The sequence below is a fragment of the Streptomyces rubradiris genome (genome assembly GCF_016860525.1).
Classification (GTDB): domain Bacteria; phylum Actinomycetota; class Actinomycetes; order Streptomycetales; family Streptomycetaceae; genus Streptomyces; species Streptomyces rubradiris.
In genome coordinates this window covers 2,066,112-2,123,782 of record NZ_BNEA01000015.1, presented here as the reverse complement: position 1 = coordinate 2,123,782, position 57,671 = coordinate 2,066,112, and the positions used below count along the sequence as shown (strand labels likewise).

The 57,671-nt window shown below is 71.1% G+C and carries 40 protein-coding genes, 3 pseudogenes and 1 riboswitch; of the genes and pseudogenes, 18 read left to right on the top strand and 25 right to left on the bottom strand.

From position 1 onward, the window contains the following. Window positions 1–304: 304 nt before the first annotated feature. The 3 genes from Srubr_RS22560 to Srubr_RS22550 all read left to right on the top strand — a co-directional run bounded on the left by Srubr_RS22560 (window position 305) and on the right by Srubr_RS22550 (window position 6,761). Window positions 305–2,353 carry an APC family permease gene (locus tag Srubr_RS22560; protein WP_189997225.1) on the top strand — a complete coding sequence of 683 codons (2,049 nt, stop codon included), beginning with the start codon at window positions 305–307 and terminating at the stop codon, window positions 2,351–2,353. A 243-nt stretch (window positions 2,354–2,596) separates the two neighbouring features. Continuing rightward, window positions 2,597–3,937 carry a class I SAM-dependent RNA methyltransferase gene (locus tag Srubr_RS22555; protein ID WP_189997224.1) on the top strand — a complete coding sequence of 447 codons (1,341 nt, stop codon included), beginning with the start codon at window positions 2,597–2,599 and terminating at the stop codon, window positions 3,935–3,937. A 2,230-nt stretch (window positions 3,938–6,167) separates the two neighbouring features. After that, a complete protein-coding gene (locus Srubr_RS22550; RefSeq protein ID WP_189997223.1) occupies window positions 6,168–6,761 on the top strand; it encodes an SMI1/KNR4 family protein in 594 nt (197 codons plus the stop codon). Between the two features lie 14 nt (window positions 6,762–6,775). On the opposite strand, the gene Srubr_RS40975 is transcribed toward Srubr_RS22550, so the two are convergent. Beyond that, window positions 6,776–8,779 (bottom strand): hypothetical protein, encoded by a 2,004-nt coding sequence (locus tag Srubr_RS40975; protein ID WP_229926806.1) that lies wholly within the window; start codon window positions 8,777–8,779, stop codon window positions 6,776–6,778. A gap of 192 nt (window positions 8,780–8,971) precedes the next feature. Beyond that, the gene (locus Srubr_RS40970) at window positions 8,972–9,349 is read right to left on the bottom strand and encodes a putative phosphothreonine lyase domain-containing protein (RefSeq protein ID WP_229926805.1); all 378 of its coding nucleotides are present in this window, start codon (window positions 9,347–9,349) and stop codon (window positions 8,972–8,974) included. A gap of 233 nt (window positions 9,350–9,582) precedes the next feature. Between Srubr_RS40970 and Srubr_RS40965 the strand changes: the two are divergent. After that, window positions 9,583–9,804: pseudogene (locus Srubr_RS40965) on the top strand (transposase); the annotation flags it as partial. 78 nt (window positions 9,805–9,882) lie between these two features. Here the strand turns inward: Srubr_RS40965 and Srubr_RS22540 are convergent. Then, window positions 9,883–10,755 carry an alpha/beta hydrolase family protein gene (locus Srubr_RS22540; protein ID WP_308439922.1) on the bottom strand — a complete coding sequence of 291 codons (873 nt, stop codon included), beginning with the start codon at window positions 10,753–10,755 and terminating at the stop codon, window positions 9,883–9,885. Window positions 10,756–11,040: 285 nt separating this feature from the next. Here Srubr_RS22540 and Srubr_RS22535 point away from each other — a divergent pair, with 285 nt between their 5' ends. Both Srubr_RS22535 and Srubr_RS22530 read left to right on the top strand, forming a co-directional pair. Next, a complete protein-coding gene (locus Srubr_RS22535) occupies window positions 11,041–12,045 on the top strand; it encodes an ArsR/SmtB family transcription factor (RefSeq protein WP_189997221.1) in 1,005 nt (334 codons plus the stop codon). 121 nt (window positions 12,046–12,166) lie between these two features. Then, on the top strand, window positions 12,167–12,691 hold the full coding sequence (locus tag Srubr_RS22530; RefSeq protein ID WP_308439921.1) for a hypothetical protein: 525 nt from the start codon (window positions 12,167–12,169) through the stop codon (window positions 12,689–12,691). On the opposite strand, the gene Srubr_RS22525 is transcribed toward Srubr_RS22530, so the two are convergent. The 4 genes from Srubr_RS22525 to Srubr_RS22510 form a co-directional block, all read right to left on the bottom strand. Further along, window positions 12,601–13,347 (bottom strand): IS5 family transposase, encoded by a 747-nt coding sequence (locus Srubr_RS22525; RefSeq protein WP_308439920.1) that lies wholly within the window; start codon window positions 13,345–13,347, stop codon window positions 12,601–12,603. The genes Srubr_RS22530 and Srubr_RS22525 overlap by 91 nt on opposite strands. Window positions 13,348–14,319: 972 nt before the next feature. Continuing rightward, window positions 14,320–14,673: a P-loop nucleotide/nucleoside kinase family protein gene (locus tag Srubr_RS22520; RefSeq protein ID WP_189997220.1), complete on the bottom strand. Its 354-nt coding sequence runs from the start codon at window positions 14,671–14,673 to the stop codon at window positions 14,320–14,322. Between the two features lie 313 nt (window positions 14,674–14,986). Further along, window positions 14,987–15,535 (bottom strand): SMI1/KNR4 family protein, encoded by a 549-nt coding sequence (locus tag Srubr_RS22515; RefSeq protein WP_189997219.1) that lies wholly within the window; start codon window positions 15,533–15,535, stop codon window positions 14,987–14,989. A 24-nt stretch (window positions 15,536–15,559) separates the two neighbouring features. After that, the gene (locus tag Srubr_RS22510; RefSeq protein WP_189997218.1) at window positions 15,560–20,293 is read right to left on the bottom strand and encodes a DUF6531 domain-containing protein; all 4,734 of its coding nucleotides are present in this window, start codon (window positions 20,291–20,293) and stop codon (window positions 15,560–15,562) included. Between the two features lie 152 nt (window positions 20,294–20,445). Here Srubr_RS22510 and Srubr_RS22505 point away from each other — a divergent pair. Next, a pseudogene (locus Srubr_RS22505) lies at window positions 20,446–21,114 on the top strand (methyltransferase domain-containing protein); the annotation flags it as partial. Window positions 21,115–22,384: 1,270 nt separating this feature from the next. On the opposite strand, the gene Srubr_RS22500 reads toward Srubr_RS22505, so the two are convergent. After that, window positions 22,385–24,721: a glycoside hydrolase family 9 protein gene (locus Srubr_RS22500; protein WP_229926803.1), complete on the bottom strand. Its 2,337-nt coding sequence runs from the start codon at window positions 24,719–24,721 to the stop codon at window positions 22,385–22,387. Between the two features lie 425 nt (window positions 24,722–25,146). On the opposite strand from Srubr_RS22500, the gene Srubr_RS22495 reads away from it, so the two are divergent. The 3 genes from Srubr_RS22495 (at window position 25,147) to Srubr_RS22485 (ending at window position 27,763) form a co-directional block, all read left to right on the top strand. Then, a complete protein-coding gene (locus Srubr_RS22495) occupies window positions 25,147–26,010 on the top strand; it encodes an NmrA family NAD(P)-binding protein (RefSeq protein ID WP_189997216.1) in 864 nt (287 codons plus the stop codon). Window positions 26,011–26,150: 140 nt separating this feature from the next. Next, window positions 26,151–26,750 (top strand): anthrone oxygenase family protein, encoded by a 600-nt coding sequence (locus Srubr_RS22490; RefSeq protein WP_189997215.1) that lies wholly within the window; start codon window positions 26,151–26,153, stop codon window positions 26,748–26,750. A gap of 20 nt (window positions 26,751–26,770) precedes the next feature. Next, the gene (locus Srubr_RS22485) at window positions 26,771–27,763 is read left to right on the top strand and encodes an AraC family transcriptional regulator (protein ID WP_189997214.1); all 993 of its coding nucleotides are present in this window, start codon (window positions 26,771–26,773) and stop codon (window positions 27,761–27,763) included. A gap of 426 nt (window positions 27,764–28,189) precedes the next feature. Here the strand turns inward: Srubr_RS22485 and Srubr_RS22480 are convergent, their stop codons facing one another. Then, a complete protein-coding gene (locus Srubr_RS22480; protein ID WP_189997213.1) occupies window positions 28,190–28,384 on the bottom strand; it encodes a hypothetical protein in 195 nt (64 codons plus the stop codon). Window positions 28,385–29,009: 625 nt separating this feature from the next. Between Srubr_RS22480 and Srubr_RS22475 the strand changes: the two genes are divergently transcribed. After that, window positions 29,010–32,051, top strand: a complete 3,042-nt coding sequence (locus Srubr_RS22475) for an nSTAND1 domain-containing NTPase (protein ID WP_189997212.1) — start codon at window positions 29,010–29,012, stop codon at window positions 32,049–32,051. Here the strand turns inward: Srubr_RS22475 and Srubr_RS22470 are convergent. Both Srubr_RS22470 and Srubr_RS22465 read right to left on the bottom strand, forming a co-directional pair. Next, a complete protein-coding gene (locus Srubr_RS22470; protein ID WP_189997211.1) occupies window positions 32,017–33,159 on the bottom strand; it encodes a DUF4185 domain-containing protein in 1,143 nt (380 codons plus the stop codon). The genes Srubr_RS22475 and Srubr_RS22470 overlap by 35 nt on opposite strands. 287 nt (window positions 33,160–33,446) lie before the next feature. Further along, on the bottom strand, window positions 33,447–33,956 hold the full coding sequence (locus tag Srubr_RS22465) for an RICIN domain-containing protein (protein ID WP_189997210.1): 510 nt from the start codon (window positions 33,954–33,956) through the stop codon (window positions 33,447–33,449). A gap of 391 nt (window positions 33,957–34,347) precedes the next feature. On the opposite strand from Srubr_RS22465, the gene Srubr_RS22460 reads away from it, so the two are divergent. Together Srubr_RS22460 and Srubr_RS22455 are read left to right on the top strand one after the other, a co-directional pair. Next, on the top strand, window positions 34,348–35,079 hold the full coding sequence (locus Srubr_RS22460; protein WP_189997209.1) for an IclR family transcriptional regulator: 732 nt from the start codon (window positions 34,348–34,350) through the stop codon (window positions 35,077–35,079). 49 nt (window positions 35,080–35,128) lie between these two features. Further along, the gene (locus Srubr_RS22455) at window positions 35,129–35,458 is read left to right on the top strand and encodes a putative quinol monooxygenase (protein ID WP_189997208.1); all 330 of its coding nucleotides are present in this window, start codon (window positions 35,129–35,131) and stop codon (window positions 35,456–35,458) included. A 121-nt stretch (window positions 35,459–35,579) separates the two neighbouring features. Here the strand turns inward: Srubr_RS22455 and Srubr_RS22450 are convergent. From Srubr_RS22450 to Srubr_RS22420, 7 genes and pseudogenes are all read right to left on the bottom strand, one after another. Further along, a pseudogene (locus Srubr_RS22450) lies at window positions 35,580–35,720 on the bottom strand (SDR family oxidoreductase); the annotation flags it as partial. Between the two features lie 71 nt (window positions 35,721–35,791). Next, a complete protein-coding gene (locus Srubr_RS22445; protein WP_189997207.1) occupies window positions 35,792–36,763 on the bottom strand; it encodes a fumarylacetoacetate hydrolase family protein in 972 nt (323 codons plus the stop codon). A gap of 96 nt (window positions 36,764–36,859) precedes the next feature. Further along, window positions 36,860–37,792 carry a VOC family protein gene (locus Srubr_RS22440; protein ID WP_189997206.1) on the bottom strand — a complete coding sequence of 311 codons (933 nt, stop codon included), beginning with the start codon at window positions 37,790–37,792 and terminating at the stop codon, window positions 36,860–36,862. A gap of 4 nt (window positions 37,793–37,796) precedes the next feature. Next, the gene (locus tag Srubr_RS22435) at window positions 37,797–38,798 is read right to left on the bottom strand and encodes an amidohydrolase family protein (RefSeq protein ID WP_189997205.1); all 1,002 of its coding nucleotides are present in this window, start codon (window positions 38,796–38,798) and stop codon (window positions 37,797–37,799) included. Continuing rightward, entirely contained in the window at window positions 38,795–39,925 is a 1,131-nt protein-coding gene (locus Srubr_RS22430; RefSeq protein ID WP_189997204.1) for an FAD-dependent oxidoreductase, read from the bottom strand. The genes Srubr_RS22435 and Srubr_RS22430 overlap by 4 nt, the downstream gene beginning before the upstream one ends. Before the next feature lie 25 nt (window positions 39,926–39,950). Next, window positions 39,951–40,907: a cyclase family protein gene (locus tag Srubr_RS22425; RefSeq protein WP_189997203.1), complete on the bottom strand. Its 957-nt coding sequence runs from the start codon at window positions 40,905–40,907 to the stop codon at window positions 39,951–39,953. Next, the gene (locus Srubr_RS22420; protein ID WP_189997202.1) at window positions 40,904–41,899 is read right to left on the bottom strand and encodes a fumarylacetoacetate hydrolase family protein; all 996 of its coding nucleotides are present in this window, start codon (window positions 41,897–41,899) and stop codon (window positions 40,904–40,906) included. The genes Srubr_RS22425 and Srubr_RS22420 overlap by 4 nt, the downstream gene beginning before the upstream one ends. Window positions 41,900–42,047: 148 nt before the next feature. Between Srubr_RS22420 and Srubr_RS22415 the strand changes: the two genes are divergently transcribed. After that, entirely contained in the window at window positions 42,048–42,959 is a 912-nt protein-coding gene (locus Srubr_RS22415; RefSeq protein WP_189997201.1) for a LysR family transcriptional regulator, read from the top strand. A 40-nt stretch (window positions 42,960–42,999) separates the two neighbouring features. On the opposite strand, the gene Srubr_RS22410 is transcribed toward Srubr_RS22415, so the two are convergent. The 6 genes from Srubr_RS22410 to tsaD all read right to left on the bottom strand — a co-directional run bounded on the left by Srubr_RS22410 (window position 43,000) and on the right by tsaD (window position 52,559). Then, on the bottom strand, window positions 43,000–43,584 hold the full coding sequence (locus Srubr_RS22410) for a GMC family oxidoreductase (RefSeq protein WP_203855049.1): 585 nt from the start codon (window positions 43,582–43,584) through the stop codon (window positions 43,000–43,002). Between the two features lie 132 nt (window positions 43,585–43,716). Next, on the bottom strand, window positions 43,717–47,622 hold the full coding sequence (locus Srubr_RS22405) for a caspase, EACC1-associated type (RefSeq protein ID WP_189997200.1): 3,906 nt from the start codon (window positions 47,620–47,622) through the stop codon (window positions 43,717–43,719). A gap of 6 nt (window positions 47,623–47,628) precedes the next feature. Next, complete coding sequence (locus tag Srubr_RS22400) at window positions 47,629–48,012, bottom strand: effector-associated constant component EACC1 (protein WP_189997199.1); 384 nt, start codon at window positions 48,010–48,012, stop codon at window positions 47,629–47,631. Between the two features lie 260 nt (window positions 48,013–48,272). Then, window positions 48,273–50,924 carry an alanine--tRNA ligase gene (gene alaS, locus Srubr_RS22395; RefSeq protein ID WP_189997198.1) on the bottom strand — a complete coding sequence of 884 codons (2,652 nt, stop codon included), beginning with the start codon at window positions 50,922–50,924 and terminating at the stop codon, window positions 48,273–48,275. A 19-nt stretch (window positions 50,925–50,943) separates the two neighbouring features. Further along, on the bottom strand, window positions 50,944–51,513 hold the full coding sequence (locus tag Srubr_RS22390) for a GNAT family N-acetyltransferase (protein ID WP_189997197.1): 570 nt from the start codon (window positions 51,511–51,513) through the stop codon (window positions 50,944–50,946). After that, window positions 51,510–52,559: a tRNA (adenosine(37)-N6)-threonylcarbamoyltransferase complex transferase subunit TsaD gene (gene tsaD, locus Srubr_RS22385; RefSeq protein ID WP_189997196.1), complete on the bottom strand. Its 1,050-nt coding sequence runs from the start codon at window positions 52,557–52,559 to the stop codon at window positions 51,510–51,512. Before tsaD ends, Srubr_RS22390 begins: the two co-directional genes overlap by 4 nt. A gap of 282 nt (window positions 52,560–52,841) precedes the next feature. Continuing rightward, window positions 52,842–52,976, top strand: a riboswitch (cobalamin riboswitch). A gap of 133 nt (window positions 52,977–53,109) precedes the next feature. Between tsaD and Srubr_RS22380 the strand changes: the two genes are divergently transcribed. The 4 genes from Srubr_RS22380 to Srubr_RS22365 all read left to right on the top strand — a co-directional run bounded on the left by Srubr_RS22380 (window position 53,110) and on the right by Srubr_RS22365 (window position 57,160). Next, window positions 53,110–54,138, top strand: a complete 1,029-nt coding sequence (locus Srubr_RS22380) for a FecCD family ABC transporter permease (RefSeq protein WP_189997195.1) — start codon at window positions 53,110–53,112, stop codon at window positions 54,136–54,138. A 3-nt stretch (window positions 54,139–54,141) separates the two neighbouring features. Further along, window positions 54,142–54,909: an ABC transporter ATP-binding protein gene (locus Srubr_RS22375; RefSeq protein ID WP_189997194.1), complete on the top strand. Its 768-nt coding sequence runs from the start codon at window positions 54,142–54,144 to the stop codon at window positions 54,907–54,909. Window positions 54,910–54,918: 9 nt separating this feature from the next. Continuing rightward, window positions 54,919–55,917 (top strand): ABC transporter substrate-binding protein, encoded by a 999-nt coding sequence (locus tag Srubr_RS22370; RefSeq protein ID WP_189997193.1) that lies wholly within the window; start codon window positions 54,919–54,921, stop codon window positions 55,915–55,917. A 352-nt stretch (window positions 55,918–56,269) separates the two neighbouring features. Beyond that, window positions 56,270–57,160, top strand: a complete 891-nt coding sequence (locus Srubr_RS22365) for a GNAT family N-acetyltransferase (protein ID WP_229926801.1) — start codon at window positions 56,270–56,272, stop codon at window positions 57,158–57,160. A 27-nt stretch (window positions 57,161–57,187) separates the two neighbouring features. On the opposite strand, the gene Srubr_RS22360 is transcribed toward Srubr_RS22365, so the two are convergent. Continuing rightward, on the bottom strand, window positions 57,188–57,496 hold the full coding sequence (locus tag Srubr_RS22360) for an STAS domain-containing protein (protein ID WP_308439919.1): 309 nt from the start codon (window positions 57,494–57,496) through the stop codon (window positions 57,188–57,190). Window positions 57,497–57,671 lie beyond the last annotated feature (175 nt).

Below are 57,671 nucleotides of genomic sequence, written 5' to 3'. Positions count from 1 at the left end.
CACGCGCTCCGTACCCCCCGCCCGGCACGGAGCGGGCCGCCGGCGAGTGACACGGCGAGTGATCCTGAGCACGCCCGCGACGTCTGGATTCCGAGGCCGGAGGGGACCGGCGGTGTCCGGATCGGCACCGCGGACGCGCGCGGGCACGCCCCGGCGCGCGACGACAGGCGGCGTTTGCGCCCAGGCGCGGCGGGCACCCGCCACCACGGATTCCGAAGTTCCGCGCGCCCCCGATTTCACTCGTGAGGCAGATACAGCACGCCGGGTGGGCGGGTGCCAGTTCGAAGGCTTACGATCCTCTCTCGTGTCCAAACTGACCGACGTGCCCAAACGGATCCTGATCGGGCGCGCACTGCGCAGTGACCGGCTGGGGGAAACCCTCCTGCCGAAGCGCATCGCACTCCCCGTCTTCGCCTCCGACCCGCTGTCCTCCGTCGCCTACGCGCCGGGGGAGGTCCTGCTGGTCCTGTCCATCGCGGGCGTGTCGGCGTACCACTTCAGCCCCTGGATCGCCGTCGCGGTCGTCGTGCTGATGTTCACCGTGGTCGCCTCCTACCGGCAGAACGTGCACGCCTACCCGAGCGGCGGCGGCGACTACGAGGTCGCCACCACCAACCTCGGCCCCCAGGCCGGGCTCACCGTGGCCAGCGCCCTGCTGGTGGACTACGTCCTGACCGTCGCCGTCTCCATCTCCTCCGGCATCGAGAACCTCGGCTCCGCGGTCCCCTTCGTCGTCGAGCACAAGGTGCTCTGCGCGGTCGCCGTGATCGTGCTGCTGACGCTGATGAACCTGCGCGGCGTGAAGGAGTCCGGCAAGCTCTTCGCGATCCCGACGTACGTGTTCGTCGGCGGCGTCTTCATCATGATCCTCTGGGGCGCCTTCCGGGGCCTGGTCCTCGGCGACACCATGCGCGCCCCCACGGCCGACTACCACATCAAGGCCGAGCACCAGGGCCTCGCCGGCTTCGCGCTGGTCTTCCTGCTGCTGCGCGCCTTCTCCTCCGGCTGCGCGGCCCTCACCGGCGTCGAGGCGATCTCCAACGGGGTCCCGGCCTTTCGCAAGCCCAAGTCGAAGAACGCGGCGACCACGCTCGCGATGATGGGCCTGCTCGCCGTCACCATGTTCTGCGGCATCATCGCCCTCGCGATGACGACGAAGGTCCGCATGGCCGAGACCCCGGCCACCGACCTGCTGCACCACGGCGTCCCGGTCGGCCCCGACTACGTCCAGAACCCGGTGATCTCGCAGGTCGCCGAGGCGGTCTTCGGCAAGGGCAGCTTCCTGTTCATCCTGCTCGCCGCCGCCACCGCGCTGGTGCTGTTCCTGGCCGCCAACACCGCGTACAACGGCTTCCCGCTGCTCGGCTCGATCCTCGCCCAGGACCGCTACCTGCCGCGCCAGCTGCACACCCGCGGCGACCGGCTCGCCTTCTCCAACGGCATCGTGCTGCTCGCCGGCGCGGCCATGCTGCTGGTGTTCATCTACGGCGCCGACTCCACCCGCCTGATCCAGCTGTACATCGTCGGCGTGTTCGTGTCCTTCACGCTCAGCCAGACCGGCATGGTCCGGCACTGGAACCGCCACCTCGCCACCGAGAAGGACCCGGCCAAGCGCAGCCACATGATCCGCTCCCGCGCGATCAACGCGTTCGGCGCCTTCTTCACCGGCCTGGTGCTGGTGGTCGTGCTGGTCACCAAGTTCACGCACGGCGCCTGGGTGGCCCTGCTCGGCATGTGCATCTTCTACGCGACGATGACCGCGATCCGGAAGCACTACGACCGGGTCGCCGAGGAGATCGCCGCGCCCGAGGGCCCGAGCGACGACATGGTCCGCCCCTCCCGGGTGCACTCCGTCGTCCTCATCTCCAAGATCCACCGGCCCACGCTGCGCGCCCTCGCCTACGCCAAGCTGATGCGCTCGGACACCCTGGAGGCGCTGACCGTCAACGTCGACCCGGCCGAGACCAAGGCACTGCGCGAGGAGTGGGAGCGGCGCAGGATCGACGTACCGCTGAAGGTGCTGGACTCGCCGTACCGGGAGATCACCCGCCCGGTGATCGAGTACGTCAAGAGCCTGCGCAAGGAGTCTCCGCGCGACGCGATCTCCGTGATCATCCCCGAGTACGTGGTCGGCCACTGGTACGAGCACCTGCTGCACAACCAGAGCGCCCTGCGCCTGAAGGGCCGCCTGCTCTTCACCCCCGGCGTGATGGTCACCTCCGTCCCCTACCAGCTCGCCTCCTCCGAGGCCGCCCGCGCCCGCGCCCGCAAGCGCCAGGAGTGGAACGCCCCGGGCGCGGTCCGCCGGGGCCCGGCCGTGGAACGGGCCAAGGAGCCGTCGGGGAAGGACTGAGGGGGGAGGACTGAGGGGGGAGGACTGAGGGGGGAGGGGTCCGGCGGGACTTCCGGTGTGAACCGAAGGGAGCGGACCGGCGGGACTTCCGGTGGGAACCGAAGGGTACGGGAAGGCCGTAGACTGGTGGGCTGTCGACCGTCGGCCGACCGCCCCCGCCCCTCTCTCCCCCCTCCTTCGCACTTCCTTCTCATCCCTTCCCTTCCCTTCCCTTCCCTCTCTTCGATCTGGAGTCGTCCCACCATGCAGGCAGAACCGACCAAGTCTCCGGTGTCTCTGGTGGGTGAGGAGTACGAGGTCGAGGTCGGCCCCGTCGCCCACGGCGGCCACTGCATCGCCCGTACGTCCGAGGGCCAGGTGCTGTTCGTGCGGCACGCGCTGCCCGGCGAGCGGGTCGTGGCCCGGGTGACCGAGGGCGAGGAGGGCGCGCGTTTCCTGCGCGCGGACGCCGTACGAATCCTGGAGCCGTCCAAGGACCGCATCGAGGCCCCCTGCCCCTTCGCCGGCCCCGGCCGCTGCGGCGGCTGCGACTGGCAGCACGCCAAGCCGGGCGCCCAGCGCCGCCTCAAGGCCGATGTGATCGCCGAGCAGCTCCAGCGGCTGGCCGGCCTCACCCCGGAGGAGGCGGGCTGGGACGGCACGGTGGTCCCGGCCGAGGGCGACAAGCTGCCCGCCGGCCAGGTGCCGCAGTGGCGCACGCGGGTGCAGTACGCGGTGGACGCCTCGACGGGCAAGGCGGGCCTGCGCCGGCACCGCTCGCACGAGGTCGAGCCGATCGACCACTGCATGATCGCCGCGGCGGGCGTGAGCGAGCTGGGCATCGAGAAGCGGGACTGGACCGGCATGGAGTCGGTCGAGGCGATCGCGGCGACCGGCTCCCAGGACCGCCAGGTGGTCCTCACCCCGCGCCCCGGCGCCCGCCTGCCGCTGGTCGAGCTGGACCGGCCGGTGTCGGTCCTGCGGGTGGACGAGAAGTCCGGTGGGGTGCACCGCGTCCACGGCCGCCCCTTCGTCCGCGAACGGGCGGACGGCCGTACGTACCGGGTGGGCGGCGGCGGTTTCTGGCAGGTCCATCCGAAGGCGGCGGACACGCTGGTCACAGCGGTGATGCAGGGCCTGCTGCCGCGCAAGGGTGACATGGCCCTGGACCTCTACTGCGGCGTCGGCCTCTTCGCCGGTGCCCTCGCCGACCGCCTCGGCGAGCAGGGCGCGGTCCTCGGCATCGAGTCGGGCAAGCGGGCGGTGGAGGACGCGCGGCACAACCTGGCCGACTTCCCGCGGGTCCGCGTCGAGCAGGGCAAGGTCGAATCGGTCCTGCCGCGTACCGGCATCACCGAGGTCGACCTCATCGTCCTCGACCCCCCGAGGGCGGGCGCCGGCCGCAAGACGGTCGCCCACCTCTCCACCCTCGGCGCCCGCCGCATCGCCTACGTCGCCTGCGATCCCGCTGCGCTGGCCCGGGACTTGGGGTACTTCCGCGAGGGCGGCTACCGGGTACGGACGCTGCGGGCGTTCGATCTGTTTCCGATGACGCATCATGTGGAGTGCGTGGCGATCCTGGAACCTGCCGAAAAGGGCCGCTGACCTGAGGCTTCGGTGGGTGCGCATGATGTGCGCTATGTGCGTTACGGGCGATATCTTGACGCCCAAATGACGCTCTGCGAGGTGTCTTGACGCTCATCTGACGCTCGTTCTGATGGGGCGTCAGGTCTATCGCGTCGCTGTTCAGGCGGTCTCCTGGTTTCGTAGGTGTGGCGGGCTGCCGGGGCCATCGGGGCTGCTCGCCCAGCCATCACCGTCATCGGCTCACAGCCCCGAGCCAGCCTGTCTGCTGCCCAGGCGCGGTCTTGGGCGACGTCAGTCGCCAGCGCCACCAGTCGAGTAAGCAGTTGTCCGGGTGATGCGACCGGCCGTGGGCCGTCCGGGGGAGCGGGCTCGGCCGGTCCGGCCGACGGGGCCTCCAGTGCGCCCTGCAACCACTCGGCCGGGCCCGGCCGGTCCGGCTGCGGACCCTGGACCGGAAGGGCGCCGGCCCAGCGGAGCAGGACGTTGCCTCCCCTGGGGCGCGAGAGCGCAGCCCCTCCACCAGCCTCCCTATGGCGATCGCGTACTTTGACGACCATGATGTCCGCTACAGGCCGACAGTTGGATGAGTGTTCCTTCCTCACGACTGCTTCGGAACCGGAAGCACACACGCGACACGCGAATTGCACCTAAGCCGTATGTCCGTATCAGCAACTCTGTTACTCGATGCTCACCCACAGAGGAGTGAGCGATAGGCTGTTTTCACTGCTCAAGCAGTGTGGCCGGTCGCCCTCCGGGGCGACCGAGGATCGCAACAGGGTGGAGTCCTGCTTGAAGCTGTGGCCAATCCGTGTGGCGGTCGCCGTCCGGGGCGACCGAGGATCGCAACGGCAACGCGGTCTCGCCGTCGGTCGGCGCCTGGATCGTGGCGGTCGCTCCCCGGGGCGGCCGAGGATCGCAACGAGGACTCGGTCCAGGAGGACCCGCTGTCGCTGGCGAGTGGCGGTCGCTGCCCGGGGCGGCCGAGAATCGCAACAAGGACACGAAGTCGTCGGCTTCGTCGTCGGCCAGCTGGCGGTCGCCCTCCGGGATGGCCGAGGATCGCAACACCCCGAGCGGACTCGGCAAGGGACGGTACGCCGCCACTGGCGGACGCCCTCCGGGGCGGCCGAGGATCGCAACACGTGACGCGCGAGGCGGTCGAGATCGCGGGTAGCCAGTGGCGGTTGCTCTCCGGGGCGGCCGAGGATCGCAACCTCGAACACCCAGACATTGCGCGCCTGCGGGGGGTGGCGGTCGCCCTCCGGGGCGGCCGAGGATCGCAACACCTTGCGGTTGATGGTGACGCACAACTCCCAGGGTGGCGGTCGCCCTCCGGGGTGGCCGAGGATCGCAACGGGTTCACCAACCCGTTCGTGGCGCAGCTGTGGGCCGGTGGCGGTCGCCGCCCGGGGCGACCGAGGATCGCAACCAGCTCACCACCCGTGAGCAGCAAGACGCCCTCGCCGAGCTGGCGGTCGCCTTCCGGGGCGGCCGAGGATCGCAACGAACTGCTGGGCCGGATCGGCGACCTGACCGGCGGACTGGCGGTCGCTCCCCTGGGCGGCCGAGGATCGCAACGCCGCCCTCGCGCGGCAGATGGCCACCTCTCTGCCCGGTGGCGGTCGCCCTCCGGGGGCGGCCGAGGATCGCAACATCGGGTTCTCCAGCCGCGTGACCCCGTTGTCTGGGGCCTGGCGGTCGCTCTTCGGGGCGGCCGAGGATCGCAACGAGACGGACTGCGCCCACGAAGCGGCCCAGGTCCCGCTGGCGGTCGCCCTCCGGGGCGGCCGAGGATCGCAACGTTGTCTCCCAGGTCCCGGCCGACGAGCACCGTCTAGGCCCTGTCGTCAAATGATCTTGGCTGGTGGATCATGGTCGTGTGATACGTCGTCAACTGTCCGATGTCGAGTGGGAGTTCGTTCGGCCGCTGCTGCCAGTCTCGTTGCGGGGCCGGAAGCGGGGCGCTGAGACGTCATACACAGTCGCACCCTCGGCAGAATGAAGCGGCGTATCCCTTCACGAAGCCGCAGACATGCAGAAGCGGCTTCGGCGGTGTACCCAGGGATGCTGCCTCACGGAGCGGAACGGGAAGCGGGGCTGGAGGGCTGCGTGGAGCCTCTGAGGCGCTGGGCGAGTCGGGGATCTTCGGGGTGCTGTGCAGGGTGGACAGGGGGAGTTTGTCGACCCTGCGAATTTTTGGCCCGAGGCCGGCGAGGAGCCAGACGGGTGGCGCGCTACCCTCGCCGACATGAGTGATGACACCGTCATACGGCAGATCACCGACTCCTGGCGCCGGATCGAAGCCTGGCTGGAGCATCACGCCCCCGTCACACACGCCGCTCTGGGGTCTGGGGCCACCCAGGAGGAGATTGACGCCGCAGAGGCCGCCCTGGGCATCGCTGTCCCCGTAGAGCTGCGCACGCTGTGGGGTCTGGTCTCAGGGGGAAGCACAGGGGGCTACGGGCTTTTTCTCGGCAACGCGATGCTCATTGGCCTGGACGAGGTTGCAGAGGTATACCGCAGCAAAATGCGGGAGCAAGCCGATGAGGAAGAGGCGGACATCGTCTGGAACTCCGCATGGGTTCCCGTTTTCTCCTCCAACTGCCATGACACCGTTTCCGGCACCTACCTCAACACAGAGACCGGCCTGCTGTGGAACTGGACGAAATTCGCCCACCAGCCCCCCGATGACGACGAGCAGGACTCTGTGGTCACCTACCTGGAAAAGCTCGCCGATTATCTGGAGTACCCCGACATGGCTCCCGATCGGCCTGGAACGGTCGAAGGCGCCCTGGCGTGGCGTTCCTTCGTGGGTGAAGACGAGAGCTGGCGGCCGGCCTGAGCGCGTGGCTGTGGTCAGCTGATCTTCTTCCAGTCACAGGTCACGATGCCGCGTGCGCAGTGGTTGAAGCCGGGGGTGTCCACGAAGAACTCGTCCCCGTCGAGCATCCGCCACGCGGGAGCCGGGAAGCCCTTGAACGCGTTGCGGTTCTGATCCGAGGAAATCGACCCACGGCCGCATTTTTCGCTGTAGTTCAGCGTGTACGGGTCCTGGCCGACGTCGGAGAGCAGACCGAAGTTGCCGGAGACGACATCGGTGTAGACCGCGCCGCACTCCGAGCCGTCCGTGACCTTGTTCAGCGACTTGGGGAAGCCTCCGGACTGGTGGGTCGAGGCCATCGCGTACTCGTCACAGTCCGTGGAGCCCACCGCAGCCGGGACCTTGTGCGGGTTCCACTTCTTCCCGCAGATCTGATAGCGGCTGTCGTCGGACGTCCAGGTCTTTCCCTGCGCGTTCTTGACCATCGTGTCCGGGCCGAGGTAGCTCAGCAGTGAGTCCCAGCGCTGGGCCCCGGCGTGGTCTTTCATGCGCTCCTGCATCAGCCAGTAGTAGCCGCCGGCCGCCGGGTACTTGTTGGTGTCGACAGTCCACTTCAGCTTGAAGTAGGGCAGCACACAGCCGGGAGCGACTCCCTTGTTGTAGTCGTCGCAGCGCGGGGCCAGCTCACGGACGGAGTCGATGCCTGTGCCGCCGAAGTCTGCGGTGGCGGGGTTACCGCCCGCGTCCACGGTGGCGGTCACCTTCCAGCTCAGGTCGATGGTCTCCTTGCCTGTGCCCGTCCAGCGGGTCTGCGAGGTGCCGTAGACCGGGTGCCCCATGTCCGTGGGAGCGGGGGTGAACCACAGGTCCGCGTCGGTCTGGCCGTACTCGTCCTTCCACACCGGCTGGGTGGTGACGCAGCTCTTGCAACTGCTGCCGATTTCCCACTTCAGGCGCACGATCTGAAGCTTCGGGTCGATGAACTTCGGGATCACGATCATCTGCTGATCGAATTCGGCGAAGTCACTGCCGCTTTCGCTCTTGGTCGGGTACGCCTTGATGCGCTGTTCGAAATCGAAGGTGGCGATACCGAGAGCGGGCTTCTTCGGGTCGGTGTCCACGAAGATGAGGGTGCCCTCCCCGAGGTCGCGCATGCAGGCATCCGTACGGGTCATGTAGACCCCGTTGTCGGCCTGATCCTGGCACCAGGGCAGCAGGTCGTACTGCCGTCCGGGAAGAGCTGGGGGCGCGAGGGAAGACTTGCTGTCCTTCTCGGGCTTTTTGAATTCCCAGCAGAGCTTGTTGCCTTCCGCGTCCGGCTTGCCGCAGGGGGACGGCTCGTCCTTACGGGCTGGGGCGAGCGGGAGCGGAACCGCAGCGCCGGGCTCGGTCCGGTTGACCGTCTGGATCTCCTGGGCCTTCGGGTCGATCGTGGACGTGGTTTCCGGCTTCTGCGGGAAGGTCACGTACGGGGCGACCGTGAACGTCGCCCACGGGGACCACTCACGCTCGTAGTGAGCGCCGTCGTAGGCGGACGTGCGGAAGGCGTACGTCCAGCCCGGCTTCAGGAAGCCGTAGTCGATCGTGACTGACGCCTTCGAGCCGGAGGCGACGTACGCCGATACCGGCGTGCCGTAGGAGTTCGCGTTGGTGGTGTCGACGTGAGCCTTCGGCTTACCGGCCGCGTCGACCGTCCACACGTCGAACGTCAGGTCGGCCGTGTCCTTGTCCGGGTCGGTGACTGTGTTCCGCAGGGTGACCTCTGCCGCACGGACCTGCCATTTATCCCCAGATTTTTCCCAACGGGGCCCGGCTTCCGGGGTTTTCCCCGATTGCGGGATGCCGGGGCCGGCGGCAGCGGCGGAGGATTTCATCTTCTTCTGCTGCTCGGCTGCGGCGGGAGTCGCCGACGGGGGCAGGCCGAGCCGGTTCGTGCCCGGAGCGGGCTCTGTCGAGGCATTGGCGGGTATGATCCCGCCGAGTGTCAGCAGCGCGGTGCCGAGCACGGCAACGCCCCACCGTCTTTTGTGTCTTCTCACGAAAACGTCCGTCCTTGCCTGTCGGAGTATCCGCACAAATGTGCGATTGGCACGCAAGCCCAGAACGGTACGGAGTCAGATGTATAGAAGAACAGGCGATTCTCAGACGAGCCGAAACGCGAAGTGACCCGCTCCTATTGGCTGCAGGAGGAACGGGGCGCAGGTGCCTGCGGGGACAGGTGGTCCCCCATCTCAGTGCTGGGCCCTGAGCCGGATCAAGACCGTGATCGGTCGGCGCGGCGGGCGCGGGCTCAGGCCCGGCGGCGATCTCGCGGTCCATCTCCCGGCCGACCGACCACGGCGGCATGCCGATGGCCACGGTTCCCGGGCCCCGCGCCCGTACAGGCCCCGGGCGGTGTCGCAGTCCCGCTTGTAGCCGATCCAGCCGCGAACACCGAGCTCGCGCAGCACGGTCAGGACGCGCCGCAGGTCATCGAGGTAGCGGTAGTCGCGGGTGTAGACGCACGCCCGGGTGAGATCCTTCAGCGCCTTGGCCTGGGTGCCCAGGTAGCCCTCGATCGTGGCGTCCCTGATCCGCTCCCACGGCTTCTGGTCGATGCCCTTGGGCATCCACTTCCCGGTGATCCGGTCGCCGAACTCGTCCAGGTCCTCATCCAGCCTGTCGGGATCCCGGACGATGCCGGTCCGCCCCAGACCCTTCGGCGATGGAAGCCCGGCCCGGCTGGGCAGGGCCCCGGCTGGATAGCAGGCGACGGATCATACGCAAACCACCTGCCCCTTGGCATTTGTATCGCCAGTCCGTTCGTGGCGGAAGTATCCAAACTCGGACATAAAACGACCTCTGTAAGCCGCGGAGCCCATGGCTGCGCGGCACCAACGAGAACACCAACAGGCTGCTTCGGCAGTACCTGGCCAAGGGCGCGGACCTCCGCACTTTCAACCAGGCCGAGCTGGACGCCATCGCCCACGAACTCAACCACCGTCCGCGCAAGACCCATGACCATCGCACTCCGGCAGAGGTCTACGCTGACCTCCTGAACAGCGGTGATGCGCTGACCGCTTGAGCTCGCCATCGTTTGCCGACAGGCGACCGATGCACCCGTGGGCTGGAGCGGGCGGCTCGCCGCCGCCTCGTAGTCCTGTTACGACAGATGACGGGCGAAGAAGGTCCCCACCCGGCGCCGTACCTCAGCGAGTGTCACCGCAGGGTCGCCGCTACCGACGAGCGCGGTCCGCGCCGTCGCTGTCACGAGACCGGAAGTCTGGAGTCGGGGGACGAGCGAGCCGTAGTCGGTGAACGCCCAGTGGTTCGCGTCGGGGAGCAGCACGCGGTGGCCGGGAAGGCCCGCCCAGGACGACTCGATTCGGGCGGCGCCGTCGAATCCGTCGGTGCGGAAGAGCAGCAGCGGCTGGTCGGGGCCGGCCAGCGTCGGGTACAGGTCGAGGTAGCCCTCCAGGTTCGCCACCGCGCCGACCCGGCGGTCGTCACGGGCCGCGTACACCGCCGCCGTGCCGCCTGCGGAGTGCCCGTACAACCCGATCCGGTGGGAGTCCATGACCCGGGCGAGCGGAAGGCGGCTGAACCGGTCCAGGACGAGCCGGAGGTCCGCGATCCGGGTGTCGACCATCGTGCGGAAGGTTGCCGGGTCCGGTGGCCCGAACAGGACGGTCGTCCGCAGCCCGGTCGGCAGCTCCACCTGGGAAGCGTCACCGGGGTGGTCGACGAGGACGACCACTCGGCCGTGGCTCGCCAGGTCTTCGGCGAGGGTCGTGCCGAGCGTGCGGGAGTCACCGCCGCCCGGTGAGTACACCAGCACCGGCCGTCGCCCGGGAAGCGGCGGCGCGCCCACGTGCCCGTGGGTGAGGACCGTGCCCCAGTCCACCCTTCCAGGCTGCGGCAGTCCGGGATGGATGTGGGGCGCGAGGCCGGCGAACTCCCTGGCCTCGGCCGGGGTGAGCTGCGGGGCCCGGGGGAAGCCGTGTGCCGATCGGGCCGGGTACAGGACGGTCAGCATCAGCTCCCTCGCACCGCCCACCCACGGGTCGGTCCGGGACGGGTCCGTCAGATGGACTGTCCGTATGCCGACGGGGTACGGGCCGGTGGGCGCGGGCAGCCGGAGGACCGGGGCACCACCGGATGCGGGCGCAGCCGTGGGCAGCAGGGCGGCGGCACTCCCGAATAGAGTGCCCTTCAGAAGAGTGCGTCGCGAAGTCATACGGACATCCTTCGTGCGGGGCCGTCACGACGCGAAGGTTCAGGCCCTGGCCGAAAGGCCGGCCCGGGACGAGGAGCTGTGCGAGTGCTGCGAGTGCACTTCACCGCGGAGGACTTCGCCCGTATCCGGTTCGCACCCCGCCCGGCGCCGCTCCAGGAACTGCACGCCGCCCTGACGACAGCCGTGACCCAGCGTGGCGGGCCGCTGTTCGCGCCATGGCGCGGCCGCATCCTGCGCTCCCTGCCAGCCGCAAGCGGTCCGCTCGCCGATCTGGTTCCCGCGGGCCGCCCGCCCTCCTTCCTCGACGTCCTCGGTGACACCATGGCCGACGGTTTCGAGCAGCTCCGAGCCACCAGCCCCGGTCTCGTCCGAGCCGAGCTGGAGCGGGTCTACGGGGCGGTGCCCCCTCCTCGCTGGATCCGGGGCCTGCACGCGGGCGACGAGGCCGCCTGGCGCACCCCGCAGCGCGCCCAGCAGGCCGCGTTCGAGACGGTCCTCGCCCCGGTCTGGTCCGTCGTGCAGGATCTACACCGTGAGGAATTCACCCGCTACGCCCTGACGGTCGCCGAGTATGGCGTGGCAGCCGCTTTGACCGGCCTGGCCCCGGGCAGCCGGCTCCACGAGGGCGTGTGGGAATGGCCCGGCGCGGCGCCGAACCGCGACGTTTGCCTCAACGGGCGTGGCCTGGTTCTGCTGCCCACCTTCCACCACCCGGCGGGCCCACTTCTCCAGGACACCCCGGGCCATTCCGCGGCCTTGGCATACCCGGCCGGTCCCGGGCTCCCGCCCACCGCGGGGGGCGCCGTCGTCTCCTCCGAGGCCCTTGCCGCGATCCTGGGCCGCACCCGGCTGGACGCCCTGCGGCTCCTGGCCAAGCCTCACACCACGACATCCCTCGCCAACGCCCTCCACGTCAGCAACGCGACGGCTTCGTCCCACGCGGCCGCGCTGAGATCGGCAGGCATGGCGACGACGACCCGCGCAGGCCGCTCGGTCACCCACCAGCGCACGGCCCTCGGCACGCTGGTTGCGGGCGCTTGGCCGCCGTACTTCACCACAAGACGGAGCCAACGATCGCCACTCAGGTGAAGTACCTGAGAAGCCGTTGTCTTTCCGAAAGTGACGGGTGCGTTTCCGCTGGTCAGGCATAGCGCCGGTGCGCTGGTGGCAGAGACGGGGCGTCGTGTCGTCTCTTCGGTGGAGGTGCCGGATGCCGTCGGTGAGGGGGCTGCTGGAAGAGCGTGAGCGTGCTGCCCGGCAACGGGTGGAGGCCCTGCAGGCCGAGCTGCAGGAGGCGGAAGCCGAGTGGGAACGGTTCGTTATCGCCCGTCAGACGGTGGCCGAGGTCCTGGCAGAACCTGCTGCAGGCGAGAAGGCGCCCCTGGCCGAGGTGGCCGGTCACCGGCCTGCGCGGGTCGCAAAGGCGGTGCCCGGATCGGTGGTTCCCGCCTGGAGGGAAGGGCTCGCTCCTGACTTGCTGGCGCCGGACTACCAGCGGCTCGTGGAGATCCTGGCCGATCGGGGCGGGGAGGCGATGGACTGTCGGCAACTCGCGGCGGCCCTGGGCCTGGAGGTGGTCGCGGTGAAAGTCGGTGAAGCGCCTGGCCGCGCGGGGCTGGCCGGTCGAGGAGTGCCCGGGAATGTTCAGGAAGGTCGCCGGGCGAGCCGGCGGCTCATGACCATGCTCATCGACCACCGGATCATCGCCTCGGAGGTGTCGGTGCGGGTCTCGTAGTCGCGTGCCAGGCGGCGGGAGCGCATCAGCCACGCGAACGTCCCCTCGACCAGCCACCTCTTGGGCAGCACGGCGAAACCGCTGGCGTCGTCGCTGCGTCTGACCACCGTCAGCGCGACACGCAGCACCTCGCGGGAGAAGTCGACCAGGCGTCCGGTGCAGCCGCCGTCGGCCCACACCCGTGTGACGCGCCGGTGGCGCTCACGCAGCCGGGCCAGCAAGGTCCGCCCCGCGCCCCGGTCGGTGACCGATGCCGCAGTCACCATCACGGCCAGCAGCAGTCCGAGAGTGTCCACCACGATGTGCCGCTTGCGGCCGTTGACCTTCTTCCCGCCGTCGAAGCCTCTGGTCACAGCCGGCACCGATGCGGCTGCCTTCACCGACTGCGCGTCGATGACGGCAGCGGTCGGCTCCGGATCCCGGCCCGCGGCCTGACGTACCCGGTCACGCAGCCGGTCGTGGAACTCGGCGGTCAGACCCTTGTCCCGCCAGCGCCGGAAGAAGGCGTAGACACGGTCCCACGCGGGGAAGTCCGCGGGCATCGCCCGCCAGGTGATGCCGCCCGCGAGCAGGTAGCGCACCGCGTCGACCATCTGCCGGTGGCAGTAGCTCTCCGGCTGCCCGCCGCGGCCCTCCAACCAGTTGGGCACCGGCATCGCGTCACGTACGACGGCCTACTCCGCGTCGCTCATGTCCGACGGATACTTCGGTCGCCTGTACGGCCAGCCCCTGGCATTCCCGAACCGGTGCGCGAGACAATCGCACGACAGGGAAGCCGAGTTGGACGACATCGGCGTCGGCACGGAAGACTGCAGCACCAGGGGCCTCCTGTTGCTCGGGATTCGACACCTACGAGCTGTGCGGGAGGCCCCGCTCTCATGCCCAGCCAGCCCGAAGATCACCTGACCGAGTCGGTGACCTCGAACTCATGCCCACCGAGATCGATAGAGCAACGGCTTCTTAGGGCCGCTATAGACGTCTCGTGTGCAGAGGTACTTCGTACGGGTGGATCGGGCTGTCACAACCATGGCCGCTCCAACGGCGAAGTAGGAGGTCGCGGGGGATCCCCCCGCTTCGCCAGTACACGGTCGTGACGCTCATTTGACGCTCCAAGCGCCGCACGTCTCCTTGGGCGAGCCGAGAAACTATGCCTGACCTGGTGTTTCGTGCGCAGCCGTCCAGGTCGACATCCTTCCTATGACCTCGCACGTGGAGTGCGTGGCGATCCTCGAGCCTGCTACAAAGGGGATCTGACCAGCGGCTTTCTGGGTCCTTCAGGTGCGGCCTGTGGTGCTCGACCTGTTTCCCCAAGCACACGGCGTTGAGCGTTGCGTAGGTGCGCGCCACGTGCGTCACCTGCGGTTTCGCGTAGCGAGGCGCGGGTGAGAGGTGCTTCGCCAATGTCTCACGGAGGCGGTCGGGAAACGTCTTGACGCTCGGCCGACGCTGGTTCTAGCGGAGCGTCATGACGTTTGCCCGGCCAGCTGTCGAGCTCAAGGCGAAGGCCCTGCACGGCGAGGATGCCAGCGAGCGCCGAGAGAGGACTGAGTCAGCTTGTGATCACACGGAAAGCCGTATCCGTCGCTCGTCGCCCGGCCGACCGGTCCAGGCGGCTCGCCTCCGGCGCGTCAGCTACGGGCTGCTGGACGGTTGCAAATCGCCAGGTAGTCCCGGGCCTTCGCCACATTCGATGCGAGGTCAGCGACGGAATCGACCACCAGCCGGCGATCGGTCCAGGGTTCGTACCCGGTCCTCCGCGGCTGCACCGCTTTCCAGGTCGGTTCCTCGAAACCCGTGCTGCTCCGAGACCGGTGCTCCAGTCGGCGGCGGTGGACCTGTGTGTCGGAGCACACCACCTCGATGACCGCTACGGGCACCCGGTGGCGGCCGGCCAGCGCTCGCCATTGCTGACGGGCCGTCTCCACGGCGTTGACGGCGTCGATGACCGGGTCGGGGATGCCCGCGTCGGTACCCGCGACCAAAGGCACTCCCTGCGTGTCGAGCCACCGGACACGTTCGAGGAGCCGGTCGGCGATGGCCTGACCGCGTCCAGGCCGGCGCGCGGCACCTGGAGATCGGGCATTCGGCCCAGCACGTCGTCAGCGGGTTCCTCGGCCACCACGGCGTCCCGCACCAGTACTGAGGGTGACCGGAGCGTCGCCGAACTGCCTGGCGGCAGGGTGGTTCGGGGTCATCTTCGACGCGGCCGGGCGGATCGCGGGCGTGGAGACCGGGACCCTCCCTTGAGCCGGGCGCCACCGGACCCCGGCCGCCGGGACCTGCCCGCCGGGGCCCTCAGTCCTCCTCGCCGAGGATCTCGTCGTTGGAGTCGAACTGATGGCTACCGGCGGGCAGGTCGGGGAAATACGAGCTCCCGGACTCTCCCGTCAGGACGGCCAAGAGAAAGGAAGCGCACTGAGTGGCGTGGTGCTCCCACTCGGGACCGCGCCCCTCGTTGAACATCACGGTCCACTCGTTCGGACTCTGCCCCGGCCCGGCGAGCCAGTAGAGCATCGCTCCGCTGTCCTCGATGTAGGCCCAGGGCAGGACCCGCGTACCCGGCCTGCCGAGTTCCGCCGGCTTCGGCTCGGTCTGCCACAGCTGGGCGAGCACCTTCTCCCGCTCCGCGAACTGGGCCACGAGGTTGTAGTCCTCGTCAGGGCACTGCGGGTCGAACAGCCATACCGTCTCGTCGAAGACGCCGCCGCCGTAGACCTCGACCAGTTCCTTGTAGTCGTCCGGCAACGGCGTGTCGAGCGCACGTTCGACAGCGTTCCAGTCACGGGTCCGCCGGGGAGTGCCCGGCGGAACGATCTCGATGAGCCTGGTCACATCGGGATGCATGAGGTGCGTGTCTCCTTGGGGGCGTCATATGCGTTTGGGGACGTTCAGGATAGTGACGATGTTCGTACTGTCGCCGCCTTCGTAGGGAGTGAAGACGAATCCCTTGTTGCCCCGGGCCTCGATGGTCAGCCCCAGCGGAATGACGTCGGTGGGGTCGTTCGTGCGGTAGATGGGCGTGACGGTGTACTCGATGGTTTCACCGCGCTTGTCGACCGCTTCCCTGATCTGGTCCTCGATCTTCCGCATGACCGGTGAATTGGCGAACCGGTGCATGGTGACAAAGTTCCGGGGGTCCCGGTTGGAGCCGCCGATCTGCGCGCCGAGCAAGTGGGTCTTGTTGAGCTTCTTGTACTTCTGGTAACCGGGCACATTGACCCGGGGATCGGTCTTTCCGCCGGTCATGTCGGACTCGATCGTCGCGCGCATGGTGGTGGCGCGGCCTCCGGGACCGGGCGCACCGTAGCGGACCCGGCCGCCCCACGTGACGTCGTTCTCGTCACAGGGAGTCAGGCCCAGCGGATCGGACAGCGTGTGCGGGTTGTCGACGTAGGCGAAGGGGTTCGGCGCGGGGTCCAGGCCGAGGGGGTCTGAGGTGAGATAGCGCGCGGTCTCCGGATCGTAGTGACGGAAGTAGTTGTGGTGCAGCCCCGTCTCGGGGTCGTAGTACTGGCCGGGGAACCTGAGCGGCGTGTAGGCGGTAGCGTCCTGGTTCCAGGTCGTCGAACCCCAGAGAGTCGTGCGGGTCCGCCAGGCGATCCTGCCCTCCTCGTCGACGAGTTCGGTGGGAGTGCCGATCTGGTCGGTGATGATGGCGAAGAAGCGCTGGTCGATGACGTCCTGCGGAGCGTCCGCGAGGGACTTGGTCTCGGTCTGCGCGACAGGTGCCTGGCCGTCGTGGTCCCAGGTGAGCGTGACCAGTTCGGCCGCGCCGCCAACCCGCGTGGTCTGCTCCACCAGTGTGGAACCGTCCCAGACGAACCGGGTTTCCTCGGCGATGGCGCCGTCCGCGGACAGACGCTGTTTCGCGATGCGCCGCCCGAGAGGGTCGTACAGGTACCGCCAGCAGGTGTCGTCCGGGGTGATGACGGAGATGAGCCGGTCCTCGGCGTCCCAGGCGTAACGCCAGGTGTCGGGCTTGCGGGAGAGACGTTTGACCTGCCGGAGCACGCACCGGCCGGCGGCATCGTGCTCGTAGCGCACGTTGCCGGCGCTGATCAGGCGCGTTCCGGCGTAGCTGCGCGTTCCTCGCGCCTGGCTGCCGGGATGCTTCTCCGGCCAGGCCGCCCGCGTCTGGTTGCCCGTCTCGTCGTAGGCGTAACTCTCGCTCCAGTGCCCGGCCTCGACGGCGCTGACCCGCCCCGCCCGGTCCAGCAGGAACGAGCGCCGGCCGGCGTCCCGGTCGGTGATGCCGGTCAGGAGCCCGTCATGACGGTAGGTGTAGCCGCGCTGGATCGACGGCTGCGCGGTGCCGTGGACGGTGAGTGTCTGCCCGCTGAGGCTGCCGACGGGATTCCAGGTGAAGGCGAGGGTGAATCGGTCACCGAGGTGCCGCAGCACCTCCCGCCCCGCCGCGTCGTGCTCGAAGGAGAGGGTGCGGCCCGAGAGCGACAGCTCGGCGTAGCGGCCGGCCGTGTCGTAGGAGTACGCAGTCTCGACGCCCCCGGGTGTCCTGCGGAGTGTCCGGCGCCCCGAGGCGTCGCAGGCCGTGGTCAGCGTCCGGCCGTCGATGGTCTCCGCGATGACACGCCCCACCGCGTCGTACGCGTAGGCCAGTGTCCCGTCGGGTCCGGCCGCCGAGACCAGCCGCCCGCACGCGTCGTTCCGGAAGACGGTCCTGCGGCCGTCGACTACCTTCTCGACGAGTTGGCCGGCCACGTCGTAGTGGTAACCGACGGTCTGCCCCGCTGCATTGATCCGCGCGGTCAGGTCGCCTGCCGCGTCGTAGCGGTATGTCGTCTCGTGCCCGTCGAAGTCGGTTTCCTTCACCAGTTGTCCGACGGCGTCGTAGACGTACCTCCAGACGAGTCCCTTGGGGTTGAGCACCTCGGTCAGCCGGCGTTCGGTGTCATAGCGGAACTGGTGTTCCACGCCGTCCGGGGAGATACGGGCGACCAGCAGGTCGAAGGGGCCGTGGATCAGCCGCGTACGCCCCCCGACAGCGTCGGTGTGGCCGGTGCAGTTGCCCTCTCCGTCGTACGACCATGATTCGGTGGCGCCGTTGGCCGCGGTCCGTTCCCGCAGCCGGCCCTCGGCGTCCCACACGAGCGTGGTGGTCGCTCCGAGCGGGTCGGTGATGCGCGTCGGGCGTCCGAAGGCGTCCCGCAGATAGCGGGTGCTGTTCCCCTGCGCGTCTTCCAGGACGGTGGCCAGGCCCGCCGGGTCGGTGTCGATGCGGAGTGCGTCGCCCGCGGGACCGCTGACCGTGGCGACGGCGCCCGTGGAATGGTGGGTGAACAGGTGAACCGAGCCGTCCGGTGCGGTCAGGGTGGTGCAGTTGCCCCGTGCGTCGAAGTCCTGGACGTAGGTCGCTCCCTGGGGATCGGTGACGCGGACCGGCAAGTGCAGCGCGTTGTAGGCGACGTGGCTGCTCGTGCCGTCGGGAGCCGTGACCGAGATCAGGTCGCCCGCGTCGTCCCACGTCCAGCGGGTGGTACGACCCAGTGGGTCGGTGCGGGAGAGCAGGTGGTCGTGGCGGTCCCAGGTCTGGGTGGTGGTGTGCCCGAGCGAGTCGGTGATCGCGACGATCTGCCCATGCCGGTTGGCGCGGTAGATCGTGGTGTTGCCGAGTGAATCGGTGTACGTGGTGGTGCTGGTGCCGTCGTCCTGGCGCTCGCCATAGATCAGGCGGGAGTTGAGGATCCCGTCGGTCCCGCGGGTCTCGATCACCCGTCCCTCGGCGTCGTAGACGTAGGTGAACTCGGTGTCGTTGGAGTCCCGCCACCCCGTCACGCGGTGGGCGCCGTCGTAGGTGAACTGCGTAGGCGCGTCGACCGCGTTGTGAACCTCGCTCAGGTTCGCGGTCGTGGCGTCGTAGCCGAAGGTGCGCAGGCGTACCGGGGCGTCGTCGGTGAGGGCCCACAGCACGGTGATGCGCTGCTGGTCGTCGTGGTCGACGCGTATGCGGTAACCGCCACTGTGGGTGACCGTGAGCGGAACACCGTCGTCGTCGCGCTCGACGGAGATGTGGTTTCCGTTGCGGTCCTCGATGCCGACCAGCCACCACGGTCCGCCCTGCGCCGTACCGGCTTCGAACTGGCGCGTGAGTCCTGAGTACGGGTCCTCCACCGTCAGGACGTAACCGCTGCCGCGACTCACATAGGTCAGCGGGAGGCGGACGCCCTCGGCGGGCCCCACCCGGTCGCCGGGCAGGTCGGGCATGCGCGGATAGGCGAGCGCGGACCCGTCCTCCCGGTGCCACCAGTATCCGCCCAGAGCGTCATCCTGCTGGATCCGTTCGTCGAGGGTGGAGGCCCACGACGGGCCGAAGAATCGGCCTTCTTCGTAGCCGGAGAGGTGGGTACGGCGCAGGATCAGGGGCAGGACCCCCGGCAACGCAACATCCGTCTGGGCAAGCACCATCTGGCCGCTGGCCATGTCGATCGGATCGCCGCACAGCTGTTTGGTGTTCAGCTCGCGGCCTTGTCTGGACAGGTCAGCAGAGTCGATCTTCAGGCCGGGGCCCGGCTTGCGGCCGGTGACGGGGGCGCCGTGGTGGCCTGAACCGTCGCCTGCCGTGCCGGAGTTGACGTGGACGCTGTTGGCCCGCCGACCGATGTCGATGTCGTTGCCCTTGTGCAGGCGGGAGGTGGCCTTCACGCGGTCCGGGACGGTCTCGGAGAGGTGCTTGACGATCTTCTTGACGGCCTTCTCCGAGCCCTTGAGGGCGCCCTCCAGGACCGACTCGAAGGGCGCGGTGAAGGCATCCCTGCCCTTTGTGCGGCCGAAGTGGCCCTTGGCGCGTTCCAACGGGTCGGTGACGGCCGTGTGCAGGTCGCCGCCGCGCCGGGAGACCTTGTCGGCGCCGTCCTCGAACTCGACGTGGTCGATGTGCAGGTCACTACCGGATCCGCCCCCTGCGGAGGCGAGCATCATCGCCCCGGCGCCGGCCGAGGCGAGCTGCATGCCGCCGCCGTGGCCGTGTTTGCCGGAGCCGCCACCGCCGGTCGTGGGCTCGGGGGGCAGGGAGAACGCGCCCTCGGCCAGGTCCAGGACCGCGTCCTCGACCATCTTCTCCAGCTTGGCGTTGACCGGTTCGGTCACCCGGGCGACCAGTTCGTCCACAATCCGGTCGGCGGCCTCGTCGATGATCCGCTTGACCGCCTGCCGCATGGCGGTGATCTCGGCGGCACCGAGTAGCGCGGACAGGCCGCCGGTGAAGGCGGCGAGGCCGAGAGAGATGCCCACCGAGGCGGCCATCGCCCCGAGTTCGATTTCGGCCTTGATCTTCATCCCGTAGATGATGTCCGCGACGACATCGCACGCGTCCGCGAACAGCCGCGCCAGCTCGGGGATCTTGTCGAGATGCCCGGCCTTGACGTGCGACCAGTGCTTCTCCATCGCGTCGACGGCCCAGCCCTGCGAGGACGACAGGATCCGGCTCACCGCCTGGTGCGCGTCGCCGCCCTTGCCCTCGAAGTTGTCGGCGAACTCCCGCATGGACGTGGCCATCTCGCGGTAGTCGTCCTCGTCGACGTTCGGGAAGCTGATCCCGATGACGTCGAGTATCTCGTCCAGCCAACCCGGGATCGTGTAGCCCATCCCCCATGCTCCCCGTTAATCGATCAGGTGTGCGTCGCGCGTGTGAATGGATGTTAGCCAGTCCACTTGACGCGCGATCAGTTCGCCCGTACCCGGTGCCGGCCGCGCCGGAAAGTGTCGGGCTCCGGTCCGGCGCCGCCGTACCGTCACGCATGCTGGATGAAGACGGTTACTTCGAAGAGTCCGTCGCCGCGTCGTACGACGAGTCATCGGCCGAGATGTTCGATCGGGGGGCGTGGAGCATGCCGTGGATCTGCTGGCGGAGCTGGCCGGGAACGACGGGCGGGCGCTGGAGTTGGGGGTCGGGACCGGGCGGATCGCCCCGCCGCTCGCGGCGCGTGGTGTCGAGGTGCACGGCATCGACATGTGGCGGGCGATGGTCGAGCGCCTGCGGAGCAATCCCGGTGGGGGCGGGATCGGTGTCACGATCGGGGACTTCGCGACCGCCAAGGTCGAGGGGAGCTTTTCGGCGCCTACCTCGTCCGCAACACGATCACGAACCTGACCTCGCAGGACTCCCAGGTGGACTGCTTCCACAACGCAGCCGTTCATCTGTAGCCCGGCGGCTGTTTCGTCGTCGCGGTCGGTGTGCCTCGACCTGTGGCGGCTGCCGCCCGGGCAGAACGCCGTGCCGTTCCGGGTGGGCGAGAGGCGGCTCGGGTTTGACCTGCACGACGTGGGCAGCCAGTCCGTCAGCTCGCATCACGTCTCCCTCCGGGACAGCCGCGGCAGATACCTGGCCATTCCCATCCGCTACGTCTGGCCCGCCGAGCTGGACCTCATGGCCCGGCTGCAGGATGCGGCTGCCGGAGCGGTGGGACCGAATGTGACCCGCACGGCCACCGGAGTCCGCCGTACGGCCTCACCGCTCAGCGGCCGTGACGCTCGTTTGACGCTCCAGGCTCCCGGAAGCCCGTTGGCAGATCCGAAAAACCTGGCCTGAGCTGCACTTTCTTCCGTCTCGACACTGCGTGACATGTTTCCGATGACGCATCATGTGGAGTGCGTGGCGATTCTAGAACCTGCCGGAAAGGGCCGATGACCTGCGGTTTCGGTGGGTGCGCATGATGTGCGCCATGTGCGTTACGGGCGATGTCTTGACGCTCAAATGACGCTCTGCGAGGCGTCGTGACGCTCATTTGACGCTCGTCCTGATGGAGCATCAGGTGTTCGCGTCGCTGTTCACGCGCTCTCCTGAAATTCGTTGTCACCAAGCGATCTCACCTCGGGGTTGAGAAGCCCCGCATCCGCAGGGACCGGGCAGGCCGCGCTGCGGACGCTCATCTCGGAACGGGCCACCCCGCGCGGGGGCTGAGGTGGCCGAGAAAAACGCTTGGTGACCCAGGGGGAACCGTCCCCGCACCTGCGGGGCCACCATCCGTCCTGCCTGGCGATGACCGTGCGGTCGGGATCACCCCCGCATGCGCGGGGATCATGAATTCGGCACGCCCCAAGAAAGACGATCTCGGGGGCCACCCTCGCATGCACGAGGATCCGTCACGCAGTGTTTGGGCCACTTTGTCGTGGGTCAGCGTGTACAGAAGCCACCGTATCCGCCCTGGCCCGACTGCCGCAGCCGTTCACTCGGAACCTTGGGGACGGGCCGCTTATCGAGGATGCTTCCCTGCCCGATGGCAGGGCGCTGACGTGCGGCCGACCCTCGTCAGGGCCCGATCCACCTGACCAGGGTGGGGGCGGTGAAGGTGACCACGAGTTCCGGCCGCATTGAGATGAACGGCGTCTCCGGCGCGTTGGAGGTGAAGCGCCCTGACCCTGCCGGAGGCCGACTATCAGGTGACGGCGGACACGAACAAGGGCGACAAGGCCATCGGCGTCTCCGACGATCCGTCGGGTAAGTACCGGCTCGGGCTGAAGAGCAGCAACGGGGACATCACCGTCAAGAACCCCTGAGAAGGCGGTCCGTGATCGTGTCCCCGCTTCCGGGTGATGCCGGGGCCAGGGGTGCCTGCCGCGGCCGGCCACCAGGAGGTGCGTAGCGCCGCTGTTCAGGCGGTCTTCTGGCCTCGGTCATGGCAGCCGGCCTGGTCGTCCTTGTGCTGCCATGACCACGCGTCGTCAACCGACCACCGCTCAGCCGCAGTTCTTCCCGTTCAGTGTGAAGACCGCGGGTGTCCCGGTGGGGGTGCCCGTGCCCTGGAATCCGAAGCTCGCGCTGGAGCCCGGTGGAATGGTGGCGTTGTGCGCGCTGTTCGTGGCGGTGACGTCGGGTCCTGTCTGCGAGACGGTGGCGTTCCAGGCGTTCGTCACCTTCTCGGCGCCCTTGAACGAGAACCCGAGCCGCCAGCCGTTGACCGCCGCCGTGCCGGTGTTCCGCACAGCGACATCGGCGGTGAAGCCACCGTTCCAGGTGCTGGTGACGGTGTAGGTCACGGCGCACTGGGTGGAGGGGGACGTCGGCGTGGGGGTGGGCGTCGGTGTGGGCGTGGGTGTGGGTGTCGGAGTGGGTGTGGGTGTGAGGGTCGGCGTGGGTGTGGGGGTCGGCGTGGTGCCGTCGGGTTCCGCCCCCCACTGTGTGTCCGCTCCCTCCGCCAGCACGATGTGCGGCGCGTCCACCGGTGTACTGCCCGGCGTTGTCGGGATCGCCTGGTAGGACCAGTCGTCCGCGGGGTTCCACGCCCCGGCCGAGGTGATGCGGAACTGCACCTCCTTCCGGTACGCCGACTGGCCCGCCGGAGCGATCACCGCGTTGGAGCAGTCCACGGTGACGAAGTAGACGTCGCCCTGGAAGTGCGTCGGACCGGTCACCTTGCCGCACTGGTTGTAGTTGGTGGTGGTGCTGATCCGGTCGGGCGTGACCCCGCCGTCGAGGGTGAAGTAGTAGCGCAGGGAAGCGTGCGTCAGCGCGCGTGCGGGCCACGCCGACTTGTTGACCAGGTACGCCTTGATCTCGGTGAAGCCGGGACCCGAGGCGTTCACGGACGCCTGGACCGAGATCTCGGGTCCGTCCGGTTTCTCGGCCTGGGGGAAGCCGGCGAGCGGGCTGCCGCCGTACTCGGCGTACAGACGGGCCAGGGCGCCCGTGAAGGCCGCGTTGTAGTCGGTGGCCACCTCGTTGTTCACGTAGTTGGACCGGTCGTCGGTGTAGGCGTCGTCCGCCGCGCTCGGCCCGCCGACCAGCGCGCCGTACAGGATGTGCCGGTTGTCCACGGGGTTGGTGAGCTGATCGGTCCATGAGCCGTGAGCGGTCCGGTGGTGGGGCTTCGTCGGCGGGTTCGCGCCGAAGCCGACGACGTAACTGGACTTGCGCGGGTTGTCGCCGAGCGCGTAGTTGATCTGCCGGACCGCGAAGTCGTGGTAGCGGGCCTTGCGCACCGGGTCTCCGGTCAGCCAGTCGGAGTAGGACAGCGCGGCGAACGCGGTGTTGGCGGCGTACCGCAGCGATCCCCAGCTGTCGAGGACCGCCTGCCCGCCGGGCGAGTAGCGCACCTTGGTCCCGTTGACGCCGACCGTCCACCAGTCCAGCCAGCGGTTGGCGTCATCGATGTACCGCTGTTTGCCGGTGAGTTGGGCGAGGAGCACGTAGGAGCCGTAGGAGGTGTCGTCCCAGGATAGCGTCCAGCGGTAGGAGCGGGTGGTCGTCTGGGGCTCGGTCGACAGCTTGTCGTAGGCAGCTTCGGCCTTCGCCAGGTAGGCGGCGTCACCGGTCGCCTTGTACAGCCAGACGGCGCCCCAGACCAGCTCGTCGTTGTAGCCGCTCCAGGAGTTGTAGTACGCCTGCGCGTCGGTGATGCAGTCGCTGTACTTGCCGCGGTAGGTGTCGGCGAACGCGTACAACTGCTTGGCGTGGGTGAGCAGTTCGCTCGCGTACGCCGGGTCGCTGTCGGCGAACACCATGGAGGACGACGCCATGGCCGCGGCGGTCTGGCCCGCCAGGTCCGAGCCCGGGCACGAAGCGTCGATCTTGTAGGCGGGCCTTGCCATCGGCATGACTTCGGCCGGTCCCCACCACTTGTGGTCGTCGGCGCCGTTGCCGACCTGTCCGTACAGCACGTTCGCGGACGGGTGCGCCTTGATGAAGTAGTCGTTGACGAAACGCAGGTTGTCCTGGAGGTACCGGAGCTGGCCGGAGGCGGCGTAGGCGGACTTCTGCTCGGTGCCGCCCCAGGCGAGCAGGGTGGCGGAAAAGGCCATGGGCAGGCCGAACTTGACGTGGTCCCCGGCGTCGTACCACCCGCCGGTCAGATCGAGGCCGGCGTCCTTGCCGTCGCCGAGGGCGGAGTCGCCGCGCCAGGAGACGCGGTTGCCGTCCGGGAGCTTCCCCGACCGTTGCGCGTCGTAGAACCAGAGCGATTTCTGGAGCGCCTCACCGTAGTTGAAGGCGGGCGTCGCGGCGGCGGAGGGGCTGGGGGCGGCCGACGGCAGCAGCAGGCCGGCGACGACGGCGACCGCGGCTCCCCACGCACTCACCAGCCGGGAGCGTCGGGCACCGGCCGGGACCGCCGGGCGGATCTCGGGAGCCGCCGCGGGGGGCGTGGAGCGTCTTCGGGAGGTGAGGAAGGAGAGCGGGCGCAACGGACGTTCCTTCCGTGCGGTGGACAGGGGGAGTTCGCGCTGCGGAGCGGTGGTTCGGGGCGTGGAGACAGGAACGTGTGGGAGCGCTCCCAATCACTGGTTCATGAAGCCAGCGCGTGCGGCAACTGTCAATAATCCGCGCGCACTTCCCCCGGATGCCGCCGTCGTCCTTGCGGCTGCGGCCCTCCTCCGTTGAACCTCCGGCAGACGCTCCGGGGCGAACCCCTTCCGGTGTCGAGCGCCCCGGGCCGGGGTCGTGCGGACCTGCGTCTCGCGCTCGCGAATCGAGACGATCGCGTATGAATGCGAGCCGGTGAGCCATGTACCGTCTGCCGCGCGCAGACTTTGATGAAGTCGTGACCACTCAAGGACAGAACACCGCGCCCATCCTCGTCATCGGCGGCACCGGTAAGACCGGACGGCGTGTCGTCGAGCGTTTACAGGGACTCGGCCGCCCGGCCCGGAGCGGCTCGCGCAGCAGCGAGACCCCCTTCGTCTGGGAGGACGAGAGCACCTGGGAGGCCGCGCTCGACGGGGTCTCGGCCGCCTACGTGACCTACTATCCGGACCTCGCCTTCCCCGGCGCGAAGGAAGCCGTCGAGCGGTTCGCCGCGTTCGCCGTGGAGCGGGGCGTCCGCCGCCTGGTGCTGCTCTCCGGCCGGGGCGAGGAGGGCGCCGTCGCCGGCGAGGACGGCCTCAAGGCGTCCGGCTGCGACTGGACCGTCGTACGCGCCAACTGGTTCCACCAGAACTTCAGCGAGAGCTTCTTCCTCGACCCGGTCCGCTCGGGCGAACTGGCGCTCCCCACCGGCGACGCCGTCGAGCCGTTCGTCGACACCGACGACATCGCCGACGTGGTGGTCGCCGCCCTCACCGACGACCGGCACATCGGCAAGACCTACGAGCTGTCCGGCCCGCGACTGCTGAGCTTCCACGACGTGGCCCGCGAGCTGTCGGCGGCCACCGGCCGGACCATCACCTACACCCCGGTCAGCGCCGACGACTACCGTGCGGCGCTGCGCGAGCTGGGCGAGCCGGAGGAGTTCGCGGACCTTTTCACCCTCATCGTCGACGGCCGCAACGCCAACCTCGTGCACGGCGTCAGGGAAGCGCTCGGGCGGGAGCCCAAGGACTTCGCGGACTACGCCAAGGAGGCCGCGGCCACGGGCGTCTGGGACGTCTGACGAAACGGTGTCCCGCAGCGGTGTCCGCCGGACCGGGCTACCCGGTCGGCGGACACCGCACCGACCGTGTAGCGCCACAGACCGACCAAGCCAGGCGCCCCGGCGGCGGAGCACCGGGGGCCGGAGAAGAGAGGGACGCGATGGACGGGCTGCTGCGGGGAGGCAAGGGTGTGAACGCGCTGCCCCGCCACCTTCGTGAGGACCCCGTGCTCGTCGCTGCCATCCTCGGCACCGGCGTGATGGCCGGTCTCTACCTCGCGTTCGACGTCGGCGTGATGCCCGTCCTCGCGCGCCGCGAGGACGAGAGATTCGTCGCCGTGATGCGCCGGGTCAATGATGCCCTGGACGACGACGCCGCCTTTGGGGCACTCTTCCTCGGTGTGTTCATGGCGACCGGCGCGGCCGCTCGCAGACTCGCCCGCGCGCACCGGAGCGACGCCGCCCGGCGGGCCCGGGCCGCCGCGGTGCTGTACGGCCTCAGCGTCGTGGTGACGATCTGCGTCAACCTGCCCCTGAACCGCCGGCTGCGCACCGCCTCCGGCACGTCGGCCGCCGCCCTGGCCGCGGCCAGGAAGGCATACGAGAGCCCCTGGCGCCGGGCCAACGCGGTCCGTACGGCAGCCTGCCTGGGCGCTCTCACACTGCTGGGTGGCACGGCGCCGCGCCGCCCGGCGGCGCGGCTTCACGGGGCGGGAGAGGCACGGCCGGGGCCGAACGCGCCCCGCGAGGAACGACGGTGAGACGGTGCGAGGTGAAGGTTGTGGACACGCTCAGCGGTCTGCTGGAAAGCCCCAAGGCGCGGGGCGCCTTTCTGCTGAAATCGGTCTTCAGCCCACCATGGGGACTGCGCATCGAGGACCGCGCGCCCCTGTCGCTGGTCACCATGCTGCACGGCTCGGCATGGGTGCTCCGCGAGGGGGCCGACCCGGTGCGGATCGCGGCGGGGGACGTGGCGGTCGTGCGTGGCCCCGAGCCGTACACGCTCGTCGACGACCCGTCGACGCCCCCGGGCATCACCGTCGACCCCGAGCAGCGCTGCAACACCATTGACGGTGAGGATGTCACCGAGGCGATGTTCTTGGGAGTGCGCACCTGGGGCGAGCCGCACCGCACCGGGTCGACCGTGCTGCTCAGCGGCACCTACCAGGCGCCCAACGAGGTAGGGCGCAGACTGCTCGCCGGCCTGCCCGCGCTGCTCGTCCAGCCCGCCGCGGCCGCACGGACCCCGCTGATCGGCATGCTGGCCGCTGAGGTGGACAAGGAGGACATCGGTCAGGAGGTCGTCCTCGACCGGTTGCTCGACCTGCTGCTCATCAACGTCCTGCGGTCCTGGCTCATGGAACCGGGCACGGGCGCGCCGCTCTGGTTCCGGGCGCAGAGCGACCCGGTGGTGGGACGGGCGCTGCGGCTGCTGCACGAACGGCCCAGCCAGTCGTGGACGGTCGCCTCGCTCGCCGCCTCCGTCGGGGTCTCCCGGGCGGTGCTGGCCCGGCGCTTCACCAAACTCGTCGGCGAGCCGCCGATGTCCTACCTGACCGGATGGCGGCTGACGCTCGCCTCCGAACTGCTGCGCGACCAGGACCTGTCCGTCGCCAGCATCGCCCAGCGGGTGGGTTATTCGGGGCCGTTCGCACTGAGCGCCGCGTTCAAGCGGGAACGAGGCGTCAGCCCACGGGAGTTCCGCCGGGGCAAGCGGTCCGAGGAGATCCTGACCGCCGGCTCGGACAGGCGGACAGTGGTCCTCGGAACCTGAGGCGTGTCCGGCCGTGGGACTCCGGTCCGGTGAGCCGAGGGGGGCGGGGTGGGGACCGGGGCGCGGCCCGGCGGCGGCTCTTCGGGGTGGTCACCGGACCGCGCCCGGAGCCCTCGCGGGGGTCCCGGCGGTGACGGCAGCCGCGTCCTCGCCCTCCACGGCCACGCGGACCCGCGCTCCCGCCCCCACCGGATACCTGTCCGGGACCGCCACGGCGGTGAGCAGCAGGCCCCTTCGATGCGCCAACGGCCCGTGTGACGGGCCGCGACGCCGCCGGGGCGGGCCGCGCGGCCGGCCTCCGGCCGTCGCCGCGCCAGGGGCGGCGACGTGCGGACCGGTCCGTACGGATCTCGGCCGTCAGCAGGCCACCGGTTGTGAACGCGACCTTGACGGCGGCCGTGCCGATCCACTGGCGGGCGGCCGGTATCAAGCCTTGTAGAGGGCTTCCTTGGCGCTGAACAAGGGCCGGTGCCTAGGCAGTTCGGGGCGCTCCCCAGTGAGCCGGGCCGCCATCCGCTGCTCGCGCTCCGACGCGACCAGACCGAGGACGCCGTACTGAAGGGGAAGCGCCGGTTCGGCGCCCACGCCGAGCGCCGCCCACACCTCCGCGTGTGCCGCCACCGCCCCCGGTACCCGGTGCAGTGGGTGACGCGGGCGCAGAGGTGCGCGGTGGTGAACTGCCGGACCACCCGGTCGGGTCGGCCTCGTACGAGTGTCCGATCACCTCGCCTCCTTCGCCCCGATGTTGACGGCTTTCCCGTCGCCCTTGGCCGGTCGTGACTCCGGTGACTACCACGGGGCCTCCGTCGCCATAGGGATCGCGCCCGTTAGGCGATCTACTTCCATCTCTTGGAGATGAGGAGCTCTGCGACGATTGGAAGCCACGGGACTGGTAGGCGCCGACCTCATCAATGATCACCAGTCGGGAGAGACGCAGCAGTGTCTCGCGCACGCTTTTTTTGGCGCGATCAAGGGCGTCACCACCACATCGAGCCTCAAGGCGGCCGGCTCCCGCCGCAGCGTGGCGGAAAAGGGCGGCCCTCGAACTTACGGGAAACCCCTGGACGCTCGCCAGGCGCCGCCGGCCATGCGGCGCGCGTCGTGGTACGCGCCATCCGGTGAAGGGTGCCGGTTGCCGTACCGGTCGTGCCGTCTGCGGTCGTCGGGCGTTATCCAGGTGCGGGGGAGAGGGCACGGAACAAACGCGTGATCAACGCCCCGGCCGACAGGGGGAGGTGTTCTGCAGGTGCCACGTCGAGAGCGTCCGCTGGATGTCGAGGCCGGTCCGCTGCTGGACTTCGCCACGAAGCTGCGGAAGCTGCGGGAACAGGCGGGCAGCCCGACCTACCGGGACCTCGCGCGCCGGGCGCACTATTCGATCGCGACGCTTTCCGGAGCGGCGGGGGGACGCCAACTGCCCACGCTGGACGTCACCCTCGCCTATGTCCGCGCCTGCGGTGGTGACGAGCGGGAATGGGAGCGGATCTGGCGCAGGACGGCGGCCGAATGCGCCGCGGGCCCGGCACCGGAGCGGAGCGAGGAGACGGGATGTGCGCCCTATGTGGGCCTGAAACCGTTCCAGCGGGCGGACGCCGGCGTGTTCTTCGGGCGGGAGAGTCTCACCGACCGGCTGGCCGACCACCTGAAGAGGAAGAGGTTGCTCGTTCTCCTCGGGGCCTCGGGGTCAGGTAAGTCGTCCGTGCTGCGTGCCGGAGTGCTTCCCAGGTTCCCGGCGGACCTCTCCCTGGTGTTCACTCCGGGCCCGGAACCTCTGGAGGAGTGCGCGATCCAGTTGGCGGCCAGGGCGGGAATCGCTCCGGGCCCCTTGCGCGCCGATCTCGCGGCGGAGCCGCGCACGCTGCACCGCCTGGTACGGCAGATCCTCGCCCGCTCACCGGAAACCCGACCGGAGTCCCGACAGGAAACCCGACCGGAATCCCGACAGGAAACCCCACCGGAATCCCTCCCGGAACTCCTGCTCGTCGTCGACCAGTTCGAGGAAGTGTTCACCCAGTGCGGTGATGCGGAGGAACGCGAAGCCTTCGTGGCCTCGCTCCTGCACGCCGCGCAGACTCCCGACAGCCGCTGCCGAGTCGTCCTGGCCGTCCGGTCCGACTTCTACACACACTGCACCCGAGTCCCCGGTCTGGTCGATGTCCTGGCCGACGCACACGTCCCCGTCGGGCCGATGACCGTCGACGAGCTGCGCGCGGCGATCGTCCGGCCCGCCGCCCGTGCCGGGCTGACCGTCGAGGGCGCTCTTCTGGCGGCCCTGACGACCGCCGCCCACGGTCGGCCCGGCACCCTGCCCCTGCTCTCCCACGCCCTGCGGGAAACCTGGCACCGACGGCGGGGCAACGCCTTGACCCTCGCCGCCTTTCAGGCGGCGGGCGGTTTCGAAGGCGCTCTCGCCCAGACGGCCGAGGACCTCTATTCCGGTCTGAGCGACACCCAGCAGCGGATCGCCCGGCAGCTCTTCCTGCGGCTCATCGCTCTCGGTGAGGGCACCGAGGACACCAAACGGCGCGTGCCGCGCCAAGAACTCGACGACACGTCGGACGTCGCCCATGTCCTGGAACAGGCCACCCGGGCACGCCTGCTGACCGTCGACCGGGACCGTGTCGAGATCACCCACGAGGCACTGATCGGCTGCTGGCCCCGCCTCGGCCGCTGGCTGGGCGAGGACCGCGAACACCTGCGTCTGCACCGGGCGCTCACCGAGGCCACCGCGATCTGGGAGTCGCTGGACCATCATCCCGACAGCCTCTACCGCGGGGTGCGCCTGGCCGCTGTGCGAGACCTGCCCGAGGACGTGCTGACCGCCCGGGAACGCGCCTTCCTCGACGCGAGCGTGAGGGCGGAGGAGGCGGAGGCACTGCGCGTCCGTCGCCATCTGCGCCGTCTGCGCCGACTCGTCGCGGCTCTCGTGGCCCTGCTCGTCTGCGCGGTGACGGCCGTCGGTGTCGCCGTGCACTTCCAGCGGATGTCCGTGGCGCAGCGCAACCAGGCCGTCGCGCTCAAGGCCGTCGACACCTCGGCCGACCTGCGGATCCGGGACCTCTCGCTCGCCACCCAGCTCGCACTGACCGCCCACCGTCTGAAACCGGGCAAGCACAGCCGCAGCGGCCTGTTCAACGTGATGTCGCGCCGCCTGAGCAGCCACGTCCACTCGTTGAGCGTCACGCGGGACGGACGCACACTGGCCGTGGCGTACGACGACGACCGGCTGGAACTGTGGGGCCTCGAAGACCCACGGAACCCCGCCCTCCTGAGCCACCGCGACAGCCATGCCGAGGACGTCGGCCTGGCGATGGTGACCTTCAGCCCGCGGGGGAACCTTCTGGCCGGCGTCGGCTGGAAGGGGGAGATCCGGCTCTGGGATGTGTCCGACCTGCGCAGGCCGCGCGTGTTGTCCGTTTTCCCCACCGGCCACAAGGATTACGTCTTCTCGCTGGACGTGAGCCCGGACGGCCGGATGATCGCCACCGGCAGCTACGACGACACCGTCCGGCTGTGGGACGTGGCCGACCCGGCCCGTCCCCGCTTCCTGAAGCGGCTGACCGGCCACACCGGCAACGTCAAACCGGTAGCTTTCAGCCCCGACGGCACGACACTGGCCTCCGGCTCCGACGACCGCACCGTCCGCCTGTGGGACGTGAGGAACGCACGCCATGCGCGACCGATCACCGTGCTCGGAGGTGGCCACCAGGACTTCGTCGACGCGCTCGCCTACAGCCGGGACGGTCACTCGCTCCTCTCCGGCAGCGACGACGGTACCGCGCGCCTGTGGGACCTGACCGATGCGAGGCACCCCATGCGCGGCAGGCTCAGCGGCCACACCAGCGTGGTCACCAGCGTGGGCTACGCCGGCCCCGACGGCCGGACCGCCGTCACTGCCTCACGGGACGGGACGGTGCGGATCTGGAACACGACCGACCTCGCGCACCCCGTCGAACGGGACATGCTCGCCCTGTCCTCAGGAGGATTCTTCGCCGCTCTTCCTCTCCCGACGCGCGGCACGATCGTCACGCACAGCCAGGACGGTGCCGTGGACCTCTGGAACACGGACCTGTCCTGGACACTCGCCCATGCCTGCGAGCAGGTCCGCACCCCCATCAGCCGCGCCGAGTGGTCCCGCCACTTCCCGGGCCTCGGCTACCGTCCGCCCTGCGCCGGCCGGACGCGTGCGGGGCACAGCGCCGTCGGCCGGGGCTCGCCCGGGGCCAGGACGCCTGCTCGGGAAGGACACTGGCTCAGCCGCCGAAGCCTTGCACACGGAACTGCATGACGTGGTACGGCCAATTCACCTTCCCGTCGTTGTTCCACTGGCTCACCGACAGGTGGAGGTCCTGGAGTGTCGAGCCCGGGATGATGTAGCCGCCGTACAGCTGGGCGACGTGGGTGTCGTCCTCGTGGCCCCAGGCGCCGCCATGGATCAGGGTCTCGCGGCGGGCGGTGTGGAGGTTCGACGTGGGGTGGTCCATGATGATGCCGTCGATACGGTAGTCGCCCTGATTGAACCAGGTCAGCACCCACTTCCCGCCGAGCGGACGCAGACACAGCTCCCCGAACCCGCCCTCCAGGACAGGAGTGGGCGGGTTCCCCCATCCCCAGGCGCCGTCGCGCCGGCCCCACGGCTCGTAGGCGCCCGGATCGGTGATCCGGCCGCGGGGTACGCGGTGCAGGATGATCGGCTTGTCGCGCTGGTTTCCCGTCGAGTACACGTACACGTACCCGTCGTCACCCAGGCCCCAGGTGAGCAGCTGGAACAGACCGCCGTGCAGGTCGGCGGGGAACTTGGCGCCGGTGTGGGTCCAGGTCGCGCCCGAGTCGTCCGAGCGCCAGATCTCGGTCCACACCACGTTGGGGTAGGTCTTGTTCACCATGACGTGCAGGTAGATCGTTCCGCCGATGGTGATCACGTCGGAGGGCAGCACGGTGGAGAACTGCGGGTTGTCGTGTTCGTAGGCCCAGAGCTGCTGAGCGTGTTCCCCGCCGACCGCGCCGGTCCACCGCACGTGCTTGGTCAGCGGGTCCGCTTCCCCGTAAAGGGCGACGGGCGAGCGCCACCAGCCGCCGCCGACTCGCGCGTGCTCGAACGTGTCACCGAAGACGAACAGAAGCCGGCCGTCGGGCGTACGGACGGGCACCCCGAGGTCGGTGGCCTCCATACGGAAACGAGTGGTGATCCCGGGGCCCGTGAGGTCGGCGACCTTCCTCACCCGGAGAGCCCCCGCCCGCGATCGCGCGGTCTGGGCACCCTGTGCTGCCGGGGCGGAGGCCAGGGCCGAGGTGCCGGTGAGCACGGCTCCTGTCGCGGCCCGGAGGAACGTCTTGCGGCTGATCGCCCCGTGCCGTGGGCCGGCCGGCACGCCCTGCGCATCCGCGATGCTCATGAACACTCCTTGCGGGGAGACGTGGGGGAAGGACCGCCGTTCGCCAGGGCGGCACAGGAGACAAGGCGCTCCGGGACCTTCGGGGAGTCGCCGGTGGCCGGCCGAAAGTCCGTGAACCCGGCCGAGCCGGGTGTTTTCCCGGCTCCATGGACGGGACCCCGCTGCGGGGCGGCGCTCCGCGGGTCATGTCCATGGAGCCGGCGTCCGAGACGCCCGGGGCGGGCCCGATGGCGGCCTGCGCCTGAGCCCGTCCCGTCCCCCGATCGGCTGTGGTCGCGGTGACCGGGTTACTGCCAGGCCTGGTAGTTGAGCTGGTTGCAGGCGAAGAGGCGCAGGCCGATGCTGCTGTCGTCCAGGCACGTGCGGCTCGCCTGGTTCTTGAACGTCAGGCCACCGCCTCCCCGGCCCACGAGCCAGCTGACCTCCTGAGAGGTGTCGCATCCCCTCATCGTCAGACGCCCGCCGCCGCTGGCGAGACACTGGCCGGTGGCGATGTTCCTCAGGCGCCGGGTGCCGTCCTGGAAGACGTGCACCTCCCACTTCTGGAAGTCCAGGTTGTTGCAGCCGAAGGTGCGCACACCCATGCTGCTGTCGTCCAGGCACTTGTTCGTGGCCAGATTCCGGAAGGTCTGGACGGGGTCGGCCGCGCGCGGCGCGGCCTTGGTGACGCGGGTCCCCGCGCCGGTGTCCCCGGGCCCGTCGGCCGCGGCCGTACCGGACACCGAGGCGGACAGCAGGGCACCGGTGGTGGCCAGTGACAGGAGTGCGACACGCAGCAGCTTGACGCGCTGAGTCATCGTGATCACGTTCCCTTCGTCGTGCGGCGCCGCCGGAGCGCTGATGCCCGGCGTTCATCGCCAGGTCATGTCTAGCGGCTCGTGTTTGTTCACCTTCGGGAGCTTCCGTCCGAACAAACAAAACCTGAACACGCGCGATGCACCCCTACGGGAGCGGAACGGGAGAACGAGGAAGCGGCGTGCCGCGGGCGCCCGCTTCCTCGTCCCGTACGGGTCCGGTGCCGTCGTGCGACAGGCCCCCGGGGTCCCCCGGCCCCGGAGTGACAGAGTCCACCGCCGTTGCCCGCGGGCATCGGCGCCGGACCCGCGGCGCCCGGAGGCGCGCGTGGGCGGCGACACGGGCCCCCGGTAAGCTCACTCCTCGCAGTTCCGCCACGAGAAGGCCCTCACCATGCCCCACCTCCAGTCCGTGGACCGCGCGCTCGCCCTGCTGGACGAACTGGCCGACGCGGGCGGCCCCCTCAGCGCCAAGAGCCTCGCCTCCCGCCTGGGCTGCTCCCTGTCCACCGTCTACGAACTCCTGGGCTCTCTCTCCGCCCGCGGCTACGTGGCCCGCGGCCCGCGCGGATACGGCCCCGGGCCCCGCATCGCCACCCTCCATACGGCGTTCCGCCGCCACGTCGGCGCCGACACCGCCGTGTCCGCGCTGCTGGACCGGGTGCGGCGCGCCACCGGCGCACAGGCGTACTTCACGGTCTACCGCGACGGGCTGATCACCACCGTCGACACCACCGAGCCCCTGGCCGACCCGGCCAGCCCCTGGCAGATCGGCCCGGAGACCCGCGCGCACGCCACTGCCCACGGGAAGGTCCTGCTCGCGGGCCTCTCGCGCCCCGAGCGGCGGCGCTACCTCACCGCGCACGGCATGGCCCGCCTGACCACGCGCACCATCACCGGCCAGGACCGCTTCGAGGCGGAGGTCGCCCGGGTCCGCACCCGTGGCCTCGCCGTCTCCGTCGCGGAGGCCGACCCGGCCTACACCTGCCTCGCCGTCCCCGTCCCCGGGCACCCCCGGCACGCGCTCTCGGTGTCCCTCTCCGTCGCCGACTATCGTCGCCGGGGCCGGCGCGTCGGCTCCCTCCTGGCCGACGCGGTGGCCAGGTTTCCGGCCCTGCCGGAATAAGGCGCCCTCGGGCTGTCCCGCCCGTCCGGCCCCCGCGCAGACTGATCGCATGATCTTCATCGCCGTCCGCTACACCCTGCGTCCCGAGGCCGCCGACAACTGGCCCGCCCTGATCGCCGACTTCACCGCCGCGACCCGCGCCGAGCCCGGCAACCTCTTCTTCGACTGGTCCCGCAGCGTCGAGGACCCGTGCCGGTACACCCTCCTGGAGGGTTTCGCCGACGAGGCAGCGGGCGCGGCCCATGTCCGGTCCGCGCACTTCGAGAAGGGGCTGTCCGTCATGGCCGAGGCCATCGCCGAGACCCCCGAGATCATCCATGTACCGCTGCCGGACCGCACGGGCTGGGACCGGATGGCGGAACTGACGCCGCGCACCTGAAGGCGCCGACCGGGCCCGAGTACGCCGGGAAGCCGACGCGGCGGATCGGCTGACCGGCGTGCACTCCCCGGACTCGGGCAGCGGGTACTGCTCTCCTCGCGATCCGAACTCCGTAAGATCAGAACGAGGACTCGTCCGACAGCAGGAACGCGACCAGGGGTGCGAGCTCGTCGGCGGTGCCGGTGCGGCCGAGGGGTGTCTCGCGGATGTTGGCCTCGCGGAAGGCGGGGGCGCCCTCGCGCGCCAGCGCCTGAACCTCCGTGGCGCCCTGGCCCCGGGCGGCGCCGGTGACCACCACCACCTTGCCGAGCAGCCTCTGGGGGCGCGCGCCGGTCACGGCCGCTCCCGGCCGCGGCGCCGCCCGGTGGGCAGCGGCACGGGATCGGCGCCGGGGACGACGGTGTTGGTGAGCGTGCCGATGCCCTGCACGGTGAGGGTGACGGTGTCGCCGGGCCGCAGCGGGGGCGGTGTCCGTTCGCCGCGCCGTCCCCACAGTTCGGCGAGGCAGCCGCCGTTGCCGCAGGTGCCCGAGCCGAGCACGTCACCCGGGACGACCCGCGTGCCGCGCGAGGCGTAGGCCGTCATCTCCTCGAACGTCCAGCTCATGTTGGACAGGAGGTCGCGGCCGACGACCTCGCCGTTGACCTCCGCGGTGAGCGTGAGGCGCAGGAAGCCGTCGGCGTCCCGGTACGGCTCCAGTTCGTCGGCGGTGACCAGGTACGGGCCGAGTGTGGTGGCCGTGTCCTTGCCCTTGCAGGGGCCGAGGCCCACCTTCATCTCGGCGGACTGGAGGTCCCTGGCCGACCAGTCGTTGAAGACCGTGTAGCCGACGATGTGGTCGCGGGCCTGCTCGGGGGTGAGGTCGCCGCCCTCGCGGCCGATGACGGCGGCCACTTCCAGCTCGAAGTCGAGGACGGCCGAGCCGGGCGGCACCGGGATGCCGTCGCCGGTCGCGTAGACCGCGTGCGGGTTGGTGAAGTAGAAGGTGGGCGCCGCGTACCACTGCGCGGGCACGCCCGCCGCGCCGTCCACCGACCGCCGTACCCCCTCGACGTGCTCCTCGAAGGTGACGAAGTCGCGGACGGAGGCGGGCTGGAGCGGCGGCAGCAGCCGGACCTGCGACACATGGGGGCCGGGCGGCACGTCCAGCGCCGCCGCGCCCGCGGCGAGCAGGCCGGGCAGGCCGCCGGACTCGCGCAGCAGATCGGTGAGCGAGGCGACGCCGGGCAGGGGCAGAAGCGTGCCGTCGTCCTGTACTACGGCGACGCGGACGCGGTGGTGGTGCTCGTAGGCGGCGAAACGCATGGTGTGGCTCCTGGCCGGTGAAGCCCGGGGGCACGGCGGGGCTGGGGCAGGGCGGGTGTCAGGGCCGGCCGCGCCCCCGGGAGCGAGCGGGTGGGATCAGACCGGCGGGGCGACGAAGACGCCGCGGTCGGGGTCGTTGAAGGACTCCTTGGCGACGAACTCGTTCATGGGGTTGGCGGTGCCCCACTGGTCGGTGACCTCGGGCCGGGAGAAGTCGTAGACGTGCGGGTGCCAGGTGTCCTCGTCCAGTACCTCCAGCTCGGTCGTGTACTCGACGGTGTTGCCGTGCGGGTCGAGGAAGTACGTGAAGGTGTTGTCACCCGCCATGTGCCGGCCGGGCCCCCAGATCTTCCTGTACCCGGCGCGGATCACGCGGCCGGAGCCGCGCATGTACTCGTCGATGCCGCGCATCTCGAAGGAGATGTGGTGCAGGGAGGTGTGCGGGCCCTTCGCCAGCGCCATGGAGTGGTGCTGGCTGGAGATCCGCATGAAGTGCATGACCTCTCCCATGTGCGGCGAGCTGAGCGTGTCGGAGAGGCGGAAGCCCAGGTGGCGCTCGTACCACTCCCGAGTCCGGTTCAGGTCGGGGGAGTTGAGGACGACGTGGCTCAGCTTGACCGGGATCGACTCCTTCTCCTCGATCTTGCGGTGCCGCCGTACCGCGACGTCGGCGGAGACCTCGATGGTGCGGCCGTCGACGTCGAAGAAGCGGAAGCCGTAGCCGCCGCCGGGGGTGTCCACCTTGCCCGGCCGGGTGATCAACTGAACGCCCTGGGCGAGCAGTCGCTCGGCGAGCGTGTCCACGTCGGCGGCCGAGGCGGTGCCGTAGGAGACCAGGTCGAGGCGCTTCTCCTCGGCCTTGCGCAGCCGGACGACGTACTGCTCCGGGGAGCCCTCGGCGGCCAGGAACGAGATCCCGGAGTCCTCGGCGACCTTGGTCAGGCCCCAGACACCGGCGTAGAAGTCGAGCTGCTTGTCGTAGTCGGGCACGGCGAGGTCGACGTGCCGCAGGTGGGTGAGCAGACGCATGGGATCACTCCTTGAAGAGGAGGGCGGAGGCGTTGCCGCCGCGTACGGCGTGGAAGTCGGGGTCGGCCAGCCGGGCGGCGCGCAGCGCGCCGACGGGGTCCTCGGTGCCCATGTCGAAGGGGAAGTCGGAGCCGAGCAGCACCCGGTCCGCGCCCGCGACCCGGACCAGCTCCCGCAGCACGTGCGGATCGTGCACGAGGGAGTCGAAGTACAGGCGTTTGAGGTAGCTGCTGGGCAGGTGGGCGCAGCCGGCGCCCGCGTCGGAGCGGGCGGTCCAGGCGTGGTCGGCGCGGCCGATGTGGGTCGGCAGGTAACCGCCGCCGTGGGCCGCGATCAGCGTCAGGTCCGGATGCCGGTCCAGGACGCCGGAGAAGATCAGGTGGGAGAGCGCGACGGCGTTCTCCACCGGCTGGCCCACGCTGTTGGACAGGTACCACCGGTCCAGCCGCTCGTCGAGCGTGCAGCCGAAGGGGTGCAGGAAGACGACCGCGCCCGTCTCCCGCGCCCGGGACCAGAAGGGTTCGTAGTCCGGGTCGGACAGTTCCCGCCCCGGGGCGTGGCTGGAGATCTCCACACCGGCCAGGCCCTGCTCCAGCGCGTGATCGAGGGCGCGTACCGCCTGACCGGGGTGCTGGAGCGGGACCAGCCCGAGCCCCCGCAACCGGTCGGGCGCGGCCGAACAGTGCGCGGCGGTCGCCTCGTTGGCCAGCCGGTACACCCGCTCCGCGGTGGCCTCGTCGGCCCAGTAGTGGTAGTGCGAGGGCGAGGGGCTGACCAGTTGCACGTCCACGCCCTGTTCGTCCATCGCGGCCAGCCGCAGGCGCGGGTCCGTCATCCTCGGGGCGCGCTCGCGCACCATCGGGCCGTTGACCTCCAGGGCGGCCGGACCGCCCCGACGGGCGTCGAGCGCACGGGCCTCGGCCAGGCCCGGCAGGCCGGCCACCAGCGCCTCGACCTCGGGCAGCAGGACGTGCGCGTGCACGTCCACCGTGGGGGTGGTCGTCACGGCAGCTCCCGCAGCATCGTCATGACGCGTCCCATCAGGCCGGGCACGTCCGCGTCCCGCACGCCGTCCAGCTGCCACCGGCCGAGCCGCACGGACGCCTCGACCACCGTCCGCACGCGCGGCAGCCGGCGCTCGTGGTACTCCCGCAGCAGCGCGTCGTCCCACTCCCGGCCGCTGGTGAGCAGTCCGGCGAGGACGAGGGCGTCCTCCAGGGACATCGCCGCGCCCTGCGCCAGGGTCGGCGGGCAGCAGTGGGCCGCGTCACCGGCGAGGACCACCCGGCCGCGGTGCCAGGGGCCCTCCACCAGCATCCGGTCGAACCACGTGTAGTTGACCTGCGCCGGGTCGGTGATGTGCGGGAGGATGTCCGTCCAGTGCCCGCCGTAGGCGGAGGCCAGGCGGCGCATCTCGTCGGCGTACGTCTCCGGCGGGATGGTGGCGCGGTCGCGGTTGGCCTCGGCGACGTACGCGTAGATCGTGGTGTCGCTGGTGGGGCAGTAGCCGGCGATGTAGGCCGGGCCGCCGTAGGTGAGGTCGGTGCGGCTCACGCCGGCCGGGCGGGGGGCGGCGACGCGCCAGATGGCCATGCCGGTCGGTTCCGGCTTGTCGGTGATGCCGATGGCCGCGCGGGTCGCCGAGCCGATGCCGTCGGCGGCGATCACCAGGTCGTAGCGGCCCTCGGTGCCGTCGGTGAAGCGTACGGTCACGCCGTCGGCGTCCTGCTCGAACTCCGTGGCCCGGGTGCCCAGCCGGACCCGGGCGCCCGAGGCGCGTACGGCGTCGATGAGAATCCGCTGGAGCCGGGGCCGCTGCATGCCGACGGTGGCGGGCAGGTCGTCGCCGCCGGTACGGACGTCCCGGGCGACGTGCAGGACGGTGCCGTCGACAGCGGTGATGCCGACCGAGTCGAAGGCGAAGCCCGACTCCTTCACGCGTTCCCAGACGCCGAGTTCGCGCAGGACGCGCAGGGCGTTGCCCTGGAGGGTGATGCCGGAGCCGGCGGTGGCGTTCCAGTCGTCCTTGGCCTCGACGAGGTCCACCGCGATCCCGGCCCGGCGCAGCAGGATCGTGGCGGCGTTGCCGGCCGCGCCGCCGCCGATCACCAGGACCGTGCGGGCTGTGCTCATATGCGTAACTCCTTCGTCGCGCTGGTTACTTGACGGCGACCGGGTTGACCGGGGAGCCGACGGCGCCGGTGACGGGCAGGGGCGCGGCGGTGAGCCAGAACTCGTACACGCCGTCGGCGGCGCAGTCCTCGGCGAGCGCGTCCGGGTCCCACATCTCGCCGATCAGCAGGCCGATGTTCGGGATGGCGACCTGGTGCAGCGGCTGGAAGGCGTGCTCGAACTCGTTCGGGCGGACCTCGAAGCCCCAGGTGTCGGTGGCGATCGCGGCGATCTCGGTGCGGTGCAGCCAGCCGGCCGTGGTGAACGACAGGCCGGGCGCGGGACCGCCGGCGTAGTCGCCCCAGCCCTCGCGGCGGGCCCGGGTGAGCTGCCCGGTCCGTACGACGACGATGTCCCCGCGGCCCACGCGCACGCCGTGCGCCTCGGCCGTCGCCGTCAGGTGCTCCTCGGTGATCGCGAACCCGTCCGGCAGTTCCCCGCCCTCGCCGGCCACCCGGCCCACGTCGAGCAGGACGCCGCGGCCGGCGACGTACGGGGCCATGTGCTCGATGCCGGTGACGAGGTCGCCGTCGGAGGTGACCACTTTCTCGGCGTCCCGGCCGTTCCACGCCTTGCCGTGGTCGAAGATGTGGCCCAGCCCGTCCCACTGGGTCGAGCACTGGAGCGGCATCGCGATCACGTCGTCGGCGCCGCCGAACCCGTGCGGGAAGCCCTGGTTGCCGAGGGCGGCGTCGGTGCCGGTGTCCAGCATGGTGTGCACCGGGTTGGTGCGCCGCCGCCAGCCCTTCTGCGGGCCGCTCATGTCGAAGGACTGCGCCAGCGAGAAGCTGACGCCCCGCCGCACCAGGGCCGCGCCCTCGCGCCGCTTCGCCTCCTCGAGGAAGTTGAGGGTGCCGAGCCGGTCGTCCGCGCCCCAGCGCCCCCAGTTGGAGTACGCCTTGGCGGCCTCGGCGATCGAGCCCTCCGGGTCGTGACGGTTCACGCGGCACCCTCCGCGACACAACGGGTGCGCTGGATTCCGAGCCCGGTGACCGTGCCCTCCATGACGTCGCCGTCGCGCAGCAGCCGGCCCCAGTGCATGCCGTTGCCGGCGGGGGAGCCGGTGAGCACCAGGTCCCCGGGGAGCAGGCGGGCGCTCTGGGAGGCGTACGACACCATGCGCGCGACCGTGAAGATCATATCGCCGGTCGACTCGTCCTGCATGGTCTCGCCGTTGAGCTTGAGCGTGACCCGCAGGTCGTCCGGGTCGGCGATCGACTCGGCCGGCACGATCCAGGGGCCGAGCGGGGTGAACCCGGGGGCGTTCTTGCTGCGCAGCCAGTCGGTGCCGATCTGCGGCATGTCCCGGCGGAAGACGGTGGCCCGGTCGGTCAGGTCGTTGGCGATGGTGTAACCGGCGATGTACCGCGCCGCGTCCTCCACCGGCACCCGGTGGGCGGGCCTGCCGATGACGACCGCCAGCTCCAGCTCCCAGTCGGGCTGTTCGGCCCACGCGGGCAGGACGACGTCGTCGTACGGCCCGGTGATCGCGCTCGGCAGTCCGATGAAGACGTACGGCAGGTCCTCGGCCGCCCGCCGGTCCATGATCTCGGCGGCCTCGGCGCGGCGTTCGCTCTCCGGCCGGTCGTCACCGGGCGCGCGGTGGGCGACGTGCAGGTCGATCACGTGCTGCCGGTAGTTCGCGCCCGACTGGAACACCTGGCGCGGTGAGACGGGCGCGTGCACGCGCAGGTCCGTGACGGCCGTGCGGGCCGGGCCGGTGTCCGCGGCGAGGGCGCGCAGTCGCGGCAGCGCCGTCTCCCAGCGGTCCAGCACGTCCAGCGTGGTCAGCCGGTCCTCGCCGAAGGCGTCCCGCAGATCGAGGGCGAGGCCGTCCGGCGTGACGAGGGCGGGGAACTCCGGCCCGCCCGGGGCCGAGAGGGTGGCGAGGGCGAAGGGTCCGGCGAAGAGCGCGGACGCGGGTTCGGGTTTCACGGACGTGTCCTCCTGATTGCGGTGGGACTAATCTGGACCCGCCGCTCGCGATCAGGGAAATAGATTCTGTGGATGGTCGGCATCCACCTGGTTTATTTCCGCCGCTCACCGTCCCTGCTTGCTCGTTGCCCCGTGCGAGGACCGATCCGTGAACCTGACCCGACTCGACCTCAATCTCGTCGTCGCCCTGCGCGCCCTGCTGGAGGAGCGCAACGTCACCCGCGCCGGGCAGCGCGTCGGCCTCAGCCAGCCCGCGATGAGCGCCGCCCTGGCCCGGCTGCGCCGCCACTTCGACGACGACCTGCTCGCCCGCGTCGGCGGCCACTACGAGCTGACCGCCCTCGGCCAGGTCCTCCTCGACCGCACCTCCACCGCCTACGACGTGCTGGAACGCCTCTTCTCCAGCCAGGCCGACTTCGACCCGGCCACGGAGGACCGCGAGTTCAAGCTGATGGCCTCCGATTACGCGGTGGCCGTCTTCGGCACCGAACTCGCCCGCGTCGTGCACGAGGAGGCCCCCGGCATCCGGCTCCGCTTCACCCAGACCCAGCCGTCCGTCGTCGACGACACCGCCACCCTGCTCAGCGCCACCGACGGCCTGCTCATGCCGCACGGCGTGATCAGCGACTTCCCCGCCACCGACCTCTACGACGACCGCTGGGTGTTCCTCGTCGCCGCCGACCACCCCACGGTCGGGGACCGGCTCACCCGGCAGGACCTCGCCCGGCTCCCGTGGGTGACGTACCAGCGCACCTACGACGCGCCGGCCGTGCGCCAGCTCGGCATGCTCGGCGTCGAACCGCGCGCGGAAGTGTCCGTCGACAGCTTCCAGCTCCTGCCCCTGCTGGTCACCGGCACCCGGCGCATCGCCCTGATCCAGGAACGGCTGGCACGGATGCTGACGCCGATCGCCGCCGTCCGGGTGGTGGAGCCGCCCTACGAGGCGGTGCCGGTGCGCGAGGCGCTGTGGTGGCACCCGGTCCACACCCATGACGCGGCCCACATCTGGCTGCGGGAGACGGCCATGCGGGTCGGCAGGCACCTGGCCGGCGTCTCGTAGCGGAGCACCCGCCTCGGCGCCGGCCGTACCCGACCCGCGGTCAGGCGGTGCCGCTACCCGCCCGGGCGGCCGGTGTGTTCCGCCCGGCCGTGGACTGGAGGTGGTCCAGGAGCGCGCGGGCGCCCCGGACGGCGAGGGCGACGGAGGTCAGGGTGGGGTTGCAGGCGGCGGCCGTCGGGATGACGTTGTTGCCGGCGACCCACAGCCCGCGGGTGTTCCGGACGCGGCTGTGACTGTCGCAGACGCTGGTGCCGTCGTCGGCGGGGCCCATGCGGGTGGTGCCCTGGTAGTGCAGGGAGCTGCCCGCGGGCAGCAGGAGGGGGCCGGCGTCGAGGGGGACGCCGACGGCGGCTCCCGCTTCGGCGACGGCCTTCTTGGCCTGTTCGATCGTGGCCAGGTCGCGGTCGCCGTAGCGGTAGCGGACGCGCGGGGCGGGCAGCCCGTATGCGTCGGCCGCGGTGTCGGTGAACTCGACGCGGTCGTCGGGGGAGATGTCCTTGGCGCAGAACCAGCCCGGCCCGACGACGGCACCGGGCTCGACAACGGTGTCGCCGGCGAGCGGGACGGGGGAGGCGTCGAGTCGCATCACCTGGCCGTGGAAGGGGTGTGCGTCGGTGTACGGCACCCAGCTGACGCCGCTCTGGGGGACGATGGCGCCGTGACGGACGCCTGGGCGGGCGGATGTCTCCGGCCGGCGCGTCGGGCCGGGCGTCGAGAACCGCACCCGCCCTGTCGAGGCGGCCGGCCCGCGCGTCGCTCAGTCGAACAGCGGTGCCAGCGCGGTCTCGCCCGCCAGGATGCGCCAGGCGGGCACCCGTACCGTCCGGCTCACCGGGCCGGCCTTGGCGCCATGCCCACCCGAGGGCAGTCCGGTGAGCAGGTCGCCTCGCGCGTGGAGGAGCCTGAGGTGCCGCGCGGCATCTTCGCCGGGCCTCGGTCCGGGGTCGATCAGTACCGCCGTGTTCGCGCCGGCGTCGGTGAACAGCAGGTCCACAGGGTGTCCGCCGACGAGAGCGGCCCGCTCCAGATCGGTGATGCCACGTCCGGTGAGGTACCGCTGCAGGCGGTCGGCGAGGTCTTCGCGGGCCTCGGTCACCGGGTAGGTCGGGCCGGCCCCGGCCGTCGTGCCGTCGGCGTCCGCCCCCAGCGGCACCGAGCGCGCGGCGAGGAGGGCCGGCAGGCCGCTCTGTTCCCGCCAGAAGGCGAGGCCGCCCACGGTGATCAGCTGCGACTTGGCCCGGGTGACCGCCACGTTCCACAGGTTGACCTGGCTCGCGACCCAGTGCGTCGTCGGGGGCGGGGTGTTGGGCGCCGCCACCGGGCTGAGCACCATCACGTCGCGCTGCCCGCCCTGGAAGGTGTGGACGGTGCCGACCCGGACCCGGTCGTCGTCCCGCCACATCCGGGCCAGGAGCTCCTTCTGCGCCCTGAACGGCGTGACCACTCCCACGGTCGCGTCCGGCGCGAGCCCCGCCAGCAGCCCGTCGACCACGCGCCGCACGGCCTCCGCCTCGGCCGTGTTCCGCCAGGACCGCCCGTCGCCGCCGCGTGCCGATTCCCCGGAGGGTACGTCGACCCAGCCGAGCACCGGCGCCGGGTCGGCCGCTCCCACCGGGTCGTGTCCCGGTACCTGCCGCCGCACGTCGGTCAGCACCCGCAGCCGGCCGCCGTAGCAGTGGCCGTTGACCACGTCCGCGATCCGCGGGTGACAGCGGTAGTGCTCGTCGAGGAGCAGCGCGCCCTCGCCGTGCTGTTCGGCGGCGTGGTACGAGGAGTACACGTGGTAGGCGAGGCGGCGGTGCTCCAGTTGCGCGGCGCTCAGCCCGGCCCGCGTCCGTGCCTGCTTCTCCTGCTGCGGTGACACACCCGGGATGTGCCCGAGTTGCATGGGGTCGCCGATGATCAGGGCCCGGCGGGCCCGGAACAGCAGCGGCAGCACCGACGGGATGGAGCACTGGCTGGCCTCGTCGATGACGACGAGGTCGAACAGCTTCGGGGTGAGTTCGAGCTGCCGCACGGAGTGGGTGCTGACGGCCCATCCCTTGATCTGTGTCATCAGGTTCTTCTGGCTGCGCTGGTAGCCGGAGCGGCGGCGGAGCGCCTGGAGCCGCTGGTTCAGCAGGCCGGTGGCCCGGTTCAGGGCCTCGGCGGACAGCGCGCGGGACAGTTCCGCCGACAGGCCGGACAGTGCTTCCGCCGTCGCGGCCCTGGAGGACTTGAGCCCGTCCTCGTCCCATTCCCCGTGCCGGCGGACGAGTTCCCGTACCTCCCGCTCCACCGACACGACCCCGGCCAGGGACTCCAGCAGCTCCGGCGGCGCCGGTCGTCGCGTCGCCCAGGCGGGCCACGCCGGTCCGGGCCCCTCCGGGGGCTCCGCCACCGCCGCGACCAGCGCGGCGAGTGCCCGCCCACGTCGCCACCCCCCGAGCTGCCACCAGCGGGCCCCGGCCGTCCTCCGGGCCCGCTCCGCCCACCGGTCCAGCGTGTCCGGGCCGTCGGCGTCCGCCGCCCAGGCCCCTTCGAGGAGGGGCAGCGGCAGCTCCAGGCCGGCGGCCCGTTCCGCCCGGTCGCGGAGCAGTTCCAGCAGCCGCGTCTCCTCACCGACGCGGCGGGCCGCCTCCGTCCGCAGCCGCTGCGCCGTCTTGCGGGTGTTGCGCAACTCGCCGCCCACGGTGGCCGAGCCGCGCCGGGGCGCCTCGACCGGTCCGGCCAGCAGCCGTTCCAGTTTGGCCGCCTCCCGTTCCAGCGCCTCGGTGTTGCCCGTGCGCATCAGCAGACCGGGCGCGATGTCGTCGCAGCGCTCGGCGACGACGTTCACGGCCTCGTTGTTCGTGGAGGCGACCAGCACCGACTGCCCCGCGGCGACGCAGGTGGTGACGACCGCCGTGACGACCTCGCTCTTGCCGGTTCCCGGCGGTCCGGTCGCCACCGTCAGCGGCTGGGTCATCGCCGCGGAGATCACCTGCTCCTGGCTCTCGTTGCACGGCCCCGGAGCGACGGGCGGCACGGGCGGCACCGGGTCTCCCGCGGTGGCGGGGCCGGCCGGAGCCCGCCCGGCCCCGCCGTCGAGCAACGCGCCCAAGGCGGTGCCCGGGATCTGCCCCGTCCGCGTGGAGATCTGGAGCAGGTTGTCCACCAGCGCCTGGGTGGCCATGGCCTCCGCGCCGGACGGCACCAGCAGCACGGCCGCGTTGTGCGCGCCGGGCCGTAGCGCCTGCATGACCGTGCGCTCGCTGAGCGCGGACGGGTCCAGCGGTTCGAGTTCCGGCAGCCCCAGTTTCTGGAGCAACTCCCGGATGGCGCGCAGCATTTGCGCGTCGTTGCCCTCCTGCCAGGCCGGCTGCCAGTGGGCCAGCAGATCGGCGGCGTCGTCCGCGTCCAGGAACTCGGAGACGACACCGCTGTGCAGTGACGGCACACCGCTGGGCCGGAGCACGTCCCGGCCGTTCTCGTCCGGTGCCAGCTCCATCTGCTGGACGAGCAGGGGTGCCAGCGCCACCGTCGCGCGCCGCCCCCGGCCGCCGTCCCGCGCGGGCAGCGTGATCGCCGGATACCCGTACCAGTACTCGTGCCGCGCCTCGGTGCCCGGCCCGGCCCGCCCGTCCCGCGGCCGGGGCAGCGATCCGGGCGCGACGATGTGCGGTCCGCGGCCCGACTGGATGGTCTCCTCGCCCTGGGCGAGCAGGAAGTACTTCTCGTTCCGGCCGCCGTCCCGGTCGGGCCGCATGCCGGCCGCCGCCTGCGCGGTGAGGCAGTCCGCGTAGTAACGCAACAGCCGCTGTGCGTCGACGCCGTCCCGTTCGTCCGCCTCGGCCAGCTCCCGGGCCTTCAGCAGCGTGGGGGAGCGCCGGGCGGTGTCGACGGCGTCGTGGGGCGGCGCGGGCAGCCGCACCGGTCGTGCCACCGACCGGGCGAAGGGGAGGCTGCGGGTGGCCCTGATCGTGGACTTGGTGGGCCGCTGTTCCTCCGGCACGCCCTTGCGGGCCATCTGCGCGGTCAGGTAGTCGAAGAGGTCGTCCGGGGTGATCCAGCCGCCGTCCTTGATCCGGCCGTTGCGCAGTCCCTCGACGATCTCCCCGGTGAACCGGGAGGTGCCGAGGCCGGAGCCGGGCGGCGCCATCGCGGAGGCCGCCTGGAGGGCGTCGGACGCGGTGATGAAGTACACGCCGGTCGGCCGCAGCAGCGTGCTCGCCGCGGGCCGGTCCGGCTCGGGCGAAGGCCCCTTGGCGGTCCAGCCCTGCACGACGGAACCACTGGAGCAGCAGTCCAGCAGGACCACTTTGGAGGCGGCCCGGCAGGACTGCAGCATCCGCTCCAGGAACTCCGCCGGTACGGCCGTGCCCGGCAGGTCGGCCGGATCGGTGTCCCGGGTCAGGAAGTACAGCTGGCCGTCCTGCTCGCAGTACTCGCCGTGCCCGCTGAAGTAGAGCAGCGCGGTCTCGCTGGGCTGCCGGGCCTCCAGGAACGTCTCCACGGCGTGCAGCATCTCCGCGCGCGTCGGCTCGGCGGCCATCGCGCACTCGTTGTACATGCCGATCTCGGTGTTCTCCAGGACGGCCCGCATGTAGTGCAGATCGGCGCGTACGGCGGGGAGGTCGGCGTACGCCTCGCTGTCGTAGGTGGAGACGCCGACGAGCAGGGCGTGTCGGTCGTTGTCGGTCATCGTCGCTCAGCCCGCCGTCGTGCCCTCGTCACCGCCGTCCGCGAGGAACCGCTCGATCAGTGTGTCGTCCTCGCGGGCCTCCTTGCCGGTGACGTGCAGGACCGCGCCGTCGGGCCGCTTGACGACGATGGTCCGCTGCGGGACCCGCGCCAGCCATGTCTGCACCAGAGCGACGGCGAAAGAGCCGGCGCTCAGCAGCAGCCCGACGGTCTCCGCGGAGGGACCGCCCTTGTCCCCGGCTCCCGGCGGGCCGCCGGGCGCGGGCAGGTCGAGCCTGGCCGTGGGGTCCGCCTCGGCGAGCACGGCGAGCAGTTCGCGTGCCTCCTTGCGTGCGCGCAGGGGGTCCTCGTCGATGACGGAGATCCGGTATCCGGTGTGGTTGTCGGGCATGGCGTTCTCGTGCTCCCGGTGAGTTCGCCGGCTCCTTGCCGGGCGAACGACACTAGCGCCCGGCACTGACAACGCGGCTCCCGCTCGGCCTCGCCTCGCAGGTCGTTGGCGCGAAAGTGCTCGCCGGTGGCCGGGGCCCACGCGTTGCCTGCCGGGTCGGGCGGGGTCTCAGCCAGGGTCTCCCTGCTGGGCAGGCCGGCCGACGTGATCGGCGCCCGGGAGTAGCCGGGCCCGCCCTCCGGCAGGCCGGCGGAAAGTCCTCAGTGGCCGTGGAGAGTTGCCGGTACGGACTCCAGTACGCGACGCAGATCGCCCGCGGGCAGGCCGCCGCCCTGGGCCAGTCGCGCCGTTCCGCCGCCCTTGCCGTTCAGGAGCCGCTTGACCAGTCGCGCGGCGTGCAGTCCCGACGCGTCGGCGGCCCCGTTGACGGCGGCCACCAGGCTCGTCCTGCCGCCGGCGGCCGTTCCGATCACCACGACGCCGGGACGGTCGGCGGGGAGCAGGTCGCGGACGGCGGTGGCCAGGGTCCTGGTGTCGTCCGGGCCGCCGTCCGCCGTGGCGGTGACCACCAGGACTCCGTCCGCGTCCTGTGCCCGGCCCGCCAGTTCGGCGGCGCGTGCGCGCAGGGCGGCCTGCCGCAGCCGCTGGTTCACCCGGTCGGCCGACTTCAGCCGCTCCAGCAACCCTGCGACGCGGTCGGGGAGTTCGGCGCGTGGCGCCTGGACCTGCTCCGCGATCCGGGCGACCAGGTCGCGCTCGCGGGCCAGGTAGCCGAATCCCTCGATGCCGACGGCGGCCTCCAGGCGCCGCATCCCCGCACCGACCGAGGACTGTGACGTCAGCGCGACGACGCCGATCTGCGACGCGTGCTCGACGTGCGTGCCGCCGCACAGCTCCCGTGACCAGGCGCCGCCTATCTCGACGACACGGACCTTCTCGCCGTAGGTCTCGCCGAAGAGGGCGAGCGCGCCCAGCTCCTTCGCCTCCGGCAGGGTCATCCAGCGGACGCCGACCGGCAGGTCACGGCGCAGTGCCTGGTTGGCGGCCTCCTCGATCTCGCTCTGGGCGGACGGCGACAGGGCGCCCCGCCAGGGGAAGTCGAGCCGCAGGTGGCCGGGGCGGTTGTACGAGCCGGACTGCAGTGCGGTGGGGCCGAGCACCTGGCGCAGGGCCGCGTGCAGGACGTGGGTGCCGGAATGGGCCTGCCGCGCGCCGAGCCGCCACTCGGGATCCACGGCCGCCGTGACCTCGTCACCGACCGCGAGCTCACCCGCTGTGACGCGCACCTGGTGGACCACCAGCCCGGGCAGCGGGCGCTGCACGTCCAGGACTTCGGCCTCCACCGAAGCGCCGGTGAGGTGGCCGGCGTCGCTTTCCTGGCCACCGGACTCGGCGTAGAACGGGGTGCGGTCCAGGACCGCGGTCACGATCTGTCCCTCGCCCGCCGCCGGGGCCGGGCCGGAGGCGGTCACCAGGGCGAGAACACGGGACCGGGTGGTCAGGGCGGACCACGCGCGCCAGTCGGTCGGACCGTGCTCGCCCAGGACACCCCGCAGGACGGCCGTGTCCGTGCCGCCCGACTTGCGGGCGCGCGCGTCGGCCCGGGCGCGTTCGCGCTGCTCCCGCATCAGCGCGGTGAAGCCCTCGCGGTCGACCTCCACGCCCTGTTCGGCAGCCATCTCCAGGGTGAGGTCGATGGGGAAGCCGTAGGTGTCGTGCAGCAGGAACGCCTGCGCGCCCGGAAGCCGCCGGCCGCCGTGCGACGTGACCTCGGCCACGGCCGTGTCCAGGACGGTCGTTCCCTGGCGCAGGGTCGCGCGGAAGGCGTCCTCCTCGCCGGCCGCCCGGTCGGCGATCCGGTCGTAGGCGTCGGCGACCTCCGGGTAGCCGGGCGCCATGCGGTCGCGGGCCACGGCCAGCAGTTCGGGCAGCGCGGGGTCCTGGTGGCCGAGCCGGCGCATCGCGCGTACGGCCCGGCGCAGGAGGCGGCGCAGTACGTAGCCGCGGCCCTCGTTGCCGGGGGAGACGCCGTCGGCGAGCAGCATCAGGGCGGTGCGGACGTGGTCGGCGACCACCCGCAGGCGTACGTCGGCCTCGGCGTCCGCGCCGTAGCGGACACCGGCCAGCTCGGCGGCCCGGTCGAGGACCGGACGGGTCTCGTCGGTCTCGTAGAGGTTGTCGACGCCTTGCAGCAGGGTGGCCATGCGTTCCACGCCCATGCCGGTGTCGATGTTGCGGTGGGGGAGCTCGCCGAGGATCGGGTAGCCCGACTTGCCGGGGCCTTCGCCGCGCTCGTACTGCATGAAGACGAGGTTCCAGAACTCCATGTACCGGTCCTCGTCGACCGCCGGTCCGCCCGCGCGGCCGAGCGCCGGACCACGGTCGTAGTACAGCTCCGAGCAGGGACCGCACGGTCCGGGCACGCCCATGGACCAGAAGTTGTCCTCGTCGCCGCGCGCCACGATCCGCTCGTCGGGAAGGCCGGCGACGCGCCGCCAGAGGGCGCGGGATTCGTCGTCGCCGTGGTGCACGGTCACCCAGATCCGGTCCGGGTCCAGGCCGTAGCCGCCGTCCGGCGTCGGCGAGGTGGACAGCTCCCAGGCGAAGGCGATGGCCTCCTCCTTGAAGTAGTCGCCGAAGGAGAAGTTGCCGTTCATCTGGAAGAAGGAGCCGTGCCGGGTGGTGCGGCCGACCTCCTCGATGTCCAGGGTGCGCACGCACTTCTGCACGCTCGTCGCCCGCGGCCACGGCGCCGCCGTCTCGCCCGTCAGGTACGGCTTGAAGGGGACCATGCCCGCGTTGACGAAGAGCAGCGTCGGGTCCGGTGTGGGCAGCGGGGCGCTGGGGACGACGGTGTGACCGCGCTCGGCGAAGAAGTCGAGGAAGCGGCGGCGGATCTCGGCGGTGCGCATGGTGGGCTCCGGGTGGCTGCTACAGGGGCTGGGCGGCCAGGTTTCGGGCGGGGTGGTGAGGGCCGAGGAAGACCGTGATGCCGTGGCCGCCGGGGGCGGGGTGGGTGGCCTGGGTCCAGCCCTGGCGGCGGTAGAAGGCCAGGGCCCTGGGCGAGCGGACGGACGTGAGCAGCCAGGCGCGGCCGTCGGGGGCGTCCTCGGTCACCGCTCGCAGGAGGCCGGCCGCGATCCCGGTGCCGCGAGCGGCGGGGCGGACGGCGAGTTCGTCGGTCTCGCGGGCGCCGCACAGCCACTCCTCGGTACGGACCGGGCCGAGACCGGCGGCCGCCTGCGGATAGCAGCGGTCGGCCGGGAAGGGGGCGGGCGTGTCCCAGGCGGTGGCGAAACCCACGACGTTCCGTCCGTCGAAGGCGAGTGCCGCGGTGAACCCCGGACGCCGTACGTCCGAGCCGAGCCGCGCGAGGAAGGCGTCCGCCCTTTCCTCGTCCTCGTTCCAGGGCGGCGCGCAGAACGCGTCGGCGTAGACGGAGCGCAGGGCGGCACCGTGCTCCAGGATCGCGTCGGGGGCGACGACACGGATGTCCGTCACGCGGCCACCGCCGCGGTCGCCGTGGGATGCAGGGCCGCGTACTCCAGTGGCGCCGAGGGGTCGACGGACAGGTCCCAGGGCGCCGGTTCGGCCCCGGCCCGTACGAGGAGGTCGCCGACGGCGGCGATCATCGCGCCGTTGTCCGTGCACAACCGCGGCGGCGGCACCCGCAAGGTGATCCCGGCCGCCCGGCAGCGCTCCTCGGCCAGCGCCCGCACCCGCGAGTTCGCGGCGACCCCGCCGACGACGACCAGCGTGCCCACCCCGTGCTCCCGGCAGGCGGCGACGGCCTTGCGGGTCAGTACGTCGGCGACCGCCTCCTGCAGCGACGCGGCCCCGTCGTGGACGGGCAGTTCGCGCCCGCGGTGGGCTTCCGCCCAGCGGGCCGCCGCCGTTTTCAGCCCGGAGAAGGAGAAGTCGTAGGAGCCGGGGAGGGGGCGGGGGAAGTCGACGGCGCGTGGATCGCCGTCCCGGGCGGCCCGGTCGATGGCCGGGCCGCCGGGGTACGGCAGCCCGAAGACCCGCGCGACCTTGTCGAAGCACTCGCCGGCGGCGTCGTCCAGGGTGTCGCCGAGGTGGACGATCGGATCGCGGGCCAGGTCGCGCACGAGGAGCAGCGAGGTGTGGCCGCCGGAGACGATCAGGACCACGCACGGGTCGGGCAGCGGTCCGTGCTCCAGGGTGTCGGCGGCGGCGTGACCGGCGAGGTGGTGCACGCCGTGGAGCGGGACGCCCAGCGCGTAGGCGATGCCCTTCGCTCCCGCGAGGCCCACGTGCAGCGCGCCGGACAGGCCCGGGCCCGTGGTCACGGCGACCGCCCCGATGTCGGAGAGCCGCAGCCCGGCCTGGTCCAGCGCCTGGCGCACCACCGGGCGCAGGGCGTGCAGGTGGGCCCGGGACGCGATCTCGGGCACCACTCCGCCGAAGCGGGCGTGCTCGTCCATGCTCGACGCCACGGCGTGCCCGAGCAGGCGTCCGTCCCGGACGAGCCCCGCACCGGTCTCGTCACACGACGACTCGATCCCGAGGACGATCGGAGAGCCCATGCCCTCCCCTTCCCTTCCTGCAACAAAATAGTTATTGCAACCAGTGTGCAATAAGATCTCCCCGGACGTGAACCCGGTCCCGGCCGCACGGTGATCGCTTAGTAGAGTCCACTCCTGTCGCCCCCCGAACTCCGAGGTAGCCAGCAGTGACCCCCGCCCGGACCGCGTACGAGCCGAACACGTCCTCCGCACCGCGGAACGCCTCGGTGTGCCCCGACCGCGGCAGCCACCCGTACCCGCCGCAGCGGGGGCGCCATCGCCGCTGACCCAATACCCCGGGCCTGCATGACGTCAGGCCCTCGCCTCCCGTGGGGGAAGTCCGGTGAGAGACCGGCGCTGACCCGCAACGGTGTGCACGGAGCCGGATCCGACGGTTGTCGTGCGAGCCCGATCGCCTGCGGGGGCGTGACGACCCGTTGACTGCTCGCCGTGGACCGCGAGAGGGGTACCGGACGGCCGACCGCGGCCTTACGGGCTGATCCTGCTCGATGTCCAGCAGGCGGCCCGTTCGAAAGGCCCCCAGGTGCGCCGAGGTACGGCCCCCACCCGCATGCCCGTGTTGCCGCTCAGCCTGTCCCTGGCGCTGCTGCTCCTGCTGTCCCTCGTGACCGGGGTCGGGCTCGGCGCCGCCGGCGTCGGCTGGGCGGAGGTACCGCACTTCCTGTGGGCCGGACTCACCGGCGGGACCGTGCGGGCGCGGGACGCGGCCGCGTACACCATCGTCTGGGAGATCCGCCTGCCGCGGGTGCTGCTGGGGGCCGTGGTCGGAGCGGGGCTCGCGACCGTCGGGGTGGCCGTGCAGGCCATGGTGCGCAACGCGCTGGCCGATCCGTTCGTGCTCGGCATCTCCTCCGGCGCGGCGGTGGGCGCCAACGCCGTCATCCTCCTCGGCGCGTTCGCCGGGCTCGGCGTGTGGGCGCTGTCCGCCTCGGCGTTCGCCTCCGCCCTCGCCGCCATGGCGCTCGTGTACGCCGCGGCCCGCTCCTCGCACGGGCTGACGCCCCTGCGGCTGATCCTGACCGGCACGGCACTGGCGTACGGCTTCGAGGCCGTCACCACGGTCATGGTGTTCGGCGCGGCCCGGGGCGAGGCGGCCCGGTCCGCGATGATGTGGCTGCTGGGCAGCCTGGGCGGCGCCACCTGGGCCAGTCTCCCGCTCGCCGCCGTCGCGGTGGCTGCCGGATGGGCCTGGCTGCGGTGGCGGGCCGAGGCGCTCAACGCGCTCGCCATGGGGGACGAGACCGCGGCCGCGCTCGGCGTCGGGCCGGCCCGGCTGCGCCGGGAGCTGTTCCTCGTCACCGCGGCCGTGACCGGGACGGTGGTGGCGGTCAGCGGGGCCATCGGATTCGTCGGGCTGATGGTGCCGCACGTCACCCGGATGCTGGTCGGCGCCGACCACCGGCGGGTACTGGCGGTCGCCCCGCTCGCCGGGGCGGTGCTGCTGGTGTGGGCGGACGCGCTGTCCCGGCTGCTGTTCGCCCCCGCCGAGCTGCCGGTCGGAGTGATCACCGCGGTGGTCGGCGTGCCCGCGTTCCTGCTGCTGATGCGGCGGGGCGGCTACGCGTTCGGGGGGCGCTGAGCGATGCGACTCGACATCGAGGACGTCACGATCGAGGCGGCCGGACTCCGGCTGGTCGAGCACATCGACCTCACCGTGGGCAGCGGGGCGTTCGCCGGACTCGTCGGTCCCAACGGCAGCGGCAAGTCGACCCTGCTGCGCTCCCTGTACCGGGCGCTGCGGCCGGCCGGGGGAGCGGTACGGCTGGACGGGGACGACCTGCACGCCATGGACGCGCGGGCCGCCGCCCGCGTGCTGGCCGCGCTGCCCCAGGAGTCCTCGGCCGAGTTCGACTTCACCGTCGCCGAGGTGGTCGCCATGGGGCGGCTGCCGCACCAGGGCCGCACGGCCGCCTCGGACCGGGAGATCTGCGCCCGGGCGATGGCCCGCACCGGCGTCGCCCACCTCGCCGGCCGCGGCTTCCTCGGCCTGTCCGGCGGCGAGAAGCAACGGGTCCTCATCGCCCGTGCCCTGGCCCAGCAGCCGAGGGTCCTGGTCCTCGACGAGCCCACCAACCACCTCGACATCGCCCACCAGCTGGACGTGCTGTCCCTGGTCCGCGCCAGCGGCCTGACCGTGCTGGCCGCGCTGCACGACCTCAACCTGGCGGCGGCCCACTGCGACGTGCTGTACGTCCTCGACGGCGGCCGGATCGTCGCCTCCGGTCCCCCCGGGGAGGTCCTCCGACCCGCCTTGCTGGCCGAGGTGTTCGGCGTGCGGGCGCACACCGTCCGGCACCCGGAGACGGACGCCGTCCAGCTCCTGTTCGACCTGCTCCCGCCCACTGCCTGAAGGATGCCCATGCGCAAGCAGCTACTTGCCACCGCCCTCTGTCTGGCCGCGACCGCCACCGGATGCGGCGCCACGGTGGAGCCGGCCGAGGACGCGAAACCCTCCTCCTCCATCACCCTGACCAACTGCGGTCGCCAGGTGACGTACGACAAGGTCCCCGAGCGGGTCGTCACCAACGATGTCGGCATCACGGAGCTGATGTTCGCCCTCGGTCTGGAGGACCGCATGGCCGGCTTCGCCATGCCCGACGACAAGGGCGACCTGCGCGGCGTGCCCTGGAAGGACGGCTACGACAAGGTCAAGTGGCTGTCCAAGGACCAGCTCACCAAGGAGAACGTCCTCGACGCCCGCGCCGACCTCGTCTTCGCCGGCTGGAACTACGGCTTCCGCGAGGACGGCGGCTTCACCCCCGACGCGCTGAAGAAGCTCGGCATCCCCTCGTACATCCTCACCGAGTCCTGCCACAACGGTCGTACGAAGTCCTCCCGCGGCATCATGCCGCCCCTGGACGCCCTGTACACCGACCTCACCAACCTCGGCAGGCTCTTCGGCGTCCAGAAGCGCGCGGCCGCTCTGATCGCCGACTTCAAGAAACAGGTCGCGGACGTGCGGGCGAAGGCACCCAAGGGCTCCGACCGTCCTTCCGTCTTCCTCTACGACAGCGGCCAGGACACACCCTTCACCTCCGGCCGCTACGCCGCCCCGGAACAGATCATCACCGAGGCCGGTGGCGTCAACGTCATGCACGACGTGGCGGACTCATGGACCACCGTCGGCTGGGAGAGCGTCGTACAGCGCGACCCGGACGTCATCGTCATCTGCGACTACGGCGACGTCGGCGCCGAGCAGAAGAAGCGGTTCCTGCTCTCCTACGCCCCGTTGCGCGACGTCTCGGCCGTCAAGCACCGGCGCATCATCTCCCTGGACTACGCAGACCTGGTCGAAAGCCCCCGCAACCCATCGGCGATCGCCCGCCTCGGCGCGTACCTGCGGACCGTCGATTCCTGACGCACCGCCGAGCCGCCGAGCACCGGGACCGGGATGTCCGGCTTCCGCCGTGCGGCCCGCCGGTTCATCAGCCGACGGGCAGGCGGCCCCGCCCGGGCCGCCGGGGCGAGGTAGACGTCTGCCTTCGCCAACTCGGCGGCGGTCCCGCAGGCGGTGGAGGGGGCACGGTCTGCCGAAGCCGCTCGTACGCGCGACCTGGCGGAGCAGGCCCGAGGCCCACCATGTGGAGGCCGCGGCCGAAAATCCGGCGCGCCCCCGGGGGGACGCTGGCAGAGTGGCACCGGCTCCGGTCACGACCGTGCGGGTTGGCACGTAGGGCAGGGAAGGAGGCCGCCGAGGTGGTCGGTACGCTGTGAAGAGCGAATCAGCGCAGGTGAGGCCGGCGCGCGAGGAAGATCTTCCGTCGGCGGAGCGCGCCTCTGCCGCACTCTTCTTCGAGGCGGACCGGCGCAGCAGAAGAGTGTGCGAACCGGAGATCGAGCCCCGCTCGAAGACCGCTTCGAAGCAGTGGATCGAGCGGATGCGGTATTACCTCCAGGTCGATCCGGCCGGATGCCAGGTCGCGGTCGGCGAGGACGGGGGCGTCATCGGATTCGCCATGTCGCAGAACCGGGGCGACGTCTGGTATCTGGCGACCTACGGGGTACTGACGCGGTATCAGGGGCAGGGAATCGGCAAGCGGCTCATGGACGCCGCGCTGGCCCACGCCGACGGGCGGCCGGGACTGTTCTCGTCCACGGTGCATCCCGCGGCCACGCGCCGTTACCGGCTGGCCGGCTTCACGCTCCACCCGCAGATGCGCATGGTGGGCACCGTCGACCGCTCGACGCTGCCGGCGGTGAGCGGGCTCCGGGAGGGCCGGGCCGACGACTTCGAGTGGATGGACCGGCTCGACGAGCGGCTGCGCGGGGCGGGCCACGGCCCGGACCACGCGTACATGCTGGAACGGCTGCGCCTCGTCGTGTCGGACGACCCCGGCCGGCCCGGATACGTGTACATCGACGAGGAACAGGGGCGGGGCGTCCTGCTGGCCGCGGCGGAGCCGCGAACCGCCCAGGACCTGCTCTGGGAGGCCCTGGCGGCCTCCCGTGGAGACACGCTGGTCAACTGCGTCACCACCGCCAACCACTGGGCGGTGGACGTGGGGCTGGCCGCCCGGCTCGACATCGGGCAGGAGGGATATCTCGCGGTCCGGGGCATGGCGGAGCCGACGCCCTATCTGGCCAGTGGGCACTTCCTCTGACGGCTTGACCGCCCGGACCCGAACCGGTCAGTGGCAGGCGGCGGCCTCTTCCACGGTCTCCCGTACCTTCAGGAACGTGTCCGCGCCCGTGATTTCCAGGAGTCTGCGGATCTGCCGCGTCGGCGCCGCCACGCGAAGGTCGGTCTCGTGGTGGGTGAGGATCAGCAGGTTCAGCAGCGACGAGTCCCCGAAGGTGATGCCGGAGGCGTCCAGGACCACCGTCCGGTGTGCCTTGGCCGCGGCGTCCAGAGCCTCCGCCAGAGGCTTGACCGAGCACATGTCGTAGGCCCCGTGCGCGCTGATGACCAGGACACCACGGCATTCGGACTGTGCCACCGCGGCCTGATCGGCAATCCGGGGCGGTGTCCCGCCGGCGCCGCCGGGGCGGTCCGAGACTCCTTCTTCCACAAGCACCCTCGGCTCCTCCCACGTCTCCCCCCGCTGAGAACACGCTTCCTGTAGCGCGAAAAGTATGTCATGTATTCGATGTCTGGCAAACTGCGTCAGTAGA

Excerpts from the sequence above, each read along its gene's own strand:
- Srubr_RS22470 (WP_189997211.1), bottom strand. The coding sequence starts at position 33,159 with ATGAGCATCGCGGATGCGCAGGGCGTGCCGGCCGGCCCACGGCACGGG.
- Srubr_RS22380 (WP_189997195.1), top strand. The coding sequence starts at position 53,110 with ATGCCCGTGTTGCCGCTCAGCCTGTCCCTGGCGCTGCTGCTCCTGCTG.
- Srubr_RS22460 (WP_189997209.1), top strand. The coding sequence starts at position 34,348 with ATGCCCCACCTCCAGTCCGTGGACCGCGCGCTCGCCCTGCTGGACGAA.
- Srubr_RS22370 (WP_189997193.1), top strand. The coding sequence starts at position 54,919 with ATGCGCAAGCAGCTACTTGCCACCGCCCTCTGTCTGGCCGCGACCGCC.
- Srubr_RS22515 (WP_189997219.1), bottom strand. The coding sequence starts at position 15,535 with ATGCATCCCGATGTGACCAGGCTCATCGAGATCGTTCCGCCGGGCACT.
- Srubr_RS22445 (WP_189997207.1), bottom strand. The coding sequence starts at position 36,763 with ATGCGTTTCGCCGCCTACGAGCACCACCACCGCGTCCGCGTCGCCGTA.
- Srubr_RS22540 (WP_308439922.1), bottom strand. The coding sequence starts at position 10,755 with ATGCTGACCGTCCTGTACCCGGCCCGATCGGCACACGGCTTCCCCCGG.
- Srubr_RS22530 (WP_308439921.1), top strand. The coding sequence starts at position 12,167 with ATGCCGTCGGTGAGGGGGCTGCTGGAAGAGCGTGAGCGTGCTGCCCGG.
- Srubr_RS40970 (WP_229926805.1), bottom strand. The coding sequence starts at position 9,349 with ATGCCCAAGGGCATCGACCAGAAGCCGTGGGAGCGGATCAGGGACGCC.
- Srubr_RS22555 (WP_189997224.1), top strand. The coding sequence starts at position 2,597 with ATGCAGGCAGAACCGACCAAGTCTCCGGTGTCTCTGGTGGGTGAGGAG.
- Srubr_RS22430 (WP_189997204.1), bottom strand. The coding sequence starts at position 39,925 with ATGAGCACAGCCCGCACGGTCCTGGTGATCGGCGGCGGCGCGGCCGGC.
- Srubr_RS22405 (WP_189997200.1), bottom strand. The coding sequence starts at position 47,622 with ATGACCGACAACGACCGACACGCCCTGCTCGTCGGCGTCTCCACCTAC.
- Srubr_RS22400 (WP_189997199.1), bottom strand. The coding sequence starts at position 48,012 with ATGCCCGACAACCACACCGGATACCGGATCTCCGTCATCGACGAGGAC.
- Srubr_RS22495 (WP_189997216.1), top strand. The coding sequence starts at position 25,147 with ATGTACCGTCTGCCGCGCGCAGACTTTGATGAAGTCGTGACCACTCAA.
- Srubr_RS22550 (WP_189997223.1), top strand. The coding sequence starts at position 6,168 with ATGAGTGATGACACCGTCATACGGCAGATCACCGACTCCTGGCGCCGG.
- tsaD (WP_189997196.1), bottom strand. The coding sequence starts at position 52,559 with ATGGGCTCTCCGATCGTCCTCGGGATCGAGTCGTCGTGTGACGAGACC.
- Srubr_RS22510 (WP_189997218.1), bottom strand. The coding sequence starts at position 20,293 with ATGGGCTACACGATCCCGGGTTGGCTGGACGAGATACTCGACGTCATC.
- Srubr_RS22465 (WP_189997210.1), bottom strand. The coding sequence starts at position 33,956 with ATGACTCAGCGCGTCAAGCTGCTGCGTGTCGCACTCCTGTCACTGGCC.
- Srubr_RS22440 (WP_189997206.1), bottom strand. The coding sequence starts at position 37,792 with ATGCGTCTGCTCACCCACCTGCGGCACGTCGACCTCGCCGTGCCCGAC.
- Srubr_RS22490 (WP_189997215.1), top strand. The coding sequence starts at position 26,151 with ATGGACGGGCTGCTGCGGGGAGGCAAGGGTGTGAACGCGCTGCCCCGC.
- Srubr_RS22455 (WP_189997208.1), top strand. The coding sequence starts at position 35,129 with ATGATCTTCATCGCCGTCCGCTACACCCTGCGTCCCGAGGCCGCCGAC.
- alaS (WP_189997198.1), bottom strand. The coding sequence starts at position 50,924 with ATGCGCACCGCCGAGATCCGCCGCCGCTTCCTCGACTTCTTCGCCGAG.
- Srubr_RS22525 (WP_308439920.1), bottom strand. The coding sequence starts at position 13,347 with ATGCCGGTGCCCAACTGGTTGGAGGGCCGCGGCGGGCAGCCGGAGAGC.
- Srubr_RS22375 (WP_189997194.1), top strand. The coding sequence starts at position 54,142 with ATGCGACTCGACATCGAGGACGTCACGATCGAGGCGGCCGGACTCCGG.